Origin of the sequence: Sulfurimonas sp. (assembly GCF_034005705.1) — a bacterium.
Taxonomy (GTDB): Bacteria; Campylobacterota; Campylobacteria; order Campylobacterales; family Sulfurimonadaceae; genus Sulfurimonas.
This window is the reverse complement of the sequence record NZ_JAVEUF010000013.1, coordinates 1-47,732: the sequence shown is the minus strand read 5'-3', so window position 1 is coordinate 47,732 and position 47,732 is coordinate 1. Positions and strand designations below refer to the sequence as shown.

Genomic DNA, 47,732 nt, shown 5'->3' with positions numbered 1-47,732 from the left:
GCATCTTTGGCATTTTTGCTTGTCGGGTATAAGCTTGCATTTGGAAGTTGGGATAGTGTCTCTAGCAGTATATGGGCTGTTTTTATGTTTCAGATGGCTTTTGTCGGAAAGACCGTAAATATCATGAGCGGCGGCGTGAGCGAGCGTGTACGTATAATCCCTTTGGCAATATTTACCGTTATTATGGGAGCAGTCATATACCCTCTGGCGGTAAATGTAAGCTGGGGTGCGGATATGCTTGCGGGAACTATGTTCGATATTGATATGTATGACCTTGCAGGCTCAACCGTTATACACTCAACGGGCGGTTGGGCTCTTTTGGCTGCTATTCTTATTATTGGTGCGAGACGTGGGCGTTATCAAGATGGCAGGATCAGAGTTATTCCTGCTTCAAACATCCCGCTTGTTGTTTTAGGTGCGCTTCTTCTTTGGATAGGATGGTTCGGGTTTAACGGCGGAAGCGTCGGTTCTATATCGAGCGTTGAGAATGCGAACCTTGTTGCAAAGACTATAATGAACACAAATACGGCAGGGCTTAGCGGTGCCATTATCGCAGGTATACTGATGCATATCAGATATAAACTTCTTGATATCACGATGATACTAAACGGCGCTCTTGGCGGTTTGGTCGCCGTGACGGCTGCACCTGACCTGTACAATATGTACACGCCTATCTTAGTAGGTGCGATCGGCGGGGCTTTGGTCGTCTTTGCCGTTCCTATGTTTGACAAATTTCGTCTTGATGATCCGGTCGGGGCGCTCTCCGTGCACCTCGTTAACGGAATCTGGGGTACTTTAGCGGTTGGGATCTTTGTTGATAGCGTCTCTTTTATGTCGCAGTTAAAGGGAGTCGTAGTTATAGGAGTTTTTGCTTTTAGCGTCTCTTATGCAGTTTTATATATTATCAATAAGTTCTCAAAATTCAGAGCTAGCGATGAAGCGCAGCTTGTCGGTATGGATATCAACGAGTGCGGGGTCGAGTCATATCCGGAATTTAAAAGCGCGATATAGTACTTTCTAGCATACCATTTAACAAAGTAGTAACAATCTTTTTGTTACTATCTCTTTTATGATTAGACACTCCAGCTCCTTTTTTATCTCTATTGTCATTCATCTGATTCTGCTCTTTATTGCTTTTTTTGCATGGAGCAGCTACTCTAAGACCAAAGAGGAGTATAAAGAGGAGTCCCTCTGCATTCAGCTCTGCAAAGTCAACTACGAAAAAGAAGCAGTAAGCGTAAAAAAGCCCATTGAGCCAAAAGTAGAGAAGAGGCAAGAAGAGGCTCCAAAACCAAAACAAAAACCTGAAGAAAAATCTGAACCAAAACCAAATCCCCCCAAAAAAGAGATAGTTGTAGAAAAAGCTCTGCCAAAAGCAGAGGAGATACAAAAGAGCGAAGCTCTTGAAGAGCCAAAAGTAGAAGAAAAAGTTGTTGAGGTGGAGGAGAAAAAGGTTACGGAGGTTCTCGAGAGCACTCCAAAAAAAGCAGAGGCAGAGCCTAAAAAAGAGATAGTAGAACCTAAGAACAAACAGAGCAGAGAAGCAGATGCGACCAAAGAGTATCTCAAGATCAACACGCAAAAGATAAGCGAGCTAATAAGAGAGAATCTCTACTACCCGATGGCGGCGAGAAAGAGAGGCATTACGGGCAGGGTCAGTGTAAAATTTACTTTATGTGCAGACGGAAAAGTAAAAAATATTAAAATAACAGACTCAAGCAGCGATATTTTAAGCCGTGCAGCACTAAAGACAATAGAGGAGCTCTCTGGGAAGTTTCCAAAACCGGGAGTAAATATAACTCTGACACTGCCTATAGATTACAGCTTGAACTAAATAGACTAAGACCTTACCTGGTTTCTGCCGCCTCTTTTTGCTTCATAGAGCTTTTCATCCGCTCTCTTTATGCTCTCTTCTATTCTTTCGTCATGTTCATGAAGTGCTACGCCAAAACTGCATGTAATAGTAGGAAGGTGGTCGAACTTGTGGTTTTGTATGACAAATCTTAAGTGCTCCGCCTGTCTTGCGATGTCACCTATGGTCTTTGCATACATGATCACGACAAACTCCTCCCCGCCCCATCTGATAAGTTTGTCCTCTTTTCTCGTAAAACGCCCTACGATCTCCACAAGTGCTTTTAAGACTTCATCGCCTGCAGCGTGACCGTAGTTGTCGTTTATATCTTTAAAGTGGTCGATATCAAATAGTATGATCCCTGTCTTGCCGTTTTGGCTCTCGTTGTTGTTTATGATGCTATGAACCGATGAATCAAAGAATGTTCTGTTGTAGGCACCTGTCAGCTGGTCTCTTATCGCTTTTTGCTTAAGCTGTAGCTTTTCAAACATAGTGTCGCTTATATCGCTGAAGTTTACTACGTATGTCTGCGGGTCATAACTATTGATGGATACCGAAAAAGCATGAGCTTTTTTCTCTCTGTTTAGCATTGAGACGATCCTCTCTCTGCCCGGCAGATTCAGCAGGCTTCTTATCCAGTGCTCCTCTTTTGGAAGCATTTTGCCAACATGGAAAAATGTCTCATCCTCTACAAAAAGATTGCTTATGCACGGATACTCTTTTGAAAAATCTTCAAGATCTTCATAACCGAAGAAGTCAAAAAATTTCTGATTGGCAAAGAGTATTTTTCTGGAGTCCGTCAAAAGAACTATGCTGTCTTGAATATCTATGAACTTGCGAAGCTTTTCCATAGTGCCTTTTTGATGGGTTATGTCGGTTATTACCCCTTCAATACACTCTTGAGCTTCTTCATCTATACTCATCTCGGCACTCTCTTTGACCCACACCACATCTCCGAGCGAGTTTAGTATTCTGTACTCTATGGAGTATTCGGCTCTATTTTTTATTGCTTCTTGGATCTTTGATTCAACCGCTTCTCTGTCATCAGGGTGGATCAGGTCTCTGTAGTTTCTTACTCTGTTTAAGATGAAAGCTTGGGCTTTATACCCGGTGATCTTGTAAACGGCGCTGTTTATAAAGAGCATGGTCATCTCTTTGTCCGTTTTAGACCTGAATATGATATCTGGAATATGATCTACGATTGATTGGAGCTCATTTTGTATATGTAAGATTTTCTCTTCGTAAGCGATGATATGCGTGACGTCATGAACGGTTCCGATAGAGTAGATATGCTCGCCTTCATTATATGTGTGGTAGGCGGACTCATTAAGATACGCGACCGTACCGTCATTTTTTATGATTCTGTGCTGAACTTGATATACGCTTTTGTTATTTATTGATTCTATGAATTTTTCATCAACTTTATCTTTGTCATCAGGATGGACATAGCTTAGAAAGATCTCATATGTAGGTTCAAAAGATTGCGGCTTAAGACCTAAGATGTTATATACTTCATCACTCCATCTCAGCTTGTTTGTTTTTGCCTCAAGCTCCCATGAACCGAGCTTTGCAATGAGCTGTATCTCGTTTAACATCCTGTTGTTTTTTTCAAAAATCTCATGTTTTTTTCTCATTTTGTAGTAAAAATATGTAAGCAGGGCAAGAAGAAGGATCATAATGCTGTTTATGACCCTGTCCTTTTTAAACATATATTCAATAGAGGGGTTTGAGCGGTTTACTACTATATATGCGACCTGTTGATTTGAGTATTTGTTAAAGACAGGTATAAAAGTGGTTATGTAAAACCTGTTGTCCAAGCATGTAAAAAAGTTAAAAGCTTCACCGCTCAAGATATTCTCATCTAAATCGGAATGTTTGGCGGTGATCTCCTCTATAAGTTTGTTGCCATCACCGGAGATAACTCTCTCGTAAAGATAGTTACTGTTTATTTTGCTTTGTAAGTAGTTGCTTTTTTCATTCTCAAAGACCTTTTTCTCAACTATGTCTTTTCTGATTATAAACTCGACATCGGCAATAGCTTCATCCCTTAGATGCTTTACTATCTCATGCATAGAGACCGAGATCTCCACGCTTCCGTAGTGCTGTTCTCTGTCGACTATCGGGTAGATATATCTATATCCGTTATATATCCTCCCCTCTTCAAAACCCGATACAGGCTCCTTGTATCTGTTGACATATGCTACAGTGTCTCTTATGCCCTCTAGAGAGTCTCCAAACTTCTCCACTCTGTGAAACCTTAGAAAACTCTCGTTATTTGGCAGGTGGAAGTGAAGCTGTTTTATCTTAAATATCTTCATAGAGTTGTAGCTATTAATTAGAAGCGAGTAGAGCTCTCCGCGTGCGCTGTTCTTCTCTCCTATATCCGTGCTGTTTGCTTTTTTCATTAAAGCATGTACTTCAGGCACGTTTATCTTTGTATCGAATATTATCTCAGAGTGAGTTTTATAGGCTTTTGTAATGGTGTTGTAGGCAATAGAGAGCATCTCTTTTTCCTGTTTTAAAACCTCTTTTTCATGATTTTTTATCTGATAATAGGAGATAAGAAGAGCTACAGCGCTTAAAGAGATAAAGATGAGAAGATATTTTATAATTTCTTTGTTCATAAAAGCCCATTACTGTTATAGTTATTTTTGTTATGTAATTATAGCGTTAATTGTTAAGGACATTATAAAGACAATTTATTAGCGAGATATAAAAAAGTTATATTACCAGAGAAATGAAAAGTTAAATAAAGAGTTGATTTGATTAAAAGTAGATGATAAAGTGGTGACCCCGAGGAGAATCGAACTCCTGTAACATGGATGAAAACCATGGATCCTGACCGCTAGACGACGGGGCCACTAAATATCTTTAGAAATGGTGTCCTGTGATGGATTCGAACCATCGGCCACATCATTAAAAGTGACGTGCTCTACCAGCTGAGCTAACAAGACTTGTTTGTGCCTCAAACCTATTGTTTGTGGACGCGAATTATAGGCAAATAGAAATCAGTTGTCAAGAAAAAAGAGTTTAAATTTGAAAATTTTTAGTTAAAATACACTCCATGAATTATTTTAGCTTTGAATACGCATATTTTATTCTGCTTCTTCTGCCCATTTTATACTGCATGTATAAGTGCAGAGAGATGATGAAGCCTATATATTTTCCCCATCTTCACTTTTTATCTGCAAAAAAGAGTTTCATAAAACTTGAACGCCTTTTAAAAGTTCTTATATTTGTTCTGCTCTGCATTGCACTCTCTTCGCCGATAGTCGTCGATAAGTTCAACCCGCTAAACAGACACGGGAAAGATATTCTCCTCTCGATAGACGGCAGCGGTTCTATGAACGCTTCTGGTTTTGATATGGAGGATGAGGTAAGCAGAGGCGAGAGGTTGTCGCGCTTTGAGATCGCAAAGGTTATCGCCTCTGATTTTATATATAAACGTGAGAGCGACAACGTAGGCGTAGTGCTCTTTGGAGACTTTGCTTTTATCGCCTCTCCCATAACTTATGAAAAAGAGATCGTAGTAGATATGCTAAGTTACCTCTCGCACGGTATGGCGGGACAAAATACCGCGATTGGCGAGGGGATAGCTTACGGAGTGCGCGCATTTAAGCACTCAAAGGCAAAGAGCAAGCTCATCATACTGCTAACAGACGGCGAGCACAACAGCGGAGCCGTCTCCCCAAAAGATGCCATAGAGCTTGCAAAAGAGCAGGGCATTAAGATATACACCATAGGCATGGGCAACAGAGGTGAAGCTGATGAGGCACTTTTGCAAAAGATAGCAAGCGAAAGCGGTGGCGAGTTTTTTTACGCAACTTCGGCAAAAGAGCTTCAAGAGGTCTATGAGAAGATAGATGAACTCGAATCCTCAAAGATAAAGAGCAGAGAGTATCTCTTAAAAGATTACTACTACTGGGCGGCTCTGCTTTTGGCATCTGCGATCTTGCTATTTTTACTCTACAGGGAGGCGAGAAGATGACTCTGTTATATCCACAGTATCTATGGCTTCTACTTCTGCTAGTGCCTCTTTTTATAAAGAGAGATATAAGAGAGTTCAGGGTCGGCTTCTATGGCTACATTTTGACGTTTATATTTATCGTTACGGCTCTTGCAAGACCCGTTATAGAGCAAGAACCTATTGAGTCAAAACAGATATTAAGCGATGTGATCATCGGGGTCGATCTCTCGTTCTCCATGCAGGGAAGCGACTTGGAGCCGACAAGACTCAGCTATGCAAAAGAGATGCTCAAAAAGCTGGTCGAATCAAGGCAAAAGAGCAGATTCGGCGTTCTTGGATTTACCACAAACGCGGTTATTCTCTCCCCTCTGACCGAGGACAGAGAGCTTCTGCTTCACCTTTTTGGCTCGCTTGATGAGAAGTTCATCATTACGCAGGGAAGCTCCATTATGTCCGCTCTTAAACTTGCCAGAAAGATGTCTGCCTCAAAAAAAGCTACGGTCGTTCTATTTAGCGACGGCGGCGATGAGCTTGACTACGAGGCGGAGGCGGCATTTGCAAAAGAGAACTCTTTGATCGTCAATATCTTTATGACCGCATCTGCCACAGGTTCGACTCTAAGGCAGGAGAGCGGCGAACTTTTAAAAGATGAGCTTGGCGATATTGTGGTAAGCCGCCAAAACAGCGCATCCAAAGAGATAAGCGATGTCAGCGGCGGAGTCTATACAAAAGATCTTGACGAACTTCTTGATGCGCTTGAAGAGCAGAAAGAAGAGGATAAAGAGTCCAAGACGACCATTATGAGAAACTTTGAGCTTTTCTACTACTTTATAGCTCTCTCAATCATCACTTTTTTGGTAAGCGTGACCACTCTAAAGAGATATGTAGTCGCATTTATGCTTCTCTTTGGAGTGCATCTGAGCGCAAGCCAGAATATGGAGTTTTTCAACAAAGCTACAGAGCTTTACAGAAGCGGCGAGTATGAAAAGGCGCTGCAGAACTTTGAGATGGTTAAATCAGCCGATATAGAGATAAAATCAATAATCTACTACAATATGGGAAACTCTTTTGTAAGGCTCCAGCAGTTTGAAAAAGCGAGAGAGGCGTACATAAAATCTTTAACGCTTATGTACTCAAAAGAGGCGGATGAAAATCTGGAGCATATACGTGATGCGGGTGAGAAGAAAGAGATGAGCACTGGGCAACAGCAGAGCAAAGATAGATCGGCACTTGCTAAAAAAGAGCAGACAAAGAAACAAAAAGAGGGCGGCGGCTCAAATATGCAGGTGAGCGCGCAAGCCGGCAGCGGAGCAGATGACAAGGGCAAAAAGACAAAATCGCAAAGTCAGGTCAATCTGGATGGCGGAAAAGCAAAGCTCAGCTCAAAACAGTATGAGCTAATAAACAAGAGGAGCGTAGATGAGAAAAAGCCTTGGTAGAATTTTTTTAACACTTTTTATATTTTTAAACGCCTCTCTTGCTGCTTCTACATATACGTGGAGTGCTAGTGCTAACAAAACGAGCGCATATCTGCATGAAGCCATCCATCTAAAGTATGTGTGCAGCTTCAGCGACGCTTCTGAGCTCTATACGATCGACTTTAATCCGTCGGGTGAGTATGAGAAGTTCACTCTTAAAAATCTAAGTCAGAGCGAGCATATAGTAGATGGCAAAAGGGTGAACAGCTACGAGTTCGTGGCGTTTGCAAAAGAGGCGCTCGAGATAGAATTCGAATTTGAAGCCGTCATGAAAAAGACCACAAAAGAGTCGATCGAAAACACCGTTTTGGGCAGGGATAACGTACAAAAAGAGGACTTTACAAAAGAGCCCTTTGCGCAAAAGGTCTTAAAAGTAACCGTTAAAGAGACAAACACTCCGCTTGTCGGAAATTTTACCATCCAAGAGAAAAAGCGAGAGCCTAAAGTAAAAGCATATGAGCCTTATCATATTGAGGTGCTCATCAAGGGAGTCGGAAATTTTGATGCGATCAAGCCCATAGAGTTCAATATCGAGGGCGTAAAGGTTTTTGCGGGCGAAGTCCAAAAAGAGTATATTCTTAAAGATGACGGTATGCACGGAGAGTGGAGCCAGAAGTTCGCTTTTGTCTCAGAGAGGGATTTTACCATTCCAAAGATAGAGATACCGTACTTTGACCTGCAAGAGCAAAGAACAGGAAGTCTGCTTCTTGATGCGACAGATGTTCGTGTTGAGGCTGGATTTAGCAAAGAGGAGCTTCTGGATGAGGAGCCAAAAGAGAGCTTTGAGTTTGATCTTAGCTACATCTACTATCTGCTGGCATTTGCGGCGGGATTTTTAGTCGCAAAAATAGAGTTTAAAAAAAGAGCTCAGAAACTAAATAGCGAAGAAGAGTTCAGACAAAAAGTAGAGGAAGCAAGATCGCTTGATGAGTTGATGATACTCCTCGTTTTAAAAGATGCAAAAAGGTATGAGAAGTTAATTTCTGAGATAGAGACAAAAAAAGTAACTTCGCTTAAAAGTGCAAAGAAGTTAATATGGAGTTAAATCTTTTTTAACTAGAATGATTTAATATTTTAAAAAAAAGGGAAGAGAAGTGAGATATTTTTTCATAATAGCTGCATTTTTTCTATCTTTGGCTTTTGCGGACAAGAGCGTTGTAAAGAGCGTTACGATAAATCAGATGCTATATCCCGACAAGACATTTTTAGAGGTAAAAGAGATAGCTCTTGATGAGGCAAAAAAGGCGGCGGCAAAAGAGATATACGGTGAGGTCCTAATATCTGAGACGGTGATGGTAGGAGGCAAGGTCTTGGATGATGTTGTTCGCGAACGATCAGGCGGCTTGGTGCGAATAAAGGGAGAGCCTAAGTTTAGAAACGGTGAGAACTTTGGAGACATCGTAGTAAGTATCGAGGCATATGCAACTGATGAAGATATAAAAAACAGAGCCAAATATGCTCCTGGCAAAGAGTTTGACATAGATGCAGCGGATGAGAAGATATCCGAGATCAGACGCGGTTTTTACGGTCTCTGGAGCGGGTTTATCATGAGAAGCGGCGGAAGCAGCAGCGATGTGGTCATAAAGATTACCTCTTCTGGAGAAGCCACTATAAACTATATCGCTTCAAACTGCGGCGGTGAGCTTATCATCCAGAAAAAAGAGCCTACAAAAGTAAGGTTCAAACAGAAGCTGAGTTACGGGGATGATAGATGCACGGACCTGCTTATTGTCGAACTCAAAAAGATAAGCGATACGCAGTCGCTTTTTATGCTCTTAGATGAGGATGATAGAGAGGTCGCAAAAGGTACGCTCTATAGAGAGGAGTAGATGAGAAGCCTTTTGCATAGAACATCTTTGCTATTTTTACTCCTCTTGCTGGGTGGATGTGCTACTACGCCAAAACCAAAAGAGCAAGAGAGGCTCCCTCTGTGGGTAAATGAGCACTCTTTGACTCAGGCGGTAGGTTCAAGCGAGGTCAATTTTCAAGGGGTCTATACACAAAGAGCGGCTGCCCTAAACGAGGCAAAGAGCTCTTTAGCACATAATATACGCTCATACATAACATCTTCTCTGCAGAGTCAATCAAAAGTTGGCAATAACGAGATATCAAACAGATACAAAGACAAAATAGTCGCACTCTCAGAACTCTTTTTAAGTGGTGCTTATCAAGTCGATGCATTTTTTGATTCAAATAGAAAGCTCTACATCTTGGTGGAGAGCCCGCAAGAGAGTATTGAGAGAATAGTGGGCTTGGGTGCGCAAAAAAATAGAACTCCGCTGCCTGATTTAACAACACGCCCTTTTGACAAAAAGGAGCTGATAGAGAGCAGATGCTACCAAAGAGAGCTTTTAGAGAGCATCAACACAAAGAGCGAACTTTTTCAAAACAAACCTATCTGGTTTTTTAGACCAAATCAGGGCGGGGTATTGGGCTCAGTTGGCATTGCCGAAAAAGAGGAAGGAAGGAGTCTGGCTGAGCAGAAAAGAGTTGCACTCTCCCTTGCTAAATCGGCTCTTATGAGAGATAAAAAGATGCAGATAAAGTCCAGACACGAGCTTTTGAAAATAGTAAGCGATGATATAAACGGGGAGATATTCGACTCCTCTGCTGTTATTAGAAGTGCGGATGAATCGGCTACGGTAGAGCTAAAAGACATCTGGCTTGACCCGCAGAGCTGTGAGCTTTATGTCTGGATCGTTGAGAGCGATGAGGTATAAAAACAGCATGATAAAACTCTTTGGCACTGCGCTCTTACTCTTTATGCCTCTCTTTTTTGGCGGATGTATGGCAAATCTGGCAAACTCCGCAGGAGTAGATATAGGCAGTTCTAAGCAGAGTTACGAAAAGTTTGTAGCGGGTGACTATATGGCATCGGCTCAAATAGCTATTAAAGATAAGAGCAAAACTGCAGAGATGGATGACGCAAATCTTCTTGCGATTCTTCAAGCCGCAAACAGCTACCTTTTTGCCAATGAGCATGAGAAGAGCATAGAACTTTTGGATGAGGCGGAAGCTATTATAAAGTTTCATCATCAAAAGGCGATAACTCTCAGTGCGAGTGACTACTTGACAGGGGTGATGTTAAATGATGCGGCAAGAGATTATCAGGCGTCCATATCGGAGGCGATCATGGTAAATACATATAAAGCCCTTGATTATATGGCGCTTAAAGAGCCCCAAAAGGTGCGTGTCGAGCTCAACCGCGCTGTAGATAGAGTTCGCCGTGCAAAAGAGACCTATGCCCAGCTTATTGCAAAACAAAAAGAGGCAATAGAGCAAAAGAAGAGAGAGCAGGGCTCAAAAGCCATTGACAATACGCTTAACAACAATCAAGTAAAGAGCATCATCGCCAAAAACTACTCATCTCTTGGGCAGTATGCCGTATATCCGGAGTTCGTCAACCCATTTACTCTCTATCTGGCAGGTCTCTACTTTGCCATAGAGGGTGATTATGCAAAATCATCGTCGCTGCTTAAAGAGGTCTACGGAATGGTGCCGAACAACAAAACCGTAGAGTCCGACTTTGAGATGGTGGAGTATGCGCTCTCAGGCAGAGCCATAAAAGAGAGATATGTCTGGGTTATCTATGAAAACGGTCTGGCAGCCTCAAAGAAGGAGTTTAAGATAAACGTCCCTATCTATCTGGCATCAAATAAGGTCATCTACACAGGCATAGCGCTCCCTCAAATGAGCAGGGGGAAGAGCGCAGGTGAAGCTATAAGTGTTCTCTCAGATGGAAAGAGTCTCTCAAAGACCTCGGTAGTAGGCGATATGGAGAGTGTGATACTCACGGAGTTCAACTACACATACAACGATATTTTGACCCGCGCACTTCTCTCTGCGGCAATTAAGACCTATGCACAGTATGAAGCAAAGAAAGACAACCCATATCTTGGACTGGCTGCTGCGGCGTTTCAACTCTTAACAACTCATGCCGATACCAGAAGCTGGAATACTTTGCCAAAAGATTTTCAGGTTACAAGAGTTAAAATACCAAAAAGCAACAAACTCCTCTTAAGAACGGGAGCGCACAACATTGATGTAGAGATACCAATGAGTGCAAAACATGCTATTGTTTATGTTAAAATAGCTACAGCTACTTCAAGACCGAGTGTTACGGTTATGGAGTTTTAAGGAGTTTTGATGAGATTTATAGGATATATCGCTTTTTTTGTTTTAATTTTCGGCGGTTGTGCCAAAGAGCCTAAGATGAACGACTCAATAGTCAAAGTCATCAGCAACTGCGGCAACAGCGACATTGTAGTCAGTGACATAAAAGGGCGAAAAAAGTCCGACGGTTTTATGCAGGCGCAGGTTATCGGTGAGAACAGATCGGATAGCTATCAGCTTCTTGAGTATCAGGTCATCTGGTTTGACAAAGAGGGCTTTAAGATAGAGAGCATACTCTCAAAATGGCAGACGGTCCCAGCTTACGCGAACCAGCCGTTTCAGATAAACGCAACATCGCCAAGTACAAAGGCGAGTACGTTTCGCCTATATATAAAATCACAAAAGGAAGTAATATGCGAAGAACAATACGATGGACAATAATATTAGCGGCTCTTGGAGTTATGTTTAGCGGGTGTGAGACAAAAACCACAAACATAGATATAGACAACGATAAGGGTGAAGCGGTCATGGGCCTTGATTACAGGGATTTTCAGGGTGCGGCACAGGATATGATAGAGTCGCTGCTCGCTTCGGGCGCTGTAGATAAAAAGAACGGTGAGCGTTACGTTCTTGTAGTTTCAAGAATCGTAAACGATACAATGCAGCATATAGATACGGACCAGCTTATCAAAAAGATCCGTGTAGGTCTGCTTCAAAGCGGCAAAGTGGTCGTAACTACAGCAGTAGGATTAGAGGGTGCTGAAGATGAGATGTCAATGCACGCAAGAGAGACTCTAAGAGGAAACGCTGAGTTTGACCAAAAGAGCGTTGCGGGCAAAGGGAGCATGATAGCGCCCGATCTTAGCTTATCGGGCAAGATACTTCAAAGAAATATCAAAGTTGACTCTAAGACACAAAGAGTCGAGTACTATTTTCAGATGTCTCTGACTGAAATAAAAACTGGTCTGGCATATTGGGAAGATGAACGCATCGTCGCAAAGAGAGGTAGCAATAAAGCTGTTTCATGGTAGTTTTTAAGATACTCTCTTTCATAACAGCTCTTCTGATCTTTGGCGGCTGCTCGCAAAAAGTCGTCATCAGCGCGTTGGAGCCTGCTGAGGTAGACAGAGCCGCATTGACAAAAAAAGTAAGTGTCGCTGGGTTTGAAAACGATCATTTCGGACTATCAGAGAAGATAGAGAACAATCTTTTTAAACAAAAGATCGATGATAAAGAGTATTTTACGGTCATCAGCAGAAAAGATTTTGACAAAATTATAGCTGAGCAGAAGTTGCAAAAAAGCGGCTTGGTAGATCCCTCTACCGCCGTAGAGATAGGAAATCTCATCGGTGCGGAAGCGATTATATCAGGCAGAGCCGCAGAGCCAAGCATAAAAGATACATACTATTATGAAGAGCGCTCAAAGTGTGTGGATAAAAAGTGTAAAGAGAGCGTAAAGTATCTTGTAAAGTGTATGAAAAGAGAGGTCGGACTCTCTGCCGATGTACGCATGGTTGATGTAGCAAAGGGCGATATTATCTATGCTGATACTTTAAGTAAAGATTACACTTTTAGCAGCTGCCAAGACAGCTCAAAAGGGGTTCCAGCCGCGGAAGCAGCAATGCAGATGCTGGCTAACAATATAGCCGATTCTTTTACCTACAAGCTGACACCTCGCTATCGTGATTTTAAGGTTGTCTTGCTTGATGATGCTGACATTGATTACAGCAGCCATGAAGAGGAGCTTTTGGAGGCATCTCTGGAGTATATAAAGCAAAACAGATTAGACAAAGCCGAAAAACTGCTATTTGAGCTAATTGACTCTACCAAAGAGAGAAGCTACGTTGCGTTTTATAATCTCGGTGTCATCAAAGAGGCGCAGGGGAGTTATGCTCAGGCGCAAAAGTATTACAAGATCGCTGATGAGCTGGCACTAAAGCCTGTCACAGAAGTGAGTGCGGCATATGTAAGGATCGGTGAGACTATCGAGAAAAGCAACAGGGCAAAAGAGCAGATTTTAAGATAATGAATAGAAAAGTCATATATATTTTAGCTTCGACCATGCTACTAGGCACTCTCATTCTAACGGGCTGCGGAGCAAAAAAAGAAGCAGCGGCGGTACAAAAAGCTCCTCCATCTTGGTATCTCAACCCTCCAAAGTCAACAGCATCTACGCTTTATGCCATAGGCGAGGGCGAGGATAGGGATGAGGCGCTAAAAAATGCACTCAATATGATGGCTTCAACGCTCAGCGTCTCGATATCTTCACAGTATGACTCCAAAAAAGTCGTGCAGGAGGGTTTAGTAAACACCCATCAATCGACTGTCGTGAGCAGTACGCAAAGCGATCTCAAAAAGATCCGCATAAGCAGTTATGAGCTGATGGAGTCGCATAAACTCGGGTTCAACAACTACACCGTCTTGATAAGATCAGACAAACAGAAGCTCTTTGATAGCCTAAAATATGAAATGGAGCAGAAGTTTGCTCTTGTGGATTCGCGCATAGAGTCACTCACTTTGCATAATGCGCTTCAACGGTTAAACGGCTATAGAAAGATAAAAGATGAGATCAAAGATGTTCCGGACACCATTGTCGTGATGAATGTTTTAAATAGCTCATACAGTGGCAGGGAGTACCTTCACAGGATGGAGCGCATAAACTCCTCATATGAGAAACTTCTCTCAAGCATATCTGTCGAGATTGAGTGTAACGGTGACTCAAAGGTTCTTGAAGCTCCCATAAGAGAGGGATTTTCCGCTAAAGGAGTAGAGATAAAGAACTCAAAAGGCAGCATGCACTTTAGAGTAGCTGTTGATTCAAATGTCAAAGAAGCCTCCTCCTATGGATTTACGCTTGCCCGCTATGCAATTGATATAAGCGTTAAAGATTATAAAGGCTCGGTAGTAGCAAGCAGTAAGCTAAATATTATCGGAAGCTCTGCTCAGGGGTATGACGTAGCCAAAGAGGATGCAGCGATAAAGCTTGACGAGATGATAAAAAAAGATGGCATAGACAAGATAACAGGTCTTGGCATATAGTCGTTTGGTCGACTGTTAACGCCCTTTTGATATACTTTACATAATTTAAAATATAAGGCAAAGAACTTATGATTTCCAAGATAGATTTGATTAAAAAAGAGGTTTCTAAGGTGGTTGTCGGGCAGGAGAAGATGATAGACTCTCTTCTTATTGCCCTTTTGTGCGAAGGGCATATCCTTATAGAGGGTGTTCCGGGACTTGCAAAGACTACAACGGTCAATGCGCTTGCAAAAAGTCTCGGACTTGATTTTAAACGTGCGCAGTTCACTCCCGACCTTCTTCCCTCGGACATACTCGGTGCAGAGATATATGATCCGCAAAACAACAGCTTCAAGATAAAAAAAGGTCCTATATTTACAAACTTGCTTTTGGCGGATGAGATAAACCGCGCTCCGGCAAAAGTTCAGTCCGCTCTGCTTGAGGTTATGCAGGAGAAGCAGGTGACGCTTGGAGATACTACGTTCAAGTTAGAGCCTCCGTTCTTTGTTATGGCTACTCAAAACCCGGTAGAGCAGGAGGGTGTTTACCAGCTTCCAGAAGCGCAGCTTGACAGATTTATGCTAAAACTCATCGTAAACTATAACACAAAAGATGAGGAGCTCGAGATAGCCAGACGAATGTCAAGCGGCAAATTCGAGGCGATAGAGAGTGTAATAACGCATGAAGATCTGGATGCATTAAAAGAGGCCGTAAAAAACGTACACGTCGATGAGCAGGTCGAAGAGTATATGATCGAGCTTGTAAATGCCTCGCGTTATCCTCACGAGTACGGTCTTGAGGAGATAAAAGATCTCATCCAGTTCGGTGCATCTCCGCGTGTAAGCATAGATATGTTCAAAGCAGTAAAAGCGATGGCGTTCATGAGAGGAAAAGATTTCGTAACACCTGTTGATGTGGCTTACATAGCAAAAGAGCTTATGCGTCACCGTATAGTTCTTACATACGAGGCGGAAGCCGAGGGAGTTACAACCGATGAGATCATAGAAAAAGTGCTTCAGAGAGTTGCAATACCGTAGATGTGGCATAAACTATGAGCAAACTGCAAAAGATATTGGTTCGCGCAAGACGTCAGGTCTTTAGCGAAATGGTCGGAAACAACCCATCCATCTTTCAGGGAGAAGGGTATGACTTTATCGAGCTTCGTGAATATATGCCCGGTGATGACATCCGCCATATTGACTGGAATATCACCGCCAAGATGCAAAAACCATTTATCAAGATATTCCGTGAAGAGAGAGAGCTCAGCGTAGTGGTGGTCTCTGTATTAAACGGAAGCGTGCACTTTGGCTCAAAGAGATTTAAACAAGAAGCCATTGCCGAAGTCGCCGCTCTTTTGGGTTTTTCAACGCTTAAAAATGGTGATCTTCTAAGCTCTTACATCTTTACAGATAAGATGGTCTCACACGCAAAACCGAGCAAAAAACTCTCTTCAGTGCAAAAAAGCGTAGAGGAGATACTCTCTTTTGACGCAATAAATAAAAAAGTAGATTTCAAGTTTATTGCAGAGACGCTCTTTAAAAGGCTTAAGAGAAAATCGCTTATATTGATTATCGGCGACTATTTTGAGATACCCGACTTCAGGCTTTTGGCGAGAAAACATGAGGTGCTCTCTGTTATAGTTAGAGACCGCCTTGAGGAGAATCCGCCAGAGATGGGATTTGCATCGCTTATAGACCCAGAGAGCGGCTCTGTTTTGGAGGGTGACTTCAACGCTTCAAGCGTGAGGGCATACAGCCAAAAAGTAGCGGCACATGACCACAGACTCTTTGAGAGACTAAGACGTGACGGCATCAGATTTACAAAAGTGTATACCGACTCCATCGCAGGCGTGAAGCTTCGCAGACTTTTTGAGGGCAGATAATGGCACAAGAGCAGAGTTACGACATACCGCTTCATGATATAAAGCCGATTGTCGAGGTTCAGGAGTATTCGCTCTACTACTTTTTAGGCATTGTCTCTGTCGTGCTTCTTTTGCTTGGCGCACTTGGCTATCTCATCTATAAGTACTTTAAAAAGCGCAACGCTTTTAATCTGAGAAAAGAGAACTTCAGGCTTCTAAGTTCGCTTGATCTCAATAATACCAAAGAGAGTGCATACCTTATTACATCATTGGGCGCTACGTTCAAAGACGACAGTCCAAGACACAAAGAGATGTATGAAAATCTTATAAACCGCCTTGAGGAGTACAAGTACAAAAAAGAGGTGCAGAAGTTCAGCCAAGAGACTTTGGGCTATATAGAGCTTTACAAGGAGATGATCGATGTTTGATGGGATCTACTTTGAGTTTCCACAAATCGCATCACTTCTTCTTCTTTTTCTTCTCTGCTCTTTTCTTTGCAAGATGAAGCTTCCATCCATCTACTTTCCACATACGCAGGACTTTTTAAAGACTAGCGTCTCGGCATCAAAGACGCTTCTCTTTTTAAAGTGGCTCGGAATAGTCGGGATGATACTCGCCCTTATGTCTCCGGTAAAAGATGAGCCTTATGAACTTGAGCCAAAAGAGGGGTATGAGATTGCTCTTATCTTGGATGCTTCAGAGTCCATGCAGGCAGAGGGTTTTGATGCCAAAAATCAACATCTGACACGCTTTGACGTCGTAAAAGAGATCGTAAGCGAGTTTGTCAAAGAGAGGCAGAACGACAATATAGGTTTGGTCGTATTTGGCGCATTCTCTTTTATCGCTTCGCCTCCTACCTATGATGCGGACATATTAAACAGGATACTCTCACAGCTCTCCATCGGTATGGCGGGAAAATATACGGCACTTAATACTTCTTTGGCGCAGGGTGTAAACCTCTTAAAGATGGGTGACTCCAAGACAAAAATAGCGATATTGCTAACAGACGGCTACTCCACTCCTCAGATCGATAAGATCCCGCTTGATGTATCAATCGAGATGGCGAAAAAAGAGGGCGTCAAGGTCTACCCTATAGGTATAGGAATGCCTCATGAGTATAATCAGGACGTACTGCTGCGCATTGCCAACGAGAGCGGCGGAGTGGCGTTTGGAGCCTCCAACGCGAATGAGCTAAAAGAGGTCTACAAAACGATAGACAAGCTTGAGAAGTCAGAGATAAGGGGAGAGAGTTTTACAAATCTGAAGTATTACTATCAGTTCCCTCTTTTTATCTCTCTCTTATCACTGATGCTCTATGTCTATCTTAGAAACAAAAGAGGCTACGCATGACATTTTTGCACCCCGAGTTTCTCTACTATATGCTTCCTCCGCTCTTTATACTCTTCGGGCTGCTGCTCACCCAAAAGGAGCAGTTTGCAACCTTTTTTGCTCCGGATGTTATGGATAGGCTCCGTGCAAGTACAAACTCCTTGACGCTCAAAGCAAGAAACGCACTCTTTTTTCTTATGGGATTTTTTATGATAGTCGCACTCGCCCAGCCTGCCATAAAAGAGGGCTTAGTTGAAGTAAAAGCAAAGAGCGCAGACATTATGATAGCCATAGATATATCCGACTCTATGCTCGCACCCGACATCTATCCTAACAGACTCGAAGCCGCAAAATCAAAGGTGCTTACGCTTTTGGCTGAAGCTCCAAATGAGCGCATAGGAATAGTAGCTTTTGCAAAAAACTCCTATCTTGTCTCGCCGCTTAGTTTCGACACCGCCGCCGTAGCATTTCTGCTTCGCAAACTTGATACATCATCTATAACCGAGAAGGGAACAGACTTCCTCTCCGTCTTGGATGTCGTTAGCAAGGCAGAAAAAGAGAAGGATAAAAAGTATCTTCTCATCTTAAGTGACGGTGGAGACAAAGATGATTTTTTGCAGGAGATCAAAAGAGCGAAAAAGAACAATATCACTGTTTTTGTACTAGGTATCGCTACACAAAAAGGCTCACCTATAAAGCTAGCTGACGGAACTCTGGTAAAACATAACGGGGAGATAATCATCTCAAAGTTAAATGAGAATATTGCAGAGTTGGCGACAAAGACAGGGGGTGTCTATATACAGAGCACGACATCTTCGGATGATATAAAGAGGATGTTTAAGGAGATCACCCAGATAAGCGAAGAGAAGGAGTTAAAAAGCGAAGAGATACAGAAGCATACCCCTCTCTTTTACTATCCTTTGGCAATTGCGCTATTTATTTTGCTTATTGCTACAAGCTCGCTTGGCAGGGTTAAAAATGCAGCATCTCTGTTTGTTCTCTCTTTTGCTCTTTTTAGTACTCCCTCAGCAGAAGCCGGGGCCTTGGACTTTATGGATTTAAACAGGGCAAAAGAGGCTTATGAGAGCGGCAGTTACTCTGAGGCGGCAAACCTCTACAATGAGCATGCACAAAACTCTCAAAACCCGCAAAGTTACTACAATGCGGCAAATGCCTACTACAAAGATGAAAAGTATAAAGAGGCGATAGAGTCATACAAAAAAGCGGCTTTTGAAGAGGATGAGCTAAAAGCGAAGAGTCTCTCTAACCTCGGAAACGCCTATGCGAAGTCGGGCGATCTGCAAAAGGCTATTGAGTCGTATGAGAGCTCTTTGGAGATAATAGATGACCAAGAGACAAGAGAGAACTTAGAAGAGGTCAACAAGCTTTTAGAGGAGCAAAAGAGCGACTCAAAAGATGGGGATGATAAGCAAGAGAAGCAAGACAAAGAAGAGAAACAGGAGCAAAGCGATAAGAATCAGGACTCAAAATCTGATGAGAGCGGCGATAAAGATAGCTCTAAAAAAGATGAGAAGGGCGATAAAGAGCAAGAGCCAAAAGAAGATAAGAGCCAAGAGAAAAAAGAGGAGTCTGATGAGAAAGAGTCTCAGAACAAAGATGGCAGTGATGAGAATAAAACAGATCAAAATAGTAAAGAAAAAGATATAAAAGAGGACGAAAAAAACGATGAGAACGGCTCGCACGGCTCGGCTGAGATGCAAAATGAGACAATGAGCGATGAAGAGGAGCAGAAGTGGATAAAGCAGCTAAACTCCGGCAACGCTACATTTCTTTATAGACTAAACGATGAAGAGACGACCGAAAAAAATTCGGATGAGAAACCATGGTAGATAACAAAGGCAAATTATGAGAACAATAACTAAATTACTATTTTTACTACTCCTATCTTTAAGCAGTGCATATGCAGAGGTTGTCGCAAAAGTGAGCCCAAAAGAGGTTGAGCTTGGCGAGATGGTGACATACTCGCTTACCATCTCTGGAGAGGATATAACAAGACCAAATATACGAAGATTGTGCGATAGTGACGTTATCTCGACAAGTTCTCAGACAAGTATGCAGATAACAAATGGATCTATCAATAAAAACTACACGCTGAGCTACAGGTTCGTACCTCAAAAAAGCTGTGTGATAGACCCGACAGAGGTCGAAGTCGACGGCAAAACCGAGTCAAGTAACAGCGTCGAAGTAAAGGTAGTTCCTGTAAGCGGCGCGAAGGATCAGGACTTTGTTTTAAAGCTAGAGAGCAGCAAAAAAGAGCTTTTTGTCGGAGAGGCGTTTGACTTGACGCTGACATTTAAGCAAAGAAGCGATGCAGAGGCGGTTGACAGTGAATTTACTCCGCCTGAGCTAAAGGGTTTTTGGATAAAAAGCGAGTCTGAGCCAAAGAGGTATCAGGATTCAAAATATACCATTACCGAGATAGTCTACTCTCTGGCTCCTCAAAGAGCAGGGGAGCAAAAGATTTCGCAGGCACAGATGAGAATAGCTTCAAGAGGCTCAAGGGCGAGTGCTTGGGGAGACTGGATACCTACAATAAAGTGGAAAACATACTTTTCAAATGAGCTTAGCTTTGATGTTAAACCGCTTCCATCCGGAGTCAGTCTGGTCGGGGATTTTGCCATAGAGGCGGTTGCAGACAAGAGAGAGATCAAAGCAAACGAAGCGGTAAACATAACGATAACCGTGAGCGGTGATGGAAACTTTGAAGATATAAAAAGCTTTAAGCCTTCGATGGACGAAGTGGCGGTATTTGATGAGAAGATCTCTATAGAGGGCAAAAAACTTACCCAAAAGATAGCTTTTGTCTCAGATAGGGATTTTACCATCCCCTCTTTTTCTTTGCGCTATTTTGATCCTGAGACAAAAGAGGTAAAAGAGGTCTCTACAAAAGAGATAAAGATAAATGTCACAAATGAGCTCTCAAAAGAGGAGCTTGTCATTAAAAAAGAGGAGAGAGCTTCTGTTGGGCAGACTCAGGGAGCATCTGTAAGTAAAGAGTACGACATGCTTACCCTTGTATTTATCTTTATAGGCGGAGTAGCGGCGGGTATTGCTATTATGCTTTATAGACCGAATTTCAGTTTTGAAAAAAAAGCAAAAGAGGGCTCTATAAAAGATCCAAAGATACTTTTGACAAAGCTTCTGCCATATAAGGACGACAGAGAGGTAGCTGAAATAGTAGAGATACTGGAGAAGAACATCTACTCCAGCGAGAAGATAGAAGTAGATAAAAAAGCTCTAAAAGAGCTCTTAAAGAGGTATGGGATAAGTTAATCTAAAATATCGTGAAGCCTGTTCCCGGCTTCTATGTTTTTATGAACCTCTTCCCACTCTTCGTTTTGTATATGCCCTTTTAAGATAGTCAGCTCATTCTCAAAAAGCTCTATCGCTTCGAGCAGGTTTTCTCTGTTTTGTCTAAAAATATCTTCCCACATATTCGCAGAACTCTTTGCCAAACGGCTCATTGAGCGAAAACCACCCGCGGCAAGTGCAAGGATGTTGTGCTTGTTCTCTTGGTTCATAACGGTGTTTGCAAGAGAGTATGAGATGGCGTGAGGCATATGAGAGATAAATGCGGCATGACGGTCATGGCTCTTTGCCGACATAAAGTACTTTTTCATCTCAAGTGAGCTAAATATCTTTTTGGCAATGTCTGCTTGAAGTTCCCCGCTGTGTTCTATATCGCACAGTACTACGGCTTTTTCTTTGTATAGGTTCTCAACCGCGGCACTAGGACCGAAGTTCTCAGTTCCCGTCATAGGGTGAGCCGCAACGAAATTTTCTCTGATACTTGGCGGTACAGAGGCCAATATCTTTGTCTTTGTACTCCCAAGGTCAATAATTGTCGTGCTCTTTTTTATATCTGTAAGGCTCTCTAGTGCTTTTATGATGCCGTCTACCGGGATTGCCAGAAAGATAACATCATAATTTTTAACCTCTTCAAACTCTACTATTTTCTCAACAAGACCGAGCATCATCGCCTCTTGCTGGTGGATTTTATTGTGATCGCTCCCCACGATACTCTCAATAAAATCCAGTTTTTTAAGACTCAAAGCTAAAGAGCCGCCCATGAGCCCAAGTCCTACAATTGCAACTTTCATATCTATTCTTTATTTTAAATTTTTCAAATTATACAAAGTTTACTTAATTTTAACCTCATAAAAGGTAAAATCTCCTCTTATTTTACAACTGATGGAAACTTAATGAGAAAAATTTTAGCACTCTTTGTAATCTTGCTGGCGGTCAACTCCTTTGCTTACACTATAAAATCGATCAAATATGAGGGCATGGTCAACATGTCAGAGTCCGTAGCACTTAGAATGCTAAAGTTTGAGGTCGGCGATAGCGTCGATGAGAAAATGCTTGATGAGTCGATCAAAGCATACTATAAACAGGGGTACTTTGAAGATATCTGGACCACGGTGGACGAAGAGGGCGTTTTAACGTTTCACTTTAAAGAGAAACCTCTTATATCGAACATAGAACTAAAAGGCTGGAAAGAGAATGACAGCGAGATAAAAGAGAGCGTCATTGGGATAAAGGTCGGCTCGCTTTATGATGAGAAAAAGCTCGAAGCGGCAAAAAAAAGAATCATTGAGATGATAAACCAAGACGGCAAGATCGACAGTGTCGTAGAGATCCAAAAGGAGCTTTTGGAAAACGGAAGCTATAAGATAACTTTCTTGGTCAACGAGGGCGAAGAGATCATTATTGAAGAGCTTCTCTATAGCGGTGTATCCGGACTTGACAGTGATGATTTTGATGATATGATCGCTAATAAAGAGAGAGAGTTTATGGGCTGGTTCTGGGGAAGAAACGACGGAAAGATGCGTGTTAACGATCTGGCTTACGATCCTCTTAGAATACGTGATCTCTATATGCAGCACGGTTACCTGGACATTGACGTAAAAGAGCCGTTTTCAAAAGTAAACTTTGACAACTATACGGCAGAGATAAGCTATCAGGTAAGCGAGGGTGAGGTATATAACATCAGCGCGATCACTATAGATCAGCAAAAACACGTAATAGAAGAGGAGAAGATAAGAGAGCTTATAAAGCTAGAGATCGGCGAGCCTTTTAACGTTGAGACCTTCCGTAACGACTCGCAAAGAATCAAGACCCTTATAGCGGACCAGAGTTACGCTTTTGTGCAGATAGTACCAGACTTGAAAAAAGACAAAGAGAAGAGAGAGGTCGAGGTTGTCTTTAAGATCATGCCGGGAGAGAGAGTTAAAATAAGAAACGTCATCATCTCAGGAAACAGCAGAACGCTTGACAGGATCATAAGAAGAGAGCTCTACCTTGGACCCGGAGATATGTACTCCCTCACAGACCTTTCCGACTCCAGAAATGCGCTTGGACGTCTCGGTTTTTTTGACGGAAACACCATAGAAGAGAAAAGGGTTGACAACCAGACTATGGATCTCATAGTCAAGGTAAAAGAGGCGCCGACAGGTAATATCCAGCTAGGAGGCGGTTACGGAAGTTACGGCGGTCTTCTTGTGAGCGTAGCGGTAGATGACAGAAACGTCTGGGGCTCGGGTATAAACGTAGGTGTTAAAGCTGAGCGTTCATCTTTAACCTCTAACTACTCTTTTAGTATGTCTAACCCTAGATTAAACGATAGCGATTTCAGCGGTAACTTCTCTTTATATACGTCTGATTACGAGTACAATGACTATACTGTAATGTCTGACGGATTTACTGCTGGAGTGGGTCATAGATTTACAAGATATATCAGCGGGCATGTAGGTTATGGCTATTCTGCAAACAGCTATGAGTTTGATGAGACAAACACAACCCTTGACACTTTCTATTTTGAAGACTACTCAAAGAGCTCTGTAACACTTAGTGCGAAGTTCGACAATACGGATGATTTCTATCTTCCGAGAAACGGGTTTATGTTCTCTCAAAGCGTAGAGTATGCGGGTCTGGGTGCAGATGCTGATTTTTTCAAGGCCAGAACAAATTTCAGCGCATACAAAGGGCTTGAAGATTGGTTTGGATTTGACGTCGTTGCAAGATATAAAGCAAGATTTTACTACGTCAAAGAGATAGGATTCCTGCCTGTTGCAGAGAGATTCTATATGGGCGGTATAGGAAGCGTTAGAGGATATGAGTCATACTCTCTCTCGCCGACGATTTTAAATACGGACCCAACAGAAACTGATGACAGAAGAGTCGGAGGCGAATATACTGCATCCAACAGTTTTGAGCTTAGTTTTCCTCTTGTGCCAAAGGCTAAAATGCGTCTGGTGACATATCTTGACTGGGGTTATATAGGTGCTTCAGGAAGCGCGCTTGTCAGTGATGCAGGGAGTTCTGATTACCTCTCGAACAATCTCTCACGCGGCGGTTTTGGTGCTGGGCTTGAGTGGTTCTCGCCTGTAGGACCTATCCAGCTGATGTTCTCGAAGCCTCTTGGAGAAGAAGAGGGTGACAAGACTGCGGTATTTGAGTTTACTATGGGACAGAGATTCTAGGAATAAAACGAGATGTTGATGCTCTTTTTTGGCATCATATCCAGTTTTTTAATGCTCTCTTTTGCAAGATAGAGAGAGTTTTTAGAGCAAACTTTAAGTTCAGACTCCTCAAAACTAAGCGTAAAATCTATATTTCGAGGGTAGTGGCTTAAAAGTGCTACGGCTAACGAGAGAAGGAAGCTTAGAGCATCCAACTGCTCTGAGTCTGGCAGAAGCTCTTTAAACTTCTGTATGTGAGACTGTGAAGGGAGCTTTCTTTTTGCATATCTTGTCAGCGTTGCTATCAATATTATCTGCTTATGTGTAAACCCGAACTCCAGAGCATCTTTTATGAGGTTGTAGCTGTTCTTGTTGTGCGAGTAGTAGTGTATATTGTTCCCGCTCATGCATAGTTTTGCGGCAACTGAGAGTTCATGACGGTACCTATCCTCTATGCCAAGCTCTTTATGTGTAAGGTCAAAGAGCATTTTAGAGACTTTGCAAAGCTGATTTGCATAAGCATGATTGTCAATATGAGCATCCAGAATGTACCTCACGGAGGTGTTGTAGTTTGCAGGAAATCTGTCGTTTGAGTTTCTAAGCAGATCCGTCAGAAAGAGACCCTCTCTCACTCCTGCACCGCTTGTTACAAGCTTTTGGACCTTAAACTTTTTAAACACCCTTAAAAGAATAAGCGCACCGGGTTTTATAACATCAAATCTGCTGCTTTTTATGCCAATATCTTTGAGCTCATCTTCGTCTGATCTTACGATTTTTTCAAGCACTTTTTCAAACTCGTCGTAGTTTGGCTCATACGCATGAAGTTTGTCTATCGGGTAGCCGCTTTTGTTTAGAATAGCATTTGATATCGCTCTGAATGTTCCGCCTATACCGATAACCGTAGATATATTTGTTCCATCCAACTGTTGGAGTTGAGAATCTATGTACTTTTTAGCACCGTCTACGTCCCCTCTGTCAAAAAAAAGCTCCTTAAGCCTTACCGTTCCCAAATCAACCGAGATGTTCGACTCTATTTTCACGCCGTCTATCAAAGAGAACTCGGTCGAACCGCCGCCTATGTCGATGCTTAGCGCATCTTTTTGCTGCGGCAGAAGGTTTATGCAGGCAACGGCGCCGAGGTAAGCCTCTCTTTGTCCGTCAATAACCTTTATATTTAAACCAAGGGAGTTTCTGATCCTGTTGATGAAATCTTTTTTGTTTGGAGCGTCTCTGAGTGCAGAGGTTGCAATGCAGAGTGTTTTTCTTGCTTTGAAAGATGAGACGATAGAGAGGAAGTCGCTAAGAGCGTCAAAGGCTCTTTGCATAGGGATCTCTTGGAGGTTTCCGCCGTTTTGGTAGGCGTTTTCAGATATTCTTACTCTGCTTTTTGCCTCATGGAGTATGTGGAACGCAAAACGAGAAGTTTTTTCATAGATAACCATTCTAACGGAGTTAGAACCTATATCTATGACTGCTACGCGTTTTGCCAAGCCTCTACTCTTCTGCTAAAATATTTTTATATTTGAACTGAAGTTCTGCAATAGACTCAACGTTATCTTTATCCGGAACAATACAGTCAACAGGACATACGGATATACATGCAGGCTCGTCATATACGCCTACACATTCGGTACAACGATCAGGATCGATGAAGTAGATAGGATCTCCCTCTTCAATAGCTAATGTAGGACACTCTTCACGACACGCATCACACGCAATACACTCATCATTTATTATTAAAGCCATTAAAATACCTTATAGTTGTAATCCAAATTGAAATATATTTAAAATAATATATTTTCATGTGCTCGATTTATAGCAGAATAAAGCTTTAAGATTTTTTAAATAGATTTTTTCTTTAAGACGGGAGAATACAGGAGAGCTTTGAGCTAAGGTTTAGGGAAGCTACCGTTCCGCTTACACCGTCATTCCTATTTTTTATGCTGATCTTTGCACCAAGCGCATCTGCGGCACTCTTTGCCAAAAATAGTCCCAGACCAACACCCGATTTGTTCCCCTCTCTTTTAAAAGGCGCAAAGAGGTCTGAACTCTCATCTATCCCGCACCCTTCATCTATGACCTCAATTAGCAGGCCGTAGCTGTTAAGAGAGCTTCTTAAGGTTACGTTCTTATCTTTTGGCGTGAACTTCAGAGCATTTTGAAGAAAGTTTTGCACTATCTGGTTAAGAAGCCCAACTTGAAGAATCGCAGCAAAGCCGTTTGGTTCAAAGTGCATATGGAGTGTTTTGCCTTCGTTTGCAGCAAGTAGTTCAAAGTCGTCAGCTTTTTGTTTAAGTATCTGTATCACGTCAACCTCTTGAGGTTTCTCAAGCTGAGCTCCCTCCTGTCTTCCGATATTCAATATGTTTGAGACGATCACATTCATCTCATCAACCGTCTTGTTGGTCACCTTTATTGCATCTATATACTCTTCGATGGAGCGTTTTTTAAGAAGAGTTACCTGATTTTTGAGTTTAATTACCGCAAGAGGGGTTTTTAACTCGTGAGCAGTTCCGATAAATAGCTCTTTTTGGTATTTTACAAAGTTTTGTATTCTGGATATTAGGTGGTTTAGAGTTTCACCAAGAGGCTCAAACTCCTCAGGAAGCTCTTCAGTTTTTATAGGGCGCATAAGATGTTCATTCATATTGGAGAGCTTGTTGCTCAGTGTTTTGACAGGTGTGACAAGCATTTTGGAGAGAGCGATAGCATATATCACTACAAGCAAAAAACCGGCTATATTGATAATAAAAAGATAGTTGAGGATCTTATCCAAGAGCGCTCTTGTCGTAGTGATGTCTTTTGTGATCTTAATGTAGCTAAGCTCATCAAGATCAAACGGGTGCATAAGTACAAGAAGCGATTTATTCTCTTTTGTAGTTTCAAAAAAGTCAATGTCAAGCAGGGATTGCTTAAGGTATATGACTTCGATATTTAGTCCCAAATATGCCTCGGGAGCAGGAACTTCCGGACCGTAAATTGACTGGTTGCTTGAGATGTTCTTTGCATATACAAGAAGCTCTTTATACTTCTCTTCAAGTATGGAACTCTCAATATAAAAATATAAGATCGATGAGAACATGATTATAAGAGAAGCCGAAGAGATTATTAGTTGAATTAAAAAACTTTGTCTTATACTTCTTTTTGAGAACATATTTTTACCTGCAGCCATAAATAAAAGTTTGTAATTGTAGCCAATTTAGCTTTAAAAGAGAAGTTTGCAGAGCTTTGGAGCGGGATTTTTTGTTTTGGAATTTTGTAAAAAGAGTTTCCTCTTTTTACGTTTGAAAATATAGGTTAGTTTATCTCTTTTGGAAAGCAGAAACGGTATCCGCGGCGGCGAACAGTTTCGATAGTAGTTATGTTTAAAGGTTTGTCCATCTTTTGTCTGATCTGATTGATAGCGACCTCGATAACGTTTGGAGTAACAAGTTCAGGCTCTTCCCAGATAGCATCAAGCAGCTGCTCTTTAGAGACGATCTGGTCACGGTGGCGAGCCAGGTGTGTAAGAACTTCAAAAGGTTTGCCTTTAAGTTCGATCTCGCTCTCTTTGTATGTGATCTTCTCCTCTTCAGGGTTTATAATAAGGTCTTCGATCTCGATGATGTTGCTTCCGCCGAAACGAAGACGTGCATCAAGACGAGCGACCAGAACGTCAAAATCGAACGGCTTTCTGATGTAGTCATCAGCACCGCTTCTTAGAGCTTCGATCTCACTCTCATTGTCATCTCTTGCAGATAAAACTACTACAACAGTCTTAGGAGTTTTTGTTTTGATGTCGCCGATAATGTCAACGCTGTTTCCGTCAGGAAGCATCCAGTCCATCAAAACCAGGTCGTAATTACGAATATCTAGATAGTACTCTCCGTCTTTAAGAGTCTCAACAACGTCGCTTTGGTAACCGAATTCTTTTAACCCCTCTGCAAGCATTTTGTTCAGTGTGACTTCATCTTCTATAATTAGAATGCGCATAAGTTTTGTCCTATTTGTGAATATTTTGGCGGAATGATATCATAATTTTAGGTTAATTTAAAGTAGTTTTTAATTTTTTTTTAATAAAACTTTAACTTATAATTAAGATTGGGATTTGCAATAATCGCTTACACTTACCTTGCAGTCGGGTAAAATCGATGGTTTTGTTATCTTTAAATTGATGCTTTTTATCGCTTTGTATTCTTTAATTAACTTTAAATTTATCTCTTTTAAAGCATCTTCGATGAGTAAAAACTCACCTTTTATAACCGTTTTTTTCAAAATTTGGACAATATCAGCATAGTTTATAAAGCCATCCGCATCATCATACTCTATCTCGGCATTGACTATGACATCCTGAGGTTTAACCCGCTCGAAATCTAAAATTCCAATGACGGCTTGAAATTTTAGATCCTCAATATGGATGGTCATACGACCCTTTTTTCTTCGCCCCTAAAGAGACGGATAATATTTGGTATATGTTTGTAAAAAAGTATAAAGCCGATGATCAGAACAGGTGCGTGCGCCATTTCGGGATGGATAATGAAGCTGGCGATTATCAGTGCGGTGAGTGCCGTGAGTGAAGAGAGTGAAGAGATGCGAATGAATTTTGCACCCAGCGCCCACACAATTAGAGCGATAACTGTTTCAAGAGGAAGCATGAACATCATAACGCCCATTCCTGTTGCCACACCTTTTCCGCCCTCAAAACTAAGATACGGAGAGAAGCAGTGACCGATTACCGCCAGAACCGATATGCCCCAGAGCGTTGCTTCGCTGACCCCTGCAAAATAGGCGACAAGAAGAACCAAAACACCTTTGATTGCATCGAGTGCCAATGTCGCTGCTCCGAGTTTCTTTGCCAAAGAGGGGTCTCTCTCTTTAACGACCCTTAGAACATTTGTCGCACCGATGCTGCCAGAACCGCTTGCTTTTACATCTACGCCTGCAAATTTCTTTGCCAAAAGCAGACCAAAAGGAATACCGCCTATCAGATAGGCAGCTATAAAAAACTGAGCGTTTGTGTTAAATAAAAAATCCATTTAAGACCTTATGAAATATTTGTGCCATTTTACTTTATCTATGATTACAAGCATATAAATTTTATATGTTTTGCTATAATAACGCCACTATACAATTATGAGGATTTTTTTTGAAACTTACTAACGAAGAGCTAAGAGAGAAGATAAATGAGTATAAAAAGAAGTTGAGCGTAACCGTAGTTGCGCACTTCTACCAAAGAGATGAAGTTTTTGAGATGGGTGATATCACCGGGGACTCTCTTGAACTTGCTATGAAAACAAAAGAGGATAAATCTGATTATGTCGTATTTTGCGGCGTCGGGTTTATGGGGCAGAGTGTAAAAGTACTATCTCCTAACAAAAGAGTCGTTATGCCAAAAGCCGCATGTTGTGCCATGGCTACGATGATAGACGGCATGCAGTTTGATGCTTCTGTTAAAACACTTAATGAAGCGGGAATACCAAACGAGAACATACTGCCTATAACCTACATAAACTCAAATGCCGAAGTAAAAGCAAAAGTGGCACAGATGGGCGGGATGGTATGTACAAGCTCAAATGCGAAAAAGATCATAACAAAAGCGTTAGAAGAGGGTAAAAAGATACTTTTTGTACCGGACAGATGTCTGGGGCAAAATATCGCAAACCAGATGGGGCTGAAATCTTGCGTTATCGGAGACGGAACGAACCCTGCAGAAGCGGACATCATCTGCTTTAACGGTTTTTGTTCAGTACATCAGCTCTTTAGCGTGGATGACATTAACTTTTACCGCAAAAAATATCCCGGCATCCTGATAGTCGTTCATCCCGAGTGCGATCCTGCTATCTGTGATGCTGCCGATTTTGTGGGCTCGACTTCACAGATCATAAAATATATAAAAGAGCTTCCCGAGGAGCAAAAGGTAGCTGTGGGAACGGAGTTTAACCTAGTCAACCGCCTTCGTCCGAAGAACACCTATGTGCTTTCCTCTACAAAGCCTGAGTGTCCGACCATGAACGAGACTACTCTTCAAGACCTTTATGACATACTAAAATCAATTGACGAAGGTGCTCCGCTAAACGAGATACATGTTGATGAAGAGACGCAAAAATGGGCAAAGATAGCTTTAGAGAGAATGTTGGCACTATGATGGAAGAGTTTGTAAAAGCAACGCTTGAACAGGATGTAGGGCGCGGCGACCTATATGCATTGGTCGAGCCGAGTGTCTCTGCAACGGCAAGGATCATTGCAAAAAGCGACGGTGTGGCGGCAGGTGTGGAGTATATAAACATTTTGGCCGACCTTGAAGATTTTGAGATAAGCTGGAACGTCCATGACGGCGAGAGTTTCTCAAAAGGCGACACTCTTGCAAACATAAGCGGCACTTCACATGTTCTGCTCAGAATCGAGAGAACGCTTTTAAATATGCTTCTTCATGCAAGTTCGATCGCTACTCTTACCAAGAAATATGCAGATATAATCGAACCATACGGGGTAAAACTTCTCGATACAAGAAAGACAAGACCTCTGCTTAGAGTGTTTGAGAAGTATGCAACCCGCTGCGGCGGAGCCGTAAATCACAGAATGGGGCTTGATGATTCGCTTATGATAAAAGATACCCATCTAAAAACGATCGATGATTTGAAACTCTACATAAAAAAAGCCAGAAACAAGATACCTTTTACTGCAAAGATAGAGGTTGAAGCGGAGAGCTTTGAGATGGCAAAAGAGGCCTTTGAAGCTGGTGCGGATATTGTTATGTGTGACAATATGACGCCTGATGAGATACGCGTAGTAGTAAAATACAGAGATGAGAATTTTTCGCATATACTTTTAGAAGCTAGCGGAAATATATCTTTAGAGACAATAGAGGATTATGCAAAAACCGGTGTCGATGCGATCAGCAGCGGCTCGCTTATCCATCAGGCAAACTGGATCGATCTATCAATGAAAATGGATTAAATCTTAACACATGGCTGATGATCAGGAAAAAACCGAAGTTTATATTTTTTTGAACGAAAAATGGACAAGTTCCTTTTTCTTCGCTAAAGCCGCTATGGCTACTTGTAATGGAGAATGCCATTGGTTAGCATTCCTAAAAGAAAAATCTTTTCAAGATTTTGTGTGTTCTTCTAGGAGATATTAATGGCTGATGATCAGGAAAAAACCGAAGAACCCACCGCCAAGAAGATAGAGGATGCCCGAAAAGAGGGGAATGTTCCAAAGTCTCAGGATGCATCCGGGGTAATGACCCTTTTTGTTGCAATACTCGCTTTTTTGCTCCTTTTTCCATATATGACCAATCATTTGCTCGCTCTCTCTAAATACTACTTCTCACTTTTAGGGATGCCGCTTGATAGAGCGTTGATGGTAGATATTGCTATTGTGACCATAAAAGAGTTTCTTCTTATCGTTATGCCTTTGACGATTGCTGTTGCTATTACCGGTATCGTGGCGGCATTTGCACAGTTTGGGTTCCTTTTTACTACAAAAGCGATTGTGCCTGATCTAAAAAAGATAGACCCTATAAAAGGGATGAAAAATCTCTTTTCAATGAAAAAAATCATTGAAGGCATCAAGATAACTTTTAAATCTTTTACTACTTTGGGTGTTGGTTTTGTATTTTTCTTTCTCTTTATAGTAGAACTTCCGACAGTTGCGCTCTTCGGGTTGGGTGAACAGATGATCTGGCTTAAAGACAAAGCTTTGATAATAGCGCTTGTAATGCTTTTTATCATTTTTGTATTTGCTATGATCGATGTCATTATTGTAAGAAAACAGTATTTTGACGGTTTGAAGATGAGTAAACAAGAGATCAAAGATGAGATGAAAAATATGGACGGAGATCCGCTCATCAAAGCAAAGATACGTCAAATCCAGATGCAGGCATCAAGAAAGAGGATGATGGCTGAAGTTCCCCATGCAGACGTCGTCATTACAAACCCGACCCACTACGCGGTTGCCATAAAGTATGATGAGCAGAAGTCGCATGCACCAATAGTCGTAGCAAAAGGTATGGACAATATAGCGCAGCAGATAAAAAAAGTAGCCAGAGAGAACAACGTCCACATAGTCCAAAATCCTCCTCTTGCCAGAAGCCTCTACGCTCAGGTTGATCTGGACAGACCGATACCGAGTGAACTATTTGCCGCTGTTGCAGAAGTATTGGCATACGTTTACAAAATGAATAAGAAGTAATATACAATTCCTCTCTTCATCCCTAGAAACAAAGATATAAAAATTGAGTGAAATTTTAGCAAAAATTCAAGAAGCCGGACACATTGTTCTTATCTCACACGTGAGCCCTGATGCCGACAGCTTGGGGAGTGCGAGTGCAATGTACACCTTTTTGCTGCAAGGGCAAAAAAAAGTATCATGGTATTGCAAGAGCAGCGAGATAGATCAAAAGTTATCTTTTTTGCCATGGTTCGAAAAGATAAAAAGTACTTTTCCACTGTCCGCAGACCTGGCAATAGCGTTTGATTGTGCCGATAAGAAGCGTCTTGGAGTCGAGATCGAGTGTGAGCTGATAAATATAGATCATCACATAACCAATACAAACTACGGCGATCTCAATTTGGTAGAACCTCACTTTATAAGCACGACGGCACTTTTATATGATCTTTTTAAGAAAAACGGTGTGAAGATAAACAAAAAAATGGCAACTGCCATCTACGCAGGTCTTCTAGACGACTCTGACGCTTTTTTGTCCCAAGAGGTCGATGGCACGACATTTGCTATGGTTTCAGAGTTGATCGGGCATGGTGCCGATTTTAAATTATGCAATAAAAAGATTGCCAAAAGCGTCTCTCTCGCGGCTCTTAGATTGAAGTCGGTGATGTATAAGAGTATGCTATTAGAAGAGAGTGCGAGAGTTTCTGTTTTTTGTATAAGCCGAGAAGATATGGCTATGACGGGTGCAGTTGCCCAGGATTGTGAAGCACCTCTTGAGGAGTCTTTGAATCTTCATCATGTTGAGGTTGCTTTGCTGCTTAGAGAGCAGAGAGACTCGGGCATAAAGTGCTCTCTGCGTTCAAATTCTGCCGTAGATGTAGGCAAAATTGCCGCTGCTTTTGGTGGTGGCGGACATTTTAGCAGGGCAGGTTTTGAGATTTATGAGAAGGTCTCTTTAGATGAGGCGAAAGTAAAAATATTAGATTTGATAAAAAAGGAGTTATAGTTTGAGAAGAGGAAGAGAAAAAGGATCTTCGGCACTGCTCTTAACGATAGTCGCAGCAGTGGTAGGTGTCGGTTTATATGTTTACAATTCGGCTATGTTCGAGAGAGAGTCACCGGTGATCTCTATGAAAAACAACGGATACTGGAACCTTAAAAATCCGCTTGAGATAACAATGAATGACGCAAGCGGAATAAAATCATATAAAGTGACACTTGTAACAAAGTCAGAAGAGACACTTCTTTATCATGAACAGTTCTTAACTCCGAAAGATTCTCTAAGTGTTAGCGTGGAACCGCCTAAAAGTGCCTATGCAATGAGCGAGAAAGAGATCAAAATAGTTGTCGAGGCGCAAGACTCAAGCAAGTGGAATTTTTTAAACGGAAACGTTGCCCAAAATGAGTTTAAGCTAAAAATTGATAAAAAAGGACCGCTCTTAGGCACTATCGCAAACTCTTACAAGATTAAAAAGGGCGGCGCGGCGCTTGTTGTATTTAAGGCTGAGGATGAAAATCTAAAAGAGCTCTATATTCAGACAAACTTTGAGAAGAAGTTTAAAGTCCAGCCTTTTTATAAAGACGGGTACTACATCTCACTTCTTGCATGGCCCGTGACTGAATCGACATTTAAAGCAACGATTATGGCAAAAGACAAAGCAGATAATATTTCAAGAGCAGATGTGCCTCTATATCTGAAAGATGCTAGCTACAGAGTCTCGAATATAAAGATCAGCGACAGTTTCTTAAAAGGTAAAATCGCCGAACTTGCAGAAGAGTTTGCCGAGACGCAGGGCGTTACAAATTCGATAGAGCAGTTTAAGATAATAAACGAAGATGTTAGAGCAAAAAACGAAGAGCTGATCCATGAGATAACCTCAAGAGTCTCCAATGAGATGATAGATGATTTTAAGGTCAACAAGATGTACCCTCTGAAAAATGCTGCCGTGGTCGCTTATTTTGGAGATCACAGACTCTACTCTTACAACAATGAGAAGATAAGCGAGTCGTACCACTTGGGTCTTGACCTTGCAAGCAATGCTATGGCAGAGATCAAGCCGCAAAACGGAGGTGATGTCGTTTTTACGGGATATAACGGACTTTATGGAAATATGCCGATAGTCTCTCATGGACTGGGGCTGTATACGCTCTATGGACACTGCTCAAGCGTTAATGTAAATATAGACGATAAGATAAAGGGCGGCGCACATATAGCAAATACAGGAAAGAGCGGTTACGCTATGGGAGATCATCTCCACTTCGGTATTTTAATACAAGGCATAGAGGTTCGTCCCGCAGAGTGGATGGACACTACATGGATAAAGCTCAATATAAATGACGTTATCGATAACGCAAAGAGCATTATAGATAAAAAGTGAATTTAGTGTACAATTTGCTTTTAAGTAAGAGATAGGGATAAAAAATGTATCAAACAACTATAAAAAAGAGCGTTGAACTTGTTGGTATTGGTCTGCATAAAGGCTCTGCAGTGAAGTTAAGACTTGAGCCGTTAGAGTCAAACAGCGGTTTGATATTTTATCGCAGTGATGTTGATGTGGCGATCCCTCTTATCCCAAGCAATGTTGTTGATACTAAGATGGCTACCGTGATCGGAAAAGACGGCTATGTTATCTCTACGATCGAGCATATGCTCTCTGCTATTTACGCTTACGGGATCGACAATCTAAGGATCATAGTAGATGCCGACGAGATTCCCGTTATGGACGGAAGCAGTGCCAGTTTTTGTATGCTTCTGGATGAGGCCGGAATAGCACAGTTGGATGTTCCTAAAAAAGTGATGAGAATTAAAAAAGAGGTAGTTGTTCAAGAGGGAGAGAAGTATGTAAAGCTCTCTCCTTCGCCTGATCTTCAGTATGGTTTTACCATTAAATTTCCCCACCCTGTTATTCAGAAGCAGGAGTATGTCTTAAACTTTACCAAGCAGAACTACAAAGATGAGATCTCGCGTGCCAGAACATTCGGTTTCTTGCATGAGGTTCAGTATCTGCGTTCAAAAGGTCTAGCCCTTGGCGGTTCTTTAGAAAATGCTGTCGTACTGGATGAGAAAAAGGTGCTAAATCCGGAGGGGCTTAGATTTCCCGATGAGTTCGTAAGACATAAGATACTCGATGCTATCGGAGATATGGCTCTCATCGGCATGAACTTTGTAGGCAACTACGAGGCGATGGCTGGCAGTCATGATCTTAATCATAAACTTACCCTTGAACTTCTAAAAGATGCGCAAAACTATGAGATAGTAGAGCTTGTAGGCGAAAAAACGCTCGAACTTGAAAAAGCGTATGCCTAAGAGCGTCGATCTTGTTTTTGTAACTCTCTCTTCGCCGATACAGGTTGGAGTATATGAAGAGGGGGAGCTTATTAGAAGAGTAGTGAGCGAAGAAAAAAGCTCTGATGTTCTGCCGAAGATATTTGATGATCTCTTAAAAGAGTACTCCGTAAAAGGGCTCTATTATGCGAACGGGCCTGGCAGTTTTATGGCTATAAAAATAGCATATATTTTTCTAAGATCGATGAGTATACTCAAAAATATACCTCTTTTTGCAACAGATGCGTTTTATTTTAATAAAAACCAACCAATCAAAGCGATTGGAAAGCTATATTTTGTTAAAATTTCATCAGAAATAAAAACCCAAAAACTAGAAACGGCACCAGAGGCAGTTTTTTTGCTTCCGGATGTGCTTGAGTATAATGAGTTTAGTACAGCTGCATCTCCTCTTTACGCTATAGGGGCAGTTGGATAGGAAAAAAGTGACAGTAAGTGTACCGGCAACAAGCGCAAACCTCGGACCTGGATTTGACTCTTTAGGTTTAGCAGTCGACCTACGAAACGTAGTTGAGTTTCATCCATCAAAATTTTTCAGTGTCAGCATAAAGGGCGAGGGGGAAAACAATCCCAAGCTAAAGGGCAACAATCTTTTTGTCAGTATCTTTAACGAACACTACAACAGGCTTACCAAAAAGCGACAGAACTTCAAGTTTACGTTTTACAACCAGATACCTATGTCAAGAGGTCTTGGCAGCTCCTCGGCAGTAATAGTGAGTGCTATTGCAAGCGCGCATGAAGCAGCGGGTATAAACGTCTCAAAGAGAAGAATACTGAATCACGCTCTGGTCTATGAGTCTCATCCGGACAATATCACTCCTGCTGTCATGGGCGGTTTTAACGCTGCTACCGTAGAGAAGGGGAAAGTATTTTCGCAAAAAAAGCATCTTCCAGACTACATAAAAGCGGTCGTGGTCATTCCAAACAAGCAGATGAACACGGCAAGGGCGAGAACGCTTCTGCCAAAATCTTACTCAAAAGAGAACGCCATTTATAACCTTTCCCACACGGCACTTAGCGTTGCGGCTTTTTTCAACGAAGATTGGGAGATACTAAAACTTGCTTCGCAGGACAGATTTCATCAAAAGGCAAGAATGAAGACGCTGCCTGAGTTGTTTGGGGTTCAAAAGACGGCGTATGAGAGCGGTGCGCTAATGAGCACTCTCTCTGGGAGCGGTTCAACATTTTTCTCGATGGTATATGATGAAGATTCAGTTGCAATCGCAAATAAACTGAGTCAAAAATTTCCGGAATTTGTCGTAAAGATATTGGATTTTGATAACGACGGCCTTATCGTAGAAAAATAGGTTAATTGATATCTTCTTAGTAAATCAAGGAAGTTTTGGATATAATGGCGAAAAAATTAAACCAGCCTCTTAGGATGTGCATCTCTTGCAGGCAGAGAGACGCGCAAAACAATCTTATTAGACTTCAATGTATGGATTCACAGCTTAGTCTTTTTAGAGGTAGCGGCAGAAGTTTTTATTTATGCAAAGTTTGTCTTGAAGATGAGAAAAAAGTATTAAAAGCGTTGATGCGGCAATGCAAAAGCGGTGAGAGAGACAAACTTGCCAAAACACTAAAGGAGATCATCACTGATGACAGAAAAAGTTAGAGTACATGAAGTTGCAAAAGAGCTAGGGATAACTTCAAAAGATGTTGTTAAAAAAGCCTCGGACATGGGTTTTGACGTAAAGTCGGCAAACAGCTCGGTCACAATGCAAGAAGCAGAGAGTTTAATGAACTATATTATGAGCGGCGAGCTTGCAGAGGCACCAAAAACAGAGACTGACACAACTGCTAAAACAACAAGTGATACTCAAAAAGAGAAAGCTCCTAAAAAAGAAACTCCAAAAGCTGAAGATAAAGAGGCTGATGCTAAGCAAGAAAAGATCGCAAAAAAAGAGAGCGCTGCAAAAAAAGATGAGAGCGATGAGAAAAAAATAGAGACAAAAAAAGTTCTAAAAGAGGAGAATCAAGCTAACGAGAGCGACGATACTCAAGAAGAAGCTGAAGACTCCGCAGCTATCGGCGAGCCTAAAAAGATGCAGATCAAAAAGTCCGGTCTGAAGATCGTCAAAAAGAAAAAACAGCCTCAAGAGAGTTTTGACAAAGAGGAGTTTGAACAGCCATCAAAATCAAAATCTTCTGTTTCCACATACGGCAAAATAAGTGCTGATGTTTTAGAAGAGCTTGCGAAAAAGAAAAAAACCAAGCAAGCTGCAGGGGCTAAAAAACAGGAGCAGGGCGTAAAGATAGATATTTTCGGCGGCTCTTTGGCTGAAGTCTCTATGGATATGGATGACCAGATAGTACTGCTTGACCTAAACGCTACAGAGAGACGCGAGATAATACCTGAGGAGCCAAGAAAGCCAAAAGCTCCAAAGCCTATCGGTAGAAATGCAAATAAAAAGGCTGCTCCAAAAGGAAGAAAAGTCGCTCGTGACAAGAGAAAGAAATATACAAAAGACAAACCTGAAGATCTGGTAGTAACACATGTTGAGATACCTGAAGATATCCGCGTCTACGAGTTTGCCGAAAAAATCAACCGTCCAATCTCTGATGTTATAAAGGTTCTCTTCAGCCTCGGGCTTATGATGACCAAAAATGACTTCCTGGGAAGCGATGAGATCGAGATACTTTCCGAAGAGTTTGGTGTTGAAGTGACCATCGTAGATCCAAAAGATGCGTTTAACTACGAAGAGGATATGGCAGAAGATATAGATGAAACTGCTACAAAGAGACCTCCTGTTATTACTATTATGGGACACGTTGACCACGGTAAGACCTCACTTCTTGATGCTATAAGAAAAGCAAAGGTGACCGAAGATGAGGCAGGCGGCATAACGCAGCATATCGGTGCGTATACGATCGAGCAAAACGGAGAAGCTATCACTTTCATAGATACTCCGGGTCACGCGGCGTTTTCACAGATGCGTCAAAGAGGTACGGATGTTACGGATATTATCGTAATAGTCGTTGCAGCGGATGACGGCGTCAAGCCACAGACGGAAGAGGTTATAAAACTTGCAAAAGAGTCCGGTGCTCCTGTGATCGTAGCTCTTAACAAGATGGATAAAGAGACTGCAAACCCTGACATGGTAAAAGGCCAGATGGCTGAACGCGGACTTAACCCTGCTGACTGGGGCGGAGATATCGAGTTCGTTCCTCTCTCTGCTAAAACAGGAATGGGAATAGATGATCTTCTTGAGAATATACTTTTGACTGCCGAAGTTCTAGAGCTAAAAGCAAACGAAGATGCTATGGCAAAAGCTGCGGTTGTTGAGTCCTCTCTTGAAAAGGGACGCGGACCGGTTGCTACGGTAATCGTTCAAAACGGAACACTCAGAGTGGGTGACTATGTTGTGTGCGGAAGCTCTTACGGTCGCGTAAAAGCTCTTATTGACGAGCACAAAAAACAGATAAAAGAGATAAAGCCGAGTCATACTGCGGTAGTTGTGGGGCTTAACGAAGTTCCGTCTTCAGGTGAAGTTATGATGGCGATGAAGAGTGATAAAGAGGCAAGAGAGTATGCTCAAAAGCGTCATGAGTATGACAGACATAAAGAGCTCTCTCACAGCACTAAATCAACTCTTGAAGATATGACAAGCATGATCGCAGAGGGCAAACTGAAATCTCTTAAAGTCGTTCTTAAAACTGACGTTCACGGCTCACTGGAGGCTCTTAGAAGTTCACTGAGCGAGCTTAGAAATGATGAGGTCAAAATAAATATCATCTCATCAGGTGTGGGCGGAATAACGGAGAATGACGTTGAGCTTGTTGCAAACAGCGAGAACTGTGTTCTTCTTGGATTTAACGTTCGTCCTACAGGCGGTGTCAAGGCACTTGCTAAACAGAAGAACGTAGATATTAGAACCTACTCTATCATCTATCAGCTTCTAGACGATATGACCGGAATGCTCACAGGTATGATGTCACCTAAATTCACTGAAGAGAATACGGGTCAGGCTGAAGTAAGAGACACATTCAAATCTCCTAAGGGAATGGTTGCAGGATGTGTCGTAGTTGACGGAAAACTTGTACGCGGCGGTCTTGTTCGTGTTATTCGTGACGGCGTTGTCGTTCACGAGGGTGAGCTTACATCACTAAAACGCTTTAAAGATGACGTTGAAGAGATCGGTAACGGTTACGAGTGTGGTGTTATGATCAAAGGTTATGACGATGTTATAGTCGGCGACGTAATTGAGACATTCAAAAAAATTGAGCAAAAAGTATCTCTGTGACAGAAGCCCAAATAAAGCTAAAGAGAACCGAGTCGGTTCTTCTTGAGTTGATCCCTGAGGCTCTGGGCTCTCTAAGCGATGCAAGACTGCACCAGCTTGATATTATAGATATAAAGTGCTCACGCGGAAGAAGCGATGCCAAGGTCTATATAGATCCTGCATCTTTCAGCGAGCAGGAGAAGAGCGACTTTTTAAAGCTTTTAAAAAAAGCTAGACCCATTATCGAGACCTTTTGTATGAAAGATCAGGGATGGTTTCGCTCTCCAAAGCTTACGTTCGAGTTTGACGAACAGCTAAAAAGAGTTCAGAACATTGAAGAGCTGTTTAAGAAAATAGCAAAAGATTAAGCGAGTAGATTAATGAGTTTAGAAAAAGATATAGAGTCGTTTGTAAAATCGGTCGGCTTGGAGCTTTATGAGATCGCTGTAGTAAATGACGGCAGTGACACCATATACAGAGTCAGCGTCGTCTCAAACGATGTAGAAGATGGAAAAAGAAAAGGGGTCAGTCTTGATGAGTGTGTTAACCTCACACATCTGATATCTCCGCTTCTTGATGTAACGCCTCCTCTCTCAGGTGATTATAGACTTGAGGTCGGAACTCCCGGCATTGAGAGAAAGATCGTGACTCTAAGACAGTTTGAACTCTGTCTTGGAGAGAGAGTATCTATTTCGTTAAAGTCCAAAGAGAAGCTTAAAGGCACACTTCTTAAAGTAGATGGTTCTAAGATATTCTTGGATACAGACGGTGAAGAAGTTTCAGTCGATTTTGGCGAGATCTCAAAAGCGAAAACATACTTTGAATGGTAATAGATACCGGATTTTATATGAAATTGGCCTTGGATGAGGCTTGGAAGCATCAGGGTCTAACATATCCAAATCCTGCGGTCGGATGTGCTGTTTTATCTAGCCAAGGTGAGATACTCTCCGTTGAGGCTCACAAATATGCAGGCGCTCCGCATGCCGAAGTCGAAGCACTGAAATCGGCATATTTCAAATTGACAAATGACTCAAAAATTTTAGAACTTCATGAATCATCCCAAGTTCATACCTACCTTTTGCAAAATCACAACAACTGCTTTAAGGATGCTACTCTTTATACAACACTTGAACCGTGCTCACACATAGGCAAAACCCCCTCTTGCGCATCTCTTATCTCTAAGCTCGGCATAAAAAAGCTCTTTATCGGCTCAACGGATTCAAACCCTCAAGCCTGCGGTGGAGCAGAGATCGTGGCAAATGCGGGTATAGAAGTTGAAAGTGCCGTAATGCAAAAAGAGTGTGATGAGCTCTTAAAGCCTTTTGATCTGTGGAGAAAAGAGAGATTCGTCTTCTTTAAGTGGGCTCAGAGATTAAACGGCACGATAGACGGCGGCGTTATCAGCTCTCTTAAATCAAGAACTTTGGTTCATGCCATGAGGAACGTTTGTGACCTGCTGGTCATCGGCGGCAATACCGTAAGAGTTGACAGACCGACACTTGACGCCAGATTGGTAGGCGGCAGAGCGCCGGATATTTTGATATATTCAAGAAGCAAAGAGTTTGACAAAACGATCCCTCTCTTTAGTGTTGAAGGAAGAAGTGTAACTATTAGCGACGATCTTTCAATTTTAAAAGATTATAAGAACATAATGATCGAGGGCGGAGAGAAAATGTTTGAGCTCTCAATGCAGTTTGCGGACTATCATCTCTGTTTTATATCGCCGAGTACAGGCGGAGATAGTAATTATACAGGCGTTGAGGATAAGTTGGAAATTTTAAATATACAAAAAGATGAGCAAGATATAATTATGTGGATGAAGCAAAGGGGAAAGAACTAGAATGGAAAAACAAGAAAAGATCGTCTCTATGTTTGATAACATAGCACCTACTTATGACACGGCGAACCGTGTTATGAGCATGGGTGTCGATAAGAGCTGGAGACGCAAAGCTTGTGATCTGGCTTACAGATTTTATTCAAAAGAGTCTATCGATAAGATCGTAGATGTTGCCTGCGGAACCGGCGATATGATGGATTTTTGGAAAAAAAGATCAGAAGTAAACGGTATTGCGCTTGGAGAGATAGTCGGCGTAGATCCATCTAACGGCATGGTAAACGTAGCAAGAGAGAAGTTTCCCAAATTCAACTACCACATAGCAAAAGCTACAGAGATCCCGCTTGATGATATGAGTGCGGATATTTTAAGTATTACATACGGCATAAGAAATGTCGTTGAGAGAGAAGCGGCTCTTAGAGAATTCAACAGAGTTTTAAAAGATGGCGGGCTTGTAGTAATCTTGGAGTTTATGAAAAACGAAAATCCTTCTCTTCTTGGAAAAATTAGAGATTTTTATATGAATAAGATCCTGCCTAAGGTCGGCGGTTTTATATCTAACAACCTAGAAGCGTATGAGTATCTGCCAAACTCAATCGGTGATTTCTCAACGGTTGAAAATATGCAAAACGAGCTTGTCGAAGCTGGCTTTGAGATAGTTTATACAAAGAGTTTCTCTATGGATATATCAACACTCCTCATAGCAAGAAAAAAATAGGCAGCGTAGCTTTGCAAACACTAAGTGTCTCTTCTTTAAACGAGCAGATAAAAACACTCTTAGAGAGCACATTTACAAGAGTCCTGGTGGAGGGCGAGCTATCCCGCGTAACATGCCACAACAGCGGACACATCTACTTCACTCTAAAAGATGCCTCATCATCAATAAAAGCGGTTATGTTCAAGGGAAACGCTTCAAAGTTGAAGTTTGAACTTCAAGAGGGGCTAAAGGTTATCCTTGATGGAGCCATAACGCTTTACAAGCCACGCGGCGAGTACCAGATAAACTGCTTTAGTATCCAGCCTTCCGGTCACGGAGCATTGGCACTTGCCTATGAGCAGCTAAAAGAGAGACTCTCATCTAAGGGCTACTTTGATAGTGCAAGAAAAAAATCTATTGTAAAATTTCCAAAAAGGATCGCTCTTATAACTTCTGCAACAGGGGCTGCACTGCAGGATATGCTCCGTGTTGCAAACAGCAGATACAGGGCGATAGAGATAGATATATATGATGTCTTGGTTCAGGGAGAGAGTGCAGCTCCTGCCATTGTAAAGGCTCTTGGTCTGGCCGATGCCAAAGGGTATGATGTCATTGTTATGGGGCGCGGCGGCGGAAGTATAGAGGATCTTTGGGCATTTAACGAAGAGATCGTTGCCGATGCTATCTTTAAAGCAAAAACACCCATAGTCTCTGCCGTCGGTCATGAGATAGATTGGGTCATAAGCGATTTTGTAGCAGATCTACGAGCACCGACTCCAAGTGCGGCTATGCAGATGATACTGCCTGACAGTAATGAACTGTATCAATATATAGACTCCATTTCTACGCAATATACGCAAAGAGTGATGCAAAAGATCTACAACTCAAAGCAGGAGCTGACGCATCTTGTAAATTTATACTCAGGGCACTCTATAGAGAAGAAGATAAGCCAAAAGATAGAGGATGTGAAGCAGATGCAAGCTTCATATAATCAAACTATCTCTTTTAAAATACAAAGCTTCTACAAAGAGATAGAATCAATCAAAATAAGATTTCCGCATGTCATAGAGAGCAGGATCAATATTGCCCGAAATCAAGTGACAACACTGCAAAAGATGCTAGAATCCAACGATCCGAAGTTAAAAAGCAAAAAAGGTTTTGTTCAGATATCCAAAGATGCAAAAGTTATAGATATAGCCTCTTTGGAAGTCGATGAAATTTTTGATCTGATGAGTGACAGGGTTGCAGTGAGCGCAAAAGTGCTTGAAAAAAGAGATATATAGGGGTTTATGTGAAATATCCGGAGTTTTTTGATACAGTAGATACTATTAAGGTTGTCGATCCTCTAGCCAAAGTTTTAGGCGCATTTGAGGACGGTGTATATGAGTTTAACTATTTAGAGGTTGTAAAAGCGGCGGGGCACAGCTGCCCGACGGTAGCCGGTGCTTACATAACTGCTTATGCGGGGTTAAAAGCTCTCTATCCAAATCAGCCTGCGGTAAGGGGTGATATAAAAGTAGAGTTCAAAGAGTCACTTGAAGATGGCGTAGCAGGCGTTATAAGCAATGTGATCTCTCAAATAACGGGAGCTACGGACAAGAGCGGCTTTAAAGGCTTGGGCGGCAAATTCGCGCGTCACTCTCTGATGCATTTTGATGCAAATATAAGCTCATCAGTTAGATTTACAAGATTAGACAGCGGCAAAAGCGTGGATGTCTACTATGATCCTTCACTGATAGGCGGAAGTCCGAAAATGCAGCAGCTTATGCAAAAGATGATGGGCGGCATGGCAACTCCTGCAGAGACAAAAGAGTTCGGCGAGCTTTGGCAAGAGAGAGTAAAAAGAATTTTTGATAATATGCCAACCGTTGTAAAGGTCATGATTTAGCGGGTGTAATTTTTTCGTAATCGTGTTATAGTATACTTTTTAAAAATTAGGAGTAGTTATGGCATATTTTGATAACGTTAAGGTGGGAGACGCTGTTTACGGTCTTGTATTCGGTCCGGGAAAAGTGTCTCAGATATTTGACAACAGCCATTACAAAATAATGGTAAATTTTAAAAATGATTACGAAGTCCCTTATACTGAAGACGGAATTCCGGGTTGGGGGCATTTTAGCAAACAGACGCTTTTTTATAAGAACGACATAGACCTTACAGATGTCGATTTCTCACCAGTTTCCAAGATACTATCCATTAAAAAGATCATAAAACTAAAAGAGAAGAAGAGGCTTCAAGTAAGGCTGCCTTCAGGCATCTGGAAGAGCGTAAAAAAAGCAGAATCTGCTTATGTAGAGGATCTTTTAGAGAGAGAAAAATATCATATGTTCAGAAAAAAACCCCAAAAAAAAGAGAAGGAAAAAGAGAAGTAGTGCATTTTGTGCGTCATATCTCCACTCCAATCGGACAAATGATAGCCGTTGCGGATGAAAATGCCTTGATCAGCCTTGATTTTACAGATGAAGAGACGCAGGCGGAGTGCTCAGATCATCCTCTTTTGCTTCAGCTCGAACAAGAGTTAGGCGAATATTTTGCTAAAAAGCGACAAACATTTACTCTGCCGCTCTCTCCAAGCGGAACAGAGTTTCAAAAGGGTGTTTGGAACATGCTTTTGAAAATACCCTACGGCAAAACAGTCTCATACGCCAAAGAGGCTCAAATGCTCGGCAGTCCAAAAGCTGTTAGGGCTGTAGCCAATGCAAACGGCAAAAATCCAATAGCCATTTTGATACCGTGTCACCGCGTTATATCTTCAAACGGAAGCATAGGCGGATATACCGGAGGAGTGTGGAGAAAAGAGTTTCTGCTCTCACTGGAAAACAGACTTACATTATTAAAATAATACAAATTCACTAAGGCTTCACGATGGGTACCCCAAACCTAGCCTTGCTAGGTTTGACCCTTCCGTTGCAGAATCGTTCATTTAGTATTATTTTAAAAAAATTAAAGACCAGATGCCTCTACTTTAGTACAAGTGCAGGAAAGTACGTGTGTATTGTAGCCGCTGTCTGTGCTGAAAGTTTTTTCATGATCTTGTCAAACTTATCCTCTTTGTTCCATAGCGGCTCGCTTACTCCGCTTAAAATCACAAGCCTGTTCTTAGCGTCATACTCAACACCTACGCTATCAATCAATCCCACATCTTTTGCCTGTTGTGCAGTAAAGATATGCGCATTTGCAAAAGAGTCTCTCTTTTTAATATCCAAGCCTCTGGCATCTGCAACATCTGTGGTAAAGAGATCGTAAGTTCCCTGTATGACCTTGTTTAGCTCATTTATCTCATACTCCGTCCACTCTCTGTCGCTTGCTCCGACCTTTTTATATTTTCCAGCTTGAACACTTTGAGATTTTATGCCGATCTTCTGCATCAGTTCGCTCACATCAGCTCCCTGCATGATAACACCGATACTTCCGACCATTGAGCCAGGATTTGCTATTATCTCGTCTGCCCAGATACTGGCATAGTAGCTCCCACTTGCCAGTGTTCCGCTTGCATAGACTATAACTGGTTTCTTCTCCCTTGCTCTTTTTAGGGCATATGCAACCTCAATAGAGGGGGCAACCGCTCCTCCGGGAGAGTCTACATTTAGCAGTATGCCTTTTACAAATTCATTTGAAGCTGCTTCGTCAATCTGATCTACTACCTCTGAGATCTCCATTACAGGCCCTACAAGATAGATCTCTTCAAGGTTATGCGGTTTTAGATTCTCTTTGCTTTGCGGTGCGAATATCAAAAAGAGTATAAGCAAAAAGAGCATTGCTTTGAAATGCTCTTGGATAAATTTCATTGTAGCAATAAATGGAGAAAATATTTTTTTAATAAACTGCATCAGATACCTTTTTCTAGTTTTCCGTTGATATAAACTTTGGAGATATTATATCTATGAAGTATTAAATGGATTGCTAACTCATCGCCGGGCTCGCCGTCTAGATCCAACACTATCATGTCGGCATTTTTGCCCTCTGCTATCTCGCCGCTGTTTATTCCAAGAGCGTCTGCCGCATCTTTTGTAACGCTCTTTATCAGGCTTTTTGCCAGCTCTAAAAGCGGCATATTAGAGTGCATGAACAGAGCGCACTTCATCTCTTCAAATAGGTCAAGCTTATAGTTTGAGCTGAGTCCGTCGGTCGCGCATATCCATCTGATATTATGATTTTGGAGTCTTTTCAGATCAAGCGCGCCGTTGCCAAGAAGCCTGTTTGAAATAGGGCAGTGAATAACGGTATGTCCGTTTGAGGAGAGAGTTTTAAGCTCCTCTTCGTTGGCTTTTACGACATGTGTTAGAAGCGTGCCATATCCGCTAAAATACTCCAAAAATTCGCTTGGATCACTGATGGAAGAGCTCTGTTTTAGCAGGTTTTCAAAAAAATCCTTAAAGTCTCCCTCGCTCTTGTCAAGCCACTCTCTCTCAGCGGAGCTCTCCATAAAGTGAGCGGTAAGTTTAAGATTCTCATCTTTTACTAGCCCAAGTGCCTTTTTGATCAAAGCAGGGTGGACGGAGTAGGGCGAGTGGATGGCAACTGCGGGGTAAAAACCCTCTCTTTTAACACTTTTTGAAGCATCCAGACGTGCAATAAAATCTCCAAAAAGAGCATCAGCCATTGTTGCCTGCGAGCCGATGAGCTCATTGAAAAAAACAACATTTTGAGGAGCTTTGGCACAGACATTCAGATCCATTCCATGTGAGCTTATCGCACCAAAAGTCGTGATTCCCGACTCCAGCATCGAGTTGACGGCTTTTGCCATGCAAGTATCGTCACAGCCGTTGATAAGCTCATCTCGATTTTCAATAACGCTGTAGAGCCAAGGAATAAAATCTCCGTAGGATAGCTGGGTTTTGTTTGCGCTAAACTCTATATGAACATGCGCATTTATAAGTCCGGGCATTAAAAGAGAGTTCTTTTTAAGGTTGATTATATCCGCATCGCCGAACTCTTTTTTTAGCTCTTCAATCGGAGCTATCTTTTTTATTGTTTTCTCAAATGCCACTGACATGCCACAAAGGAGCATATCAGGCGTTAATATATAATCGGGAGTTATTATCTGCATATTTTGTCTTTTTGTCTGAATTTAAAATAGATTATGCTTAATTTAGATAGAATAACTCCTTAAAAATCGTAATTATTAATAAAAAGGTATAAGATGAAGATAGTAGTTATTCAAGGACCAAACTTAAATATGCTGGGTGTCAGAGAGCAGCAGATTTACGGGTCAATGAAATTAGAGCAGATACATGCTCAGATGAAAGATTTTGCAGATCAAAGCGGGTTGGAGATAGAGTTTTTTCAAAGCAATCTGGAGGGTGAGATCGTAGATAAAATTCAAGAGTGTTACGGAGATGCGGACGGCATAATCATAAATCCTGCTGCATACACTAGATCGGAAG

The 47,732-nt window shown here is 41.8% G+C and carries 48 protein-coding genes and 2 tRNA genes; 38 read left to right on the top strand and 12 right to left on the bottom strand.

The window, feature by feature from the left end:
• Both RBR61_RS07720 and RBR61_RS07715 read left to right on the top strand, forming a co-directional pair.
• Window positions 1-1,011, top strand: a 1,011-nt coding sequence (locus tag RBR61_RS07720) for an ammonium transporter (protein WP_320343319.1), incomplete at its 5' end; no start/stop codon positions are given.
• Window positions 1,012-1,069: 58 nt separating this feature from the next.
• Entirely contained in the window at window positions 1,070-1,834 is a 765-nt protein-coding gene (locus RBR61_RS07715; RefSeq protein WP_320343318.1) for an energy transducer TonB, read from the top strand.
• Between the two features lie 5 nt (window positions 1,835-1,839).
• Here the strand turns inward: RBR61_RS07715 and RBR61_RS07710 are convergent, their stop codons facing one another.
• From RBR61_RS07710 to RBR61_RS07700, 3 genes are all read right to left on the bottom strand, one after another.
• Window positions 1,840-4,476, bottom strand: a complete 2,637-nt coding sequence (locus RBR61_RS07710) for a diguanylate cyclase (RefSeq protein ID WP_320343317.1) — start codon at window positions 4,474-4,476, stop codon at window positions 1,840-1,842.
• 161 nt (window positions 4,477-4,637) lie between these two features.
• Window positions 4,638-4,712 (bottom strand) — tRNA-Glu (locus RBR61_RS07705).
• A gap of 18 nt (window positions 4,713-4,730) precedes the next feature.
• Window positions 4,731-4,806: transfer RNA gene (locus tag RBR61_RS07700), tRNA-Lys, on the bottom strand.
• A 110-nt stretch (window positions 4,807-4,916) separates the two neighbouring features.
• Between RBR61_RS07700 and RBR61_RS07695 the strand changes: the two genes are divergently transcribed.
• From RBR61_RS07695 to RBR61_RS07620, 16 genes are all read left to right on the top strand, one after another.
• Complete coding sequence (locus RBR61_RS07695; protein WP_320343316.1) at window positions 4,917-5,840, top strand: VWA domain-containing protein; 924 nt, start codon at window positions 4,917-4,919, stop codon at window positions 5,838-5,840.
• Complete coding sequence (locus RBR61_RS07690) at window positions 5,837-7,258, top strand: VWA domain-containing protein (protein WP_320343315.1); 1,422 nt, start codon at window positions 5,837-5,839, stop codon at window positions 7,256-7,258. Before RBR61_RS07695 ends, RBR61_RS07690 begins: the two co-directional genes overlap by 4 nt.
• Window positions 7,239-8,342, top strand: coding sequence for a hypothetical protein (locus RBR61_RS07685; RefSeq protein ID WP_320343314.1), 1,104 nt, complete (start codon window positions 7,239-7,241; stop codon window positions 8,340-8,342). The genes RBR61_RS07690 and RBR61_RS07685 overlap by 20 nt, the downstream gene beginning before the upstream one ends.
• 49 nt (window positions 8,343-8,391) lie before the next feature.
• Window positions 8,392-9,126 carry a hypothetical protein gene (locus tag RBR61_RS07680; protein WP_320343312.1) on the top strand — a complete coding sequence of 245 codons (735 nt, stop codon included), beginning with the start codon at window positions 8,392-8,394 and terminating at the stop codon, window positions 9,124-9,126.
• Window positions 9,127-10,017, top strand: coding sequence for a hypothetical protein (locus RBR61_RS07675; RefSeq protein WP_320343310.1), 891 nt, complete (start codon window positions 9,127-9,129; stop codon window positions 10,015-10,017).
• A 7-nt stretch (window positions 10,018-10,024) separates the two neighbouring features.
• Window positions 10,025-11,434: a hypothetical protein gene (locus tag RBR61_RS07670; protein WP_320343309.1), complete on the top strand. Its 1,410-nt coding sequence runs from the start codon at window positions 10,025-10,027 to the stop codon at window positions 11,432-11,434.
• A 9-nt stretch (window positions 11,435-11,443) separates the two neighbouring features.
• Window positions 11,444-11,851: a YcfL family protein gene (locus tag RBR61_RS07665; protein WP_320343308.1), complete on the top strand. Its 408-nt coding sequence runs from the start codon at window positions 11,444-11,446 to the stop codon at window positions 11,849-11,851.
• A complete protein-coding gene (lpoB, locus tag RBR61_RS07660; RefSeq protein ID WP_320343306.1) occupies window positions 11,824-12,441 on the top strand; it encodes a penicillin-binding protein activator LpoB in 618 nt (205 codons plus the stop codon). The genes RBR61_RS07665 and lpoB overlap by 28 nt, the downstream gene beginning before the upstream one ends.
• Window positions 12,435-13,436: a CsgG/HfaB family protein gene (locus tag RBR61_RS07655; protein WP_320343304.1), complete on the top strand. Its 1,002-nt coding sequence runs from the start codon at window positions 12,435-12,437 to the stop codon at window positions 13,434-13,436. Before lpoB ends, RBR61_RS07655 begins: the two co-directional genes overlap by 7 nt.
• Window positions 13,436-14,449: an LPP20 family lipoprotein gene (locus RBR61_RS07650; protein ID WP_320343302.1), complete on the top strand. Its 1,014-nt coding sequence runs from the start codon at window positions 13,436-13,438 to the stop codon at window positions 14,447-14,449. Before RBR61_RS07655 ends, RBR61_RS07650 begins: the two co-directional genes overlap by 1 nt.
• Before the next feature lie 68 nt (window positions 14,450-14,517).
• The gene (locus RBR61_RS07645) at window positions 14,518-15,465 is read left to right on the top strand and encodes a MoxR family ATPase (protein ID WP_320343301.1); all 948 of its coding nucleotides are present in this window, start codon (window positions 14,518-14,520) and stop codon (window positions 15,463-15,465) included.
• Between the two features lie 14 nt (window positions 15,466-15,479).
• Window positions 15,480-16,310: a DUF58 domain-containing protein gene (locus RBR61_RS07640; RefSeq protein WP_320343298.1), complete on the top strand. Its 831-nt coding sequence runs from the start codon at window positions 15,480-15,482 to the stop codon at window positions 16,308-16,310.
• Window positions 16,310-16,717 (top strand): hypothetical protein, encoded by a 408-nt coding sequence (locus tag RBR61_RS07635; protein ID WP_320343297.1) that lies wholly within the window; start codon window positions 16,310-16,312, stop codon window positions 16,715-16,717. The genes RBR61_RS07640 and RBR61_RS07635 overlap by 1 nt, the downstream gene beginning before the upstream one ends.
• A complete protein-coding gene (locus RBR61_RS07630) occupies window positions 16,710-17,639 on the top strand; it encodes a VWA domain-containing protein (RefSeq protein ID WP_320343295.1) in 930 nt (309 codons plus the stop codon). Before RBR61_RS07635 ends, RBR61_RS07630 begins: the two co-directional genes overlap by 8 nt.
• Window positions 17,636-19,468, top strand: a complete 1,833-nt coding sequence (locus RBR61_RS07625) for a VWA domain-containing protein (RefSeq protein WP_320343294.1) — start codon at window positions 17,636-17,638, stop codon at window positions 19,466-19,468. The genes RBR61_RS07630 and RBR61_RS07625 overlap by 4 nt, the downstream gene beginning before the upstream one ends.
• Window positions 19,469-19,484: 16 nt before the next feature.
• The gene (locus RBR61_RS07620; RefSeq protein WP_320343292.1) at window positions 19,485-20,912 is read left to right on the top strand and encodes a BatD family protein; all 1,428 of its coding nucleotides are present in this window, start codon (window positions 19,485-19,487) and stop codon (window positions 20,910-20,912) included.
• Here RBR61_RS07620 and RBR61_RS07615 read toward each other — a convergent pair.
• Window positions 20,909-21,739: a prephenate dehydrogenase gene (locus RBR61_RS07615; protein WP_320343290.1), complete on the bottom strand. Its 831-nt coding sequence runs from the start codon at window positions 21,737-21,739 to the stop codon at window positions 20,909-20,911. The genes RBR61_RS07620 and RBR61_RS07615 overlap by 4 nt on opposite strands.
• Before the next feature lie 102 nt (window positions 21,740-21,841).
• Between RBR61_RS07615 and bamA the strand changes: the two genes are divergently transcribed.
• The gene (gene bamA / locus RBR61_RS07610) at window positions 21,842-24,121 is read left to right on the top strand and encodes an outer membrane protein assembly factor BamA (RefSeq protein ID WP_320343288.1); all 2,280 of its coding nucleotides are present in this window, start codon (window positions 21,842-21,844) and stop codon (window positions 24,119-24,121) included.
• Here bamA and RBR61_RS07605 read toward each other — a convergent pair.
• The 6 genes from RBR61_RS07605 to plsY form a co-directional block, all read right to left on the bottom strand.
• The gene (locus RBR61_RS07605; RefSeq protein WP_320343287.1) at window positions 24,118-25,590 is read right to left on the bottom strand and encodes a Ppx/GppA phosphatase family protein; all 1,473 of its coding nucleotides are present in this window, start codon (window positions 25,588-25,590) and stop codon (window positions 24,118-24,120) included. The genes bamA and RBR61_RS07605 overlap by 4 nt on opposite strands.
• A gap of 4 nt (window positions 25,591-25,594) precedes the next feature.
• A complete protein-coding gene (locus RBR61_RS07600; protein WP_320343285.1) occupies window positions 25,595-25,846 on the bottom strand; it encodes a YfhL family 4Fe-4S dicluster ferredoxin in 252 nt (83 codons plus the stop codon).
• 112 nt (window positions 25,847-25,958) lie between these two features.
• On the bottom strand, window positions 25,959-27,272 hold the full coding sequence (locus RBR61_RS07595) for a HAMP domain-containing sensor histidine kinase (protein WP_320343283.1): 1,314 nt from the start codon (window positions 27,270-27,272) through the stop codon (window positions 25,959-25,961).
• 125 nt (window positions 27,273-27,397) lie between these two features.
• Window positions 27,398-28,072: a homeostatic response regulator transcription factor HsrA gene (gene hsrA, locus RBR61_RS07590; protein WP_320343282.1), complete on the bottom strand. Its 675-nt coding sequence runs from the start codon at window positions 28,070-28,072 to the stop codon at window positions 27,398-27,400.
• Window positions 28,073-28,174: 102 nt separating this feature from the next.
• Entirely contained in the window at window positions 28,175-28,504 is a 330-nt protein-coding gene (locus tag RBR61_RS07585) for a dihydroneopterin aldolase (protein ID WP_320343281.1), read from the bottom strand.
• Window positions 28,501-29,115 (bottom strand): glycerol-3-phosphate 1-O-acyltransferase PlsY, encoded by a 615-nt coding sequence (plsY, locus tag RBR61_RS07580; protein ID WP_320343280.1) that lies wholly within the window; start codon window positions 29,113-29,115, stop codon window positions 28,501-28,503. Before plsY ends, RBR61_RS07585 begins: the two co-directional genes overlap by 4 nt.
• 110 nt (window positions 29,116-29,225) lie before the next feature.
• Here plsY and nadA point away from each other — a divergent pair, with 110 nt between their 5' ends.
• The 18 genes from nadA (at window position 29,226) to RBR61_RS07490 (ending at window position 45,187) form a co-directional block, all read left to right on the top strand.
• The gene (gene nadA / locus RBR61_RS07575; RefSeq protein ID WP_320343279.1) at window positions 29,226-30,224 is read left to right on the top strand and encodes a quinolinate synthase NadA; all 999 of its coding nucleotides are present in this window, start codon (window positions 29,226-29,228) and stop codon (window positions 30,222-30,224) included.
• The gene (nadC, locus tag RBR61_RS07570) at window positions 30,221-31,036 is read left to right on the top strand and encodes a carboxylating nicotinate-nucleotide diphosphorylase (protein ID WP_320343328.1); all 816 of its coding nucleotides are present in this window, start codon (window positions 30,221-30,223) and stop codon (window positions 31,034-31,036) included. The genes nadA and nadC overlap by 4 nt, the downstream gene beginning before the upstream one ends.
• A 183-nt stretch (window positions 31,037-31,219) precedes the next feature.
• Window positions 31,220-32,272 carry a flagellar biosynthesis protein FlhB gene (flhB, locus tag RBR61_RS07565; protein WP_320343277.1) on the top strand — a complete coding sequence of 351 codons (1,053 nt, stop codon included), beginning with the start codon at window positions 31,220-31,222 and terminating at the stop codon, window positions 32,270-32,272.
• Between the two features lie 43 nt (window positions 32,273-32,315).
• Window positions 32,316-33,254 (top strand): bifunctional oligoribonuclease/PAP phosphatase NrnA, encoded by a 939-nt coding sequence (locus RBR61_RS07560; protein WP_320343275.1) that lies wholly within the window; start codon window positions 32,316-32,318, stop codon window positions 33,252-33,254.
• 1 nt (window position 33,255) lies between these two features.
• Window positions 33,256-34,626: a M23 family metallopeptidase gene (locus RBR61_RS07555; RefSeq protein ID WP_320343273.1), complete on the top strand. Its 1,371-nt coding sequence runs from the start codon at window positions 33,256-33,258 to the stop codon at window positions 34,624-34,626.
• Between the two features lie 44 nt (window positions 34,627-34,670).
• Window positions 34,671-35,555 carry a UDP-3-O-acyl-N-acetylglucosamine deacetylase gene (lpxC, locus tag RBR61_RS07550; protein ID WP_320343271.1) on the top strand — a complete coding sequence of 295 codons (885 nt, stop codon included), beginning with the start codon at window positions 34,671-34,673 and terminating at the stop codon, window positions 35,553-35,555.
• The gene (locus RBR61_RS07545) at window positions 35,536-36,009 is read left to right on the top strand and encodes a hypothetical protein (RefSeq protein WP_320343269.1); all 474 of its coding nucleotides are present in this window, start codon (window positions 35,536-35,538) and stop codon (window positions 36,007-36,009) included. The genes lpxC and RBR61_RS07545 overlap by 20 nt, the downstream gene beginning before the upstream one ends.
• A 7-nt stretch (window positions 36,010-36,016) precedes the next feature.
• A complete protein-coding gene (gene thrB / locus RBR61_RS07540) occupies window positions 36,017-36,898 on the top strand; it encodes a homoserine kinase (protein WP_137013637.1) in 882 nt (293 codons plus the stop codon).
• A 44-nt stretch (window positions 36,899-36,942) separates the two neighbouring features.
• Complete coding sequence (locus tag RBR61_RS07535; RefSeq protein ID WP_320343266.1) at window positions 36,943-37,206, top strand: DUF448 domain-containing protein; 264 nt, start codon at window positions 36,943-36,945, stop codon at window positions 37,204-37,206.
• Window positions 37,190-39,835: a translation initiation factor IF-2 gene (gene infB, locus RBR61_RS07530; protein WP_320343264.1), complete on the top strand. Its 2,646-nt coding sequence runs from the start codon at window positions 37,190-37,192 to the stop codon at window positions 39,833-39,835. Before RBR61_RS07535 ends, infB begins: the two co-directional genes overlap by 17 nt.
• Window positions 39,832-40,182, top strand: a complete 351-nt coding sequence (gene rbfA / locus RBR61_RS07525; protein ID WP_320343262.1) for a 30S ribosome-binding factor RbfA — start codon at window positions 39,832-39,834, stop codon at window positions 40,180-40,182. Before infB ends, rbfA begins: the two co-directional genes overlap by 4 nt.
• A 12-nt stretch (window positions 40,183-40,194) precedes the next feature.
• The gene (locus RBR61_RS07520; RefSeq protein WP_320343260.1) at window positions 40,195-40,644 is read left to right on the top strand and encodes a ribosome maturation factor; all 450 of its coding nucleotides are present in this window, start codon (window positions 40,195-40,197) and stop codon (window positions 40,642-40,644) included.
• A 17-nt stretch (window positions 40,645-40,661) separates the two neighbouring features.
• Window positions 40,662-41,654 (top strand): bifunctional diaminohydroxyphosphoribosylaminopyrimidine deaminase/5-amino-6-(5-phosphoribosylamino)uracil reductase RibD, encoded by a 993-nt coding sequence (gene ribD, locus RBR61_RS07515; protein ID WP_320343258.1) that lies wholly within the window; start codon window positions 40,662-40,664, stop codon window positions 41,652-41,654.
• Window position 41,655: 1 nt separating this feature from the next.
• On the top strand, window positions 41,656-42,366 hold the full coding sequence (gene ubiE, locus RBR61_RS07510; protein ID WP_320343256.1) for a bifunctional demethylmenaquinone methyltransferase/2-methoxy-6-polyprenyl-1,4-benzoquinol methylase UbiE: 711 nt from the start codon (window positions 41,656-41,658) through the stop codon (window positions 42,364-42,366).
• Window positions 42,367-42,377: 11 nt separating this feature from the next.
• A complete protein-coding gene (xseA, locus tag RBR61_RS07505) occupies window positions 42,378-43,628 on the top strand; it encodes an exodeoxyribonuclease VII large subunit (RefSeq protein WP_320343254.1) in 1,251 nt (416 codons plus the stop codon).
• An 8-nt stretch (window positions 43,629-43,636) separates the two neighbouring features.
• Window positions 43,637-44,233 carry an FmdE family protein gene (locus RBR61_RS07500; protein ID WP_320343253.1) on the top strand — a complete coding sequence of 199 codons (597 nt, stop codon included), beginning with the start codon at window positions 43,637-43,639 and terminating at the stop codon, window positions 44,231-44,233.
• A gap of 58 nt (window positions 44,234-44,291) precedes the next feature.
• Window positions 44,292-44,717, top strand: a complete 426-nt coding sequence (locus RBR61_RS07495) for a hypothetical protein (protein ID WP_320343252.1) — start codon at window positions 44,292-44,294, stop codon at window positions 44,715-44,717.
• Window positions 44,717-45,187: a methylated-DNA--[protein]-cysteine S-methyltransferase gene (locus RBR61_RS07490; protein WP_320343251.1), complete on the top strand. Its 471-nt coding sequence runs from the start codon at window positions 44,717-44,719 to the stop codon at window positions 45,185-45,187. Before RBR61_RS07495 ends, RBR61_RS07490 begins: the two co-directional genes overlap by 1 nt.
• Window positions 45,188-45,305: 118 nt before the next feature.
• Here the strand turns inward: RBR61_RS07490 and sppA are convergent, their stop codons facing one another.
• Window positions 45,306-46,175, bottom strand: a complete 870-nt coding sequence (gene sppA, locus RBR61_RS07485; protein ID WP_320343249.1) for a signal peptide peptidase SppA — start codon at window positions 46,173-46,175, stop codon at window positions 45,306-45,308.
• Window positions 46,175-47,395, bottom strand: coding sequence for a metal-dependent hydrolase (locus tag RBR61_RS07480; protein WP_320343248.1), 1,221 nt, complete (start codon window positions 47,393-47,395; stop codon window positions 46,175-46,177). The genes sppA and RBR61_RS07480 overlap by 1 nt, the downstream gene beginning before the upstream one ends.
• A 93-nt stretch (window positions 47,396-47,488) precedes the next feature.
• On the opposite strand from RBR61_RS07480, the gene RBR61_RS07475 reads away from it, so the two are divergent.
• A partial coding sequence (locus RBR61_RS07475) for a type II 3-dehydroquinate dehydratase (RefSeq protein ID WP_320343245.1) occupies window positions 47,489-47,732 on the top strand: 244 nt, incomplete at its 3' end.

Excerpts from the sequence above, each read along its gene's own strand:
- RBR61_RS07715 (WP_320343318.1), top strand. The coding sequence starts at position 1,070 with ATGATTAGACACTCCAGCTCCTTTTTTATCTCTATTGTCATTCATCTG.
- RBR61_RS07710 (WP_320343317.1), bottom strand. The coding sequence starts at position 4,476 with ATGAACAAAGAAATTATAAAATATCTTCTCATCTTTATCTCTTTAAGC.
- RBR61_RS07695 (WP_320343316.1), top strand. The coding sequence starts at position 4,917 with ATGAATTATTTTAGCTTTGAATACGCATATTTTATTCTGCTTCTTCTG.
- RBR61_RS07690 (WP_320343315.1), top strand. The coding sequence starts at position 5,837 with ATGACTCTGTTATATCCACAGTATCTATGGCTTCTACTTCTGCTAGTG.
- RBR61_RS07685 (WP_320343314.1), top strand. The coding sequence starts at position 7,239 with ATGAGAAAAAGCCTTGGTAGAATTTTTTTAACACTTTTTATATTTTTA.
- RBR61_RS07675 (WP_320343310.1), top strand. The coding sequence starts at position 9,127 with ATGAGAAGCCTTTTGCATAGAACATCTTTGCTATTTTTACTCCTCTTG.
- RBR61_RS07670 (WP_320343309.1), top strand. The coding sequence starts at position 10,025 with ATGATAAAACTCTTTGGCACTGCGCTCTTACTCTTTATGCCTCTCTTT.
- RBR61_RS07665 (WP_320343308.1), top strand. The coding sequence starts at position 11,444 with ATGAGATTTATAGGATATATCGCTTTTTTTGTTTTAATTTTCGGCGGT.
- lpoB (WP_320343306.1), top strand. The coding sequence starts at position 11,824 with ATGCGAAGAACAATACGATGGACAATAATATTAGCGGCTCTTGGAGTT.
- RBR61_RS07655 (WP_320343304.1), top strand. The coding sequence starts at position 12,435 with ATGGTAGTTTTTAAGATACTCTCTTTCATAACAGCTCTTCTGATCTTT.
- RBR61_RS07650 (WP_320343302.1), top strand. The coding sequence starts at position 13,436 with ATGAATAGAAAAGTCATATATATTTTAGCTTCGACCATGCTACTAGGC.
- RBR61_RS07645 (WP_320343301.1), top strand. The coding sequence starts at position 14,518 with ATGATTTCCAAGATAGATTTGATTAAAAAAGAGGTTTCTAAGGTGGTT.
- RBR61_RS07640 (WP_320343298.1), top strand. The coding sequence starts at position 15,480 with ATGAGCAAACTGCAAAAGATATTGGTTCGCGCAAGACGTCAGGTCTTT.
- RBR61_RS07635 (WP_320343297.1), top strand. The coding sequence starts at position 16,310 with ATGGCACAAGAGCAGAGTTACGACATACCGCTTCATGATATAAAGCCG.
- RBR61_RS07630 (WP_320343295.1), top strand. The coding sequence starts at position 16,710 with ATGTTTGATGGGATCTACTTTGAGTTTCCACAAATCGCATCACTTCTT.
- RBR61_RS07625 (WP_320343294.1), top strand. The coding sequence starts at position 17,636 with ATGACATTTTTGCACCCCGAGTTTCTCTACTATATGCTTCCTCCGCTC.
- RBR61_RS07620 (WP_320343292.1), top strand. The coding sequence starts at position 19,485 with ATGAGAACAATAACTAAATTACTATTTTTACTACTCCTATCTTTAAGC.
- RBR61_RS07615 (WP_320343290.1), bottom strand. The coding sequence starts at position 21,739 with ATGAAAGTTGCAATTGTAGGACTTGGGCTCATGGGCGGCTCTTTAGCT.
- bamA (WP_320343288.1), top strand. The coding sequence starts at position 21,842 with ATGAGAAAAATTTTAGCACTCTTTGTAATCTTGCTGGCGGTCAACTCC.
- RBR61_RS07600 (WP_320343285.1), bottom strand. The coding sequence starts at position 25,846 with ATGGCTTTAATAATAAATGATGAGTGTATTGCGTGTGATGCGTGTCGT.
- RBR61_RS07595 (WP_320343283.1), bottom strand. The coding sequence starts at position 27,272 with ATGGCTGCAGGTAAAAATATGTTCTCAAAAAGAAGTATAAGACAAAGT.
- hsrA (WP_320343282.1), bottom strand. The coding sequence starts at position 28,072 with ATGCGCATTCTAATTATAGAAGATGAAGTCACACTGAACAAAATGCTT.
- RBR61_RS07585 (WP_320343281.1), bottom strand. The coding sequence starts at position 28,504 with ATGACCATCCATATTGAGGATCTAAAATTTCAAGCCGTCATTGGAATT.
- plsY (WP_320343280.1), bottom strand. The coding sequence starts at position 29,115 with ATGGATTTTTTATTTAACACAAACGCTCAGTTTTTTATAGCTGCCTAT.
- nadC (WP_320343328.1), top strand. The coding sequence starts at position 30,221 with ATGATGGAAGAGTTTGTAAAAGCAACGCTTGAACAGGATGTAGGGCGC.
- flhB (WP_320343277.1), top strand. The coding sequence starts at position 31,220 with ATGGCTGATGATCAGGAAAAAACCGAAGAACCCACCGCCAAGAAGATA.
- lpxC (WP_320343271.1), top strand. The coding sequence starts at position 34,671 with ATGTATCAAACAACTATAAAAAAGAGCGTTGAACTTGTTGGTATTGGT.
- RBR61_RS07535 (WP_320343266.1), top strand. The coding sequence starts at position 36,943 with ATGGCGAAAAAATTAAACCAGCCTCTTAGGATGTGCATCTCTTGCAGG.
- infB (WP_320343264.1), top strand. The coding sequence starts at position 37,190 with ATGACAGAAAAAGTTAGAGTACATGAAGTTGCAAAAGAGCTAGGGATA.
- RBR61_RS07520 (WP_320343260.1), top strand. The coding sequence starts at position 40,195 with ATGAGTTTAGAAAAAGATATAGAGTCGTTTGTAAAATCGGTCGGCTTG.
- ribD (WP_320343258.1), top strand. The coding sequence starts at position 40,662 with ATGAAATTGGCCTTGGATGAGGCTTGGAAGCATCAGGGTCTAACATAT.
- ubiE (WP_320343256.1), top strand. The coding sequence starts at position 41,656 with ATGGAAAAACAAGAAAAGATCGTCTCTATGTTTGATAACATAGCACCT.
- RBR61_RS07495 (WP_320343252.1), top strand. The coding sequence starts at position 44,292 with ATGGCATATTTTGATAACGTTAAGGTGGGAGACGCTGTTTACGGTCTT.
- sppA (WP_320343249.1), bottom strand. The coding sequence starts at position 46,175 with ATGCAGTTTATTAAAAAAATATTTTCTCCATTTATTGCTACAATGAAA.
- RBR61_RS07480 (WP_320343248.1), bottom strand. The coding sequence starts at position 47,395 with ATGCAGATAATAACTCCCGATTATATATTAACGCCTGATATGCTCCTT.